The 54605-nt window shown below is 61.2% G+C and carries 61 protein-coding genes and 2 pseudogenes (2 of these 63 only partly in view); 40 read left to right on the forward strand and 23 right to left on the reverse strand.

Annotation, left to right across the window (positions count from 1 at the left end):
* Both ACP2YO_RS07605 and ACP2YO_RS07610 read left to right on the forward strand, forming a co-directional pair.
* Window positions 1-129 carry the final stretch of a DUF983 domain-containing protein gene (locus ACP2YO_RS07605; protein WP_426440313.1) on the forward strand. It extends 141 nt beyond the left edge of the window, so only the last 129 of its 270 coding nucleotides appear in the window; its start codon lies beyond the left edge, outside the window; its stop codon occupies window positions 127-129.
* Between the two features lie 270 nt (window positions 130-399).
* Window positions 400-954, forward strand: a complete 555-nt coding sequence (locus ACP2YO_RS07610; RefSeq protein ID WP_426440314.1) for a hypothetical protein — start codon at window positions 400-402, stop codon at window positions 952-954.
* A gap of 50 nt (window positions 955-1004) precedes the next feature.
* Here ACP2YO_RS07610 and ACP2YO_RS07615 read toward each other — a convergent pair whose 3' ends face one another.
* The 3 genes from ACP2YO_RS07615 to ACP2YO_RS07625 form a co-directional block, all read right to left on the reverse strand.
* Window positions 1005-1403: a DUF983 domain-containing protein gene (locus ACP2YO_RS07615; protein ID WP_426440315.1), complete on the reverse strand. Its 399-nt coding sequence runs from the start codon at window positions 1401-1403 to the stop codon at window positions 1005-1007.
* A gap of 54 nt (window positions 1404-1457) precedes the next feature.
* Complete coding sequence (locus ACP2YO_RS07620; protein ID WP_426440316.1) at window positions 1458-2243, reverse strand: SMP-30/gluconolactonase/LRE family protein; 786 nt, start codon at window positions 2241-2243, stop codon at window positions 1458-1460.
* A gap of 131 nt (window positions 2244-2374) precedes the next feature.
* Entirely contained in the window at window positions 2375-2695 is a 321-nt protein-coding gene (locus ACP2YO_RS07625; protein ID WP_426440317.1) for a helix-turn-helix domain-containing protein, read from the reverse strand.
* 267 nt (window positions 2696-2962) lie between these two features.
* Between ACP2YO_RS07625 and ACP2YO_RS07630 the strand changes: the two genes are divergently transcribed.
* On the forward strand, window positions 2963-3697 hold the full coding sequence (locus ACP2YO_RS07630; RefSeq protein ID WP_426440318.1) for a spermidine synthase: 735 nt from the start codon (window positions 2963-2965) through the stop codon (window positions 3695-3697).
* Between the two features lie 132 nt (window positions 3698-3829).
* Here the strand turns inward: ACP2YO_RS07630 and ACP2YO_RS07635 are convergent, their stop codons facing one another.
* The gene (locus tag ACP2YO_RS07635) at window positions 3830-4075 is read right to left on the reverse strand and encodes a PilZ domain-containing protein (RefSeq protein ID WP_426443099.1); all 246 of its coding nucleotides are present in this window, start codon (window positions 4073-4075) and stop codon (window positions 3830-3832) included.
* A gap of 344 nt (window positions 4076-4419) precedes the next feature.
* On the opposite strand from ACP2YO_RS07635, the gene ACP2YO_RS07640 reads away from it, so the two are divergent.
* From ACP2YO_RS07640 to ACP2YO_RS07655, 4 genes and pseudogenes are all read left to right on the forward strand, one after another.
* A complete protein-coding gene (locus tag ACP2YO_RS07640; protein WP_426440319.1) occupies window positions 4420-4980 on the forward strand; it encodes a pirin family protein in 561 nt (186 codons plus the stop codon).
* A 79-nt stretch (window positions 4981-5059) separates the two neighbouring features.
* Window positions 5060-5464, forward strand: a pseudogene (locus ACP2YO_RS07645) (DoxX family protein).
* Window positions 5465-5534: 70 nt separating this feature from the next.
* Entirely contained in the window at window positions 5535-5696 is a 162-nt protein-coding gene (locus ACP2YO_RS07650) for a hypothetical protein (RefSeq protein WP_426440320.1), read from the forward strand.
* A gap of 707 nt (window positions 5697-6403) precedes the next feature.
* Window positions 6404-7435, forward strand: coding sequence for an IS110 family transposase (locus ACP2YO_RS07655; RefSeq protein WP_426440321.1), 1032 nt, complete (start codon window positions 6404-6406; stop codon window positions 7433-7435).
* Between the two features lie 154 nt (window positions 7436-7589).
* Here ACP2YO_RS07655 and ACP2YO_RS07660 read toward each other — a convergent pair whose 3' ends face one another.
* On the reverse strand, window positions 7590-7988 hold the full coding sequence (locus ACP2YO_RS07660) for a response regulator transcription factor (RefSeq protein WP_426440322.1): 399 nt from the start codon (window positions 7986-7988) through the stop codon (window positions 7590-7592).
* 373 nt (window positions 7989-8361) lie between these two features.
* On the opposite strand from ACP2YO_RS07660, the gene ACP2YO_RS07665 reads away from it, so the two are divergent.
* Genes ACP2YO_RS07665 through ACP2YO_RS07690 form a run of 6 tightly spaced genes read left to right on the forward strand, consistent with a single transcriptional unit; the run spans window position 8362 to window position 13297 of the window.
* Window positions 8362-8940: a thermostable hemolysin gene (locus tag ACP2YO_RS07665; RefSeq protein ID WP_426440323.1), complete on the forward strand. Its 579-nt coding sequence runs from the start codon at window positions 8362-8364 to the stop codon at window positions 8938-8940.
* On the forward strand, window positions 8924-10390 hold the full coding sequence (locus tag ACP2YO_RS07670; protein ID WP_426440324.1) for an AMP-binding protein: 1467 nt from the start codon (window positions 8924-8926) through the stop codon (window positions 10388-10390). The genes ACP2YO_RS07665 and ACP2YO_RS07670 overlap by 17 nt, the downstream gene beginning before the upstream one ends.
* A gap of 30 nt (window positions 10391-10420) precedes the next feature.
* On the forward strand, window positions 10421-11089 hold the full coding sequence (locus ACP2YO_RS07675) for a TenA family transcriptional regulator (protein WP_426440325.1): 669 nt from the start codon (window positions 10421-10423) through the stop codon (window positions 11087-11089).
* On the forward strand, window positions 11079-11843 hold the full coding sequence (locus tag ACP2YO_RS07680; RefSeq protein WP_426440326.1) for an SDR family NAD(P)-dependent oxidoreductase: 765 nt from the start codon (window positions 11079-11081) through the stop codon (window positions 11841-11843). The genes ACP2YO_RS07675 and ACP2YO_RS07680 overlap by 11 nt, the downstream gene beginning before the upstream one ends.
* 48 nt (window positions 11844-11891) lie before the next feature.
* Window positions 11892-12557 (forward strand): tetratricopeptide repeat protein, encoded by a 666-nt coding sequence (locus tag ACP2YO_RS07685; protein WP_426440327.1) that lies wholly within the window; start codon window positions 11892-11894, stop codon window positions 12555-12557.
* Window positions 12554-13297, forward strand: coding sequence for a class I SAM-dependent methyltransferase (locus tag ACP2YO_RS07690; RefSeq protein WP_426440328.1), 744 nt, complete (start codon window positions 12554-12556; stop codon window positions 13295-13297). Before ACP2YO_RS07685 ends, ACP2YO_RS07690 begins: the two co-directional genes overlap by 4 nt.
* A gap of 30 nt (window positions 13298-13327) precedes the next feature.
* Here ACP2YO_RS07690 and ACP2YO_RS07695 read toward each other — a convergent pair whose 3' ends face one another.
* The 5 genes from ACP2YO_RS07695 to ACP2YO_RS07715 all read right to left on the reverse strand — a co-directional run bounded on the left by ACP2YO_RS07695 (window position 13328) and on the right by ACP2YO_RS07715 (window position 16403).
* A complete protein-coding gene (locus tag ACP2YO_RS07695; RefSeq protein WP_426440329.1) occupies window positions 13328-13909 on the reverse strand; it encodes an MOSC domain-containing protein in 582 nt (193 codons plus the stop codon).
* Window positions 13896-14381 carry a TspO/MBR family protein gene (locus tag ACP2YO_RS07700; protein ID WP_426440330.1) on the reverse strand — a complete coding sequence of 162 codons (486 nt, stop codon included), beginning with the start codon at window positions 14379-14381 and terminating at the stop codon, window positions 13896-13898. Before ACP2YO_RS07700 ends, ACP2YO_RS07695 begins: the two co-directional genes overlap by 14 nt.
* A 157-nt stretch (window positions 14382-14538) precedes the next feature.
* Complete coding sequence (locus ACP2YO_RS07705) at window positions 14539-14796, reverse strand: hypothetical protein (RefSeq protein WP_426440331.1); 258 nt, start codon at window positions 14794-14796, stop codon at window positions 14539-14541.
* A 204-nt stretch (window positions 14797-15000) separates the two neighbouring features.
* Window positions 15001-15948, reverse strand: coding sequence for a non-homologous end-joining DNA ligase (gene ligD / locus ACP2YO_RS07710; RefSeq protein WP_426440332.1), 948 nt, complete (start codon window positions 15946-15948; stop codon window positions 15001-15003).
* Window positions 15945-16403: a hypothetical protein gene (locus ACP2YO_RS07715; protein ID WP_426440333.1), complete on the reverse strand. Its 459-nt coding sequence runs from the start codon at window positions 16401-16403 to the stop codon at window positions 15945-15947. Before ACP2YO_RS07715 ends, ligD begins: the two co-directional genes overlap by 4 nt.
* 337 nt (window positions 16404-16740) lie before the next feature.
* Here ACP2YO_RS07715 and ACP2YO_RS07720 point away from each other — a divergent pair, with 337 nt between their 5' ends.
* Together ACP2YO_RS07720 and ACP2YO_RS07725 are read left to right on the forward strand one after the other, a co-directional pair.
* A complete protein-coding gene (locus ACP2YO_RS07720; protein ID WP_426440334.1) occupies window positions 16741-17829 on the forward strand; it encodes an AI-2E family transporter in 1089 nt (362 codons plus the stop codon).
* A 106-nt stretch (window positions 17830-17935) separates the two neighbouring features.
* Window positions 17936-18415: pseudogene (locus tag ACP2YO_RS07725) on the forward strand (ABC transporter ATP-binding protein); the annotation flags it as partial.
* Between the two features lie 80 nt (window positions 18416-18495).
* On the opposite strand, the gene ACP2YO_RS07730 reads toward ACP2YO_RS07725, so the two are convergent.
* The 7 genes from ACP2YO_RS07730 to ACP2YO_RS07760 all read right to left on the reverse strand — a co-directional run bounded on the left by ACP2YO_RS07730 (window position 18496) and on the right by ACP2YO_RS07760 (window position 26735).
* A complete protein-coding gene (locus tag ACP2YO_RS07730; RefSeq protein WP_426440335.1) occupies window positions 18496-20046 on the reverse strand; it encodes an acetolactate synthase large subunit in 1551 nt (516 codons plus the stop codon).
* Window positions 20047-20118: 72 nt separating this feature from the next.
* Complete coding sequence (locus tag ACP2YO_RS07735) at window positions 20119-21336, reverse strand: acyl-CoA dehydrogenase family protein (protein WP_426440336.1); 1218 nt, start codon at window positions 21334-21336, stop codon at window positions 20119-20121.
* A gap of 121 nt (window positions 21337-21457) precedes the next feature.
* A complete protein-coding gene (locus ACP2YO_RS07740) occupies window positions 21458-21883 on the reverse strand; it encodes a phasin family protein (protein ID WP_426440337.1) in 426 nt (141 codons plus the stop codon).
* Window positions 21884-21905: 22 nt separating this feature from the next.
* Window positions 21906-22856: a poly(3-hydroxyalkanoate) depolymerase gene (gene phaZ, locus ACP2YO_RS07745; protein WP_426440338.1), complete on the reverse strand. Its 951-nt coding sequence runs from the start codon at window positions 22854-22856 to the stop codon at window positions 21906-21908.
* Complete coding sequence (locus tag ACP2YO_RS07750; protein WP_426440339.1) at window positions 22849-24552, reverse strand: alpha/beta fold hydrolase; 1704 nt, start codon at window positions 24550-24552, stop codon at window positions 22849-22851. The genes phaZ and ACP2YO_RS07750 overlap by 8 nt, the downstream gene beginning before the upstream one ends.
* Window positions 24549-25040 (reverse strand): MaoC family dehydratase, encoded by a 492-nt coding sequence (locus tag ACP2YO_RS07755; protein ID WP_426440340.1) that lies wholly within the window; start codon window positions 25038-25040, stop codon window positions 24549-24551. The genes ACP2YO_RS07750 and ACP2YO_RS07755 overlap by 4 nt, the downstream gene beginning before the upstream one ends.
* Window positions 25041-25082: 42 nt before the next feature.
* On the reverse strand, window positions 25083-26735 hold the full coding sequence (locus ACP2YO_RS07760) for a fatty acid--CoA ligase (protein ID WP_426440341.1): 1653 nt from the start codon (window positions 26733-26735) through the stop codon (window positions 25083-25085).
* Between the two features lie 441 nt (window positions 26736-27176).
* On the opposite strand from ACP2YO_RS07760, the gene ACP2YO_RS07765 reads away from it, so the two are divergent.
* Both ACP2YO_RS07765 and ACP2YO_RS07770 read left to right on the forward strand, forming a co-directional pair.
* Window positions 27177-28229, forward strand: coding sequence for an AraC family transcriptional regulator (locus ACP2YO_RS07765; RefSeq protein ID WP_426440342.1), 1053 nt, complete (start codon window positions 27177-27179; stop codon window positions 28227-28229).
* A 203-nt stretch (window positions 28230-28432) separates the two neighbouring features.
* Window positions 28433-28843 (forward strand): PAS domain-containing protein, encoded by a 411-nt coding sequence (locus tag ACP2YO_RS07770; RefSeq protein WP_426440343.1) that lies wholly within the window; start codon window positions 28433-28435, stop codon window positions 28841-28843.
* 391 nt (window positions 28844-29234) lie between these two features.
* Here the strand turns inward: ACP2YO_RS07770 and ACP2YO_RS07775 are convergent, their stop codons facing one another.
* Entirely contained in the window at window positions 29235-30017 is a 783-nt protein-coding gene (locus tag ACP2YO_RS07775; RefSeq protein ID WP_426440344.1) for an IclR family transcriptional regulator, read from the reverse strand.
* Window positions 30018-30131: 114 nt separating this feature from the next.
* Here ACP2YO_RS07775 and ACP2YO_RS07780 point away from each other — a divergent pair, with 114 nt between their 5' ends.
* The 8 genes from ACP2YO_RS07780 to ACP2YO_RS07815 all read left to right on the forward strand — a co-directional run bounded on the left by ACP2YO_RS07780 (window position 30132) and on the right by ACP2YO_RS07815 (window position 36845).
* Entirely contained in the window at window positions 30132-30488 is a 357-nt protein-coding gene (locus tag ACP2YO_RS07780) for a VOC family protein (protein ID WP_426440345.1), read from the forward strand.
* Window positions 30489-30527: 39 nt separating this feature from the next.
* The gene (locus tag ACP2YO_RS07785; RefSeq protein ID WP_426440346.1) at window positions 30528-31556 is read left to right on the forward strand and encodes an LLM class flavin-dependent oxidoreductase; all 1029 of its coding nucleotides are present in this window, start codon (window positions 30528-30530) and stop codon (window positions 31554-31556) included.
* A 34-nt stretch (window positions 31557-31590) separates the two neighbouring features.
* A complete protein-coding gene (locus ACP2YO_RS07790; protein ID WP_426440347.1) occupies window positions 31591-32706 on the forward strand; it encodes a flavin reductase in 1116 nt (371 codons plus the stop codon).
* A 42-nt stretch (window positions 32707-32748) separates the two neighbouring features.
* Entirely contained in the window at window positions 32749-33537 is a 789-nt protein-coding gene (locus ACP2YO_RS07795) for an enoyl-CoA hydratase/isomerase family protein (RefSeq protein WP_426440348.1), read from the forward strand.
* A gap of 54 nt (window positions 33538-33591) precedes the next feature.
* Window positions 33592-34599, forward strand: a complete 1008-nt coding sequence (locus tag ACP2YO_RS07800; protein WP_426443100.1) for a LysR substrate-binding domain-containing protein — start codon at window positions 33592-33594, stop codon at window positions 34597-34599.
* A gap of 636 nt (window positions 34600-35235) precedes the next feature.
* Complete coding sequence (locus tag ACP2YO_RS07805; RefSeq protein WP_426440349.1) at window positions 35236-36300, forward strand: TraM recognition domain-containing protein; 1065 nt, start codon at window positions 35236-35238, stop codon at window positions 36298-36300.
* Complete coding sequence (locus tag ACP2YO_RS07810) at window positions 36285-36440, forward strand: hypothetical protein (RefSeq protein ID WP_426440350.1); 156 nt, start codon at window positions 36285-36287, stop codon at window positions 36438-36440. The genes ACP2YO_RS07805 and ACP2YO_RS07810 overlap by 16 nt, the downstream gene beginning before the upstream one ends.
* A 15-nt stretch (window positions 36441-36455) precedes the next feature.
* Complete coding sequence (locus ACP2YO_RS07815) at window positions 36456-36845, forward strand: hypothetical protein (RefSeq protein ID WP_426440351.1); 390 nt, start codon at window positions 36456-36458, stop codon at window positions 36843-36845.
* 576 nt (window positions 36846-37421) lie between these two features.
* Here ACP2YO_RS07815 and ACP2YO_RS07820 read toward each other — a convergent pair.
* The 3 genes from ACP2YO_RS07820 to ACP2YO_RS07830 form a co-directional block, all read right to left on the reverse strand.
* On the reverse strand, window positions 37422-37706 hold the full coding sequence (locus tag ACP2YO_RS07820; protein WP_426440352.1) for a helix-turn-helix transcriptional regulator: 285 nt from the start codon (window positions 37704-37706) through the stop codon (window positions 37422-37424).
* Window positions 37707-37969: 263 nt separating this feature from the next.
* Window positions 37970-38485 carry a hypothetical protein gene (locus tag ACP2YO_RS07825; RefSeq protein WP_426440353.1) on the reverse strand — a complete coding sequence of 172 codons (516 nt, stop codon included), beginning with the start codon at window positions 38483-38485 and terminating at the stop codon, window positions 37970-37972.
* Complete coding sequence (locus tag ACP2YO_RS07830) at window positions 38482-39546, reverse strand: SMODS domain-containing nucleotidyltransferase (RefSeq protein ID WP_426440354.1); 1065 nt, start codon at window positions 39544-39546, stop codon at window positions 38482-38484. The genes ACP2YO_RS07825 and ACP2YO_RS07830 overlap by 4 nt, the downstream gene beginning before the upstream one ends.
* A gap of 413 nt (window positions 39547-39959) precedes the next feature.
* On the opposite strand from ACP2YO_RS07830, the gene ACP2YO_RS07835 reads away from it, so the two are divergent.
* Entirely contained in the window at window positions 39960-40811 is an 852-nt protein-coding gene (locus ACP2YO_RS07835) for a hypothetical protein (protein WP_426440355.1), read from the forward strand.
* Window positions 40812-40823: 12 nt separating this feature from the next.
* On the opposite strand, the gene ACP2YO_RS07840 is transcribed toward ACP2YO_RS07835, so the two are convergent.
* Window positions 40824-41513 (reverse strand): IS630 family transposase, encoded by a 690-nt coding sequence (locus ACP2YO_RS07840; RefSeq protein ID WP_426440356.1) that lies wholly within the window; start codon window positions 41511-41513, stop codon window positions 40824-40826.
* Between the two features lie 45 nt (window positions 41514-41558).
* Window positions 41559-42005: an MAPEG family protein gene (locus ACP2YO_RS07845; protein WP_426440357.1), complete on the reverse strand. Its 447-nt coding sequence runs from the start codon at window positions 42003-42005 to the stop codon at window positions 41559-41561.
* 63 nt (window positions 42006-42068) lie between these two features.
* Between ACP2YO_RS07845 and ACP2YO_RS07850 the strand changes: the two genes are divergently transcribed.
* From ACP2YO_RS07850 to ACP2YO_RS07915, 14 genes are all read left to right on the forward strand, one after another.
* A complete protein-coding gene (locus tag ACP2YO_RS07850; RefSeq protein ID WP_426440358.1) occupies window positions 42069-43061 on the forward strand; it encodes a LysR family transcriptional regulator in 993 nt (330 codons plus the stop codon).
* A gap of 94 nt (window positions 43062-43155) precedes the next feature.
* Window positions 43156-43830, forward strand: coding sequence for a peroxiredoxin-like family protein (locus tag ACP2YO_RS07855; RefSeq protein WP_426440359.1), 675 nt, complete (start codon window positions 43156-43158; stop codon window positions 43828-43830).
* Between the two features lie 39 nt (window positions 43831-43869).
* Window positions 43870-44643: an oxidoreductase gene (locus ACP2YO_RS07860; RefSeq protein WP_426440360.1), complete on the forward strand. Its 774-nt coding sequence runs from the start codon at window positions 43870-43872 to the stop codon at window positions 44641-44643.
* Window positions 44644-44716: 73 nt separating this feature from the next.
* On the forward strand, window positions 44717-45409 hold the full coding sequence (locus ACP2YO_RS07865; RefSeq protein WP_426440361.1) for a glutathione S-transferase N-terminal domain-containing protein: 693 nt from the start codon (window positions 44717-44719) through the stop codon (window positions 45407-45409).
* A gap of 121 nt (window positions 45410-45530) precedes the next feature.
* Complete coding sequence (locus ACP2YO_RS07870; protein ID WP_426440362.1) at window positions 45531-46211, forward strand: glutathione S-transferase family protein; 681 nt, start codon at window positions 45531-45533, stop codon at window positions 46209-46211.
* A 191-nt stretch (window positions 46212-46402) separates the two neighbouring features.
* The gene (locus ACP2YO_RS07875) at window positions 46403-46525 is read left to right on the forward strand and encodes a hypothetical protein (protein ID WP_426440363.1); all 123 of its coding nucleotides are present in this window, start codon (window positions 46403-46405) and stop codon (window positions 46523-46525) included.
* Complete coding sequence (locus ACP2YO_RS07880; protein WP_426440364.1) at window positions 46522-47307, forward strand: gamma-glutamylcyclotransferase; 786 nt, start codon at window positions 46522-46524, stop codon at window positions 47305-47307. Before ACP2YO_RS07875 ends, ACP2YO_RS07880 begins: the two co-directional genes overlap by 4 nt.
* Before the next feature lie 174 nt (window positions 47308-47481).
* Window positions 47482-48945: an MFS transporter gene (locus ACP2YO_RS07885; RefSeq protein WP_426440365.1), complete on the forward strand. Its 1464-nt coding sequence runs from the start codon at window positions 47482-47484 to the stop codon at window positions 48943-48945.
* Window positions 48946-49201: 256 nt separating this feature from the next.
* On the forward strand, window positions 49202-49741 hold the full coding sequence (locus ACP2YO_RS07890) for a flavin reductase family protein (protein WP_426440366.1): 540 nt from the start codon (window positions 49202-49204) through the stop codon (window positions 49739-49741).
* A 20-nt stretch (window positions 49742-49761) separates the two neighbouring features.
* On the forward strand, window positions 49762-51030 hold the full coding sequence (locus ACP2YO_RS07895) for a CaiB/BaiF CoA transferase family protein (RefSeq protein ID WP_426440367.1): 1269 nt from the start codon (window positions 49762-49764) through the stop codon (window positions 51028-51030).
* Window positions 51027-52247 (forward strand): CaiB/BaiF CoA transferase family protein, encoded by a 1221-nt coding sequence (locus ACP2YO_RS07900; protein ID WP_426440368.1) that lies wholly within the window; start codon window positions 51027-51029, stop codon window positions 52245-52247. The genes ACP2YO_RS07895 and ACP2YO_RS07900 overlap by 4 nt, the downstream gene beginning before the upstream one ends.
* Window positions 52247-53662, forward strand: a complete 1416-nt coding sequence (locus ACP2YO_RS07905) for an MmgE/PrpD family protein (RefSeq protein ID WP_426440369.1) — start codon at window positions 52247-52249, stop codon at window positions 53660-53662. Before ACP2YO_RS07900 ends, ACP2YO_RS07905 begins: the two co-directional genes overlap by 1 nt.
* Entirely contained in the window at window positions 53646-54422 is a 777-nt protein-coding gene (locus ACP2YO_RS07910; protein WP_426440370.1) for an enoyl-CoA hydratase/isomerase family protein, read from the forward strand. Before ACP2YO_RS07905 ends, ACP2YO_RS07910 begins: the two co-directional genes overlap by 17 nt.
* A gap of 1 nt (window position 54423) precedes the next feature.
* Window positions 54424-54605, forward strand: the start of a protein-coding gene (locus ACP2YO_RS07915) for an enoyl-CoA hydratase/isomerase family protein (protein ID WP_426440371.1). It continues 589 nt past the right edge of the window; only the first 182 of its 771 coding nucleotides appear in the window; it begins with the start codon at window positions 54424-54426; the stop codon falls past the right edge of the window.

A 54605-nucleotide genomic window follows, 5' to 3' on the forward strand; every position in this document is an offset into this window, starting at 1 on the left:
GAGCACTACGGAAAAACTCACGCCGACGACGGACCGGCATGGCTGACGATCCTCATCGTCGGCCATTTGGTCGTGCCGTCGGCACTATATGCCGGGACCACCTTTCGCTGGCCTCTTTGGGTGAGCTAACAGTCTGGCCGCTGACTGCGGTGGCGCTGACATCGACTATTCTGCCACGTGCGAAGGCCGTCTTCATCGCGGCAATCTGGGCGACGAAAGCTCCGGGTTTCGAATGACGCGACCGGAAAATAAAGTTCGTCGCATCTTCGTTCGGGCAGCGAGGTAGCGGGAAGCGCATTCGCTTTTTCGGCATTCTCAGCCTACTCGCATCTCGCTTGAGCTTTTGAGTTGGTAGTATCGCGTTGCGGCTCAAGCAGGCAAACTTAAGGTCAACCCGACATGGCCGAAAGCAATGACATGAAGCAAGGAGGCGTCTTAAGGTCTTTTCCGCTTCAGGCTGCGGCCAGCCTTCTATTTTTCTGCCTCGAATTCATATTAGCCATCGAAGCTCGATCCGCGTCGTTGTTTGCGGACAGTATCGCCTTTCTCGAGGCGGCGAGTGTCGGTGTTCTTATGTCGTCTGGACGCAACTGGACCATGCGGGGCCGGGAGGCATTTGCCGGATTCTCCAGAACGATCATTCTCATTCCGACTTGTTTTCTGTTTTGGATGATCGCGGCAAACTATTATGGGACCGCGATCCCGTCCGCGCTACCGCTCGCCGCAACCGGCGCGGTGCTCCTGCTGACCAACATCGCCTGCCTTGTCCTGCCCAGGCAAGGCATGTTCGCGCATCTGGCCGGCACGCTCTCCGACGTTCGCAAACATGCGATCATTAACGCCCTCATCGTTCTAGCCGCATTGTTGACCTGGGCGTCAGGAACGATGTGGCCGGATGTCCTTGTCGCGCTTGGAATTCTATGCGTGAACGCCTGTGCCGCCGAGCATATATAGCTTGTTGCGCGGGAGTTGCCGCCGGTCGATGCTTGATCCGCCAAGGCAGCTCATTCTTCGGCTCGCGGAACGAGCTTTCCCTGCGATGCCTTGTGATGATACTGCAACGCGATCAAAAGACTTTTCAGGCCGCGCAAAGGCCACAGCGTGACGACCAGGATCAACGGGATCCACAGCACCGCGTGGACCCAGTACGGCGGTTGATATTTGACCTCCGTCACTAGAGCGGCTCCGACGACAATGGCGCCGGCGATCATGATGACGAATATGGCAGGCCCGTCGCCGGAGTCGGCAAAGCTGAAATCGAGGCCGCACACGCCGCACTTTGATTTCAGGGTCAAGAATCCCTCAAACAACTTTCCCTTACCACAGCGCGGACATCGACACAGCAGGCCGGTGACATATGGCGATGGTGCTTTTTCCGAGATCTGCTTGTCCGAGACTTCCATCTTTTGCCTTCTGCCCTTCGATTGGGTGGCAACTGGCCAAGCCAACCCGGAACGCTAATGCGAGCGAGTTTCCGCCAAACGTAGAGAACCCACGGCTCCGGGCACGTCGACCGCCGTCGCCTCGACGCGGGCTGTCTGCTGACGGTTGGGATAGTCGTCAAGATTGGCGGCTACCGTCAGACAGAAAAGCGTCCGACCGTCTTGTTCGCCCAACTGACGCGCGACCGCATGCCGGCCCGGTACGTGCACGCGATGGGTGATCCGCCCACCCTGTTGCACACGGACAAAAAGCGACTGTCGGGCGGCGGCCGCCCAGACGGCGCCTTCGGCGTCCTCGCAGATGCCGAGCGGGCTCATCCCCTCGAAGTTGGCGAAAACCTTTCGATGCAGCAATGCTCCGTCGCTGTCGATCTTGAACCCGAGAAGCCGATTTCCGGGTGTCTCCGCAACCAGTAGTTCATGCGAACTTGTGATTGCCAATCCGTTCGGATGCGCGATGTTGTCGGCAACCGATCGGATATTGCCGTCCGGCATTGCGAGAAGAACCCGAGCCGACGCGAAGCCGTCGGGTCCAGCGGCATCCGCGTCGAAAGACGTCACATAGGCGTTCCCATCGCGAGCGACGGCCAGGTCCCGTAGATATCCTGATGCTAGATCGGTCAAGTCGGCATGGATCGTCGGCTTGTCGGCACCGAGTTTCAGGATCAGCCGCTGAGTCATCGAGGCGACCAATAGATCCCCGTCAGGCAAAAAGCCCAGACCGAACGGCCGGCTGGGTACGTCGGCGACGATCGTAACCTTGCCGTCCAGATCGATGCGGAAGATCTTTCCCGCGCGCACATGGGATACCCATAAGGCACCCAGATGCCATCTAGCGCGTTAAGACGCGAGAATCCGCTTGCGAGTACACTTGTCTTCAGCGTCTTCATCATCCTCGATCGGGAAATCCGTATTTCCGGCAGCCGGGGGGCTCATCGCGCCCGTTCCAAAGTCCGCGGCGAAGAAGGCTTGGGCTGCTTCATGTTCTTCATTTTCGGCTTCGTGACGTGCTCCCTGAGACGAACGCCTCGACCACCGGCCGAACTCGCAACTCCCGGATTGATCAATTCGATCCCGGCATTCTCGAGTGCGGAAACCAATTTCATTAGAGAATCGACGTTACCGCGGATAACCCCGTCACTTGCTTCCATGCGTTGAATGGTGGGGACTGAAAGATCAGCGAGTTCGGCCGTCTGCCGCTGGTCTATATTCAGAAGCGCGCGGGCGGCCCTAAGTTGGTTGGCCGTGATCATGAAATGGCAGGCTCCGGTGATACTCTCATCCAGTATATCTACACCATCCGAATTATTGTATCAAGCATCAATCTAGATGCAAAATATATCATTGCCCAGCTCGCGTTCTTTGACACGGATCGAAGCTTGAGCCTTGTTTCGATTTTTCATCGAAGAATGCGGAAACATTACCAGCGGGGCCCGGAATAGTTGGTGCGGCGCAAATTACATGATAAGAGACGTTTAATGCATGTATTCTGATAATCTAATCTTGGGTAGTTGCCTGACGTGAAACTGCTGGGGCGTTATCAAGGAAAGAACGGGCAGATCGATATTGTCGAATGTTCTTGGGACGGCACGCGCGTGTACTTCGAAGAAGGCGTAAGGCAGAGCCAGGCAACGCCCGATGGCGAAAGCGTCTTCACCTATGTCAAGCTCATGGACGAACTCCTATCCCGCTCCGAACATATCCTCGTCCTGGGCTGTGGCGGCGGAAATCTTGCGACGCGGCTGTGGCGTCTCGGCAAGAGACTGACCATCGTCGATATTAATCCGATCAGCTTCGTGCTCGCGCACAGGTATTTCGATCTACCGGACGAGGTGCCCTGCATCGTCTCCGACTTTCGAAAATTCGTGTTCGATGACCGCGCATATTACGACGGCATTGCAATCGACGTCGGTGGACCGGGATTCCGTTTCGCAGAGGAGTTCGATGCGGAGACCTGCGACGCTATCCACGCTCGCCTGGCACCGGGCGGCCGGATCGTGATGAACGCAATGGTCGCACACGACATTGATCCGACACCAGACCGGATCGCAGCCAGACTCGCCGGTGAAGAACTGCGGACATGGATCATCGACGAGCAATTCATCGAGGATCGCAACGCCGTCGTCGCCTGCATCCCTGAGAAGACCTTGGGTTCACGGGCAGCGCTTGATCGCGTGATGCGCCATAGCCACGAGCGCTGGGCGATCCGCCGCGGAAGATTGCGAAGCCGCGATCTTGCCTGTGGATTGCGCTGATGTCGCAGCTTCCGGCGGACCGATGCTAGACGTCGATAACGGGCATCGGGCTCGTGTCCTCCCTAGGGCGAGGGTTGGAAGCGCGAATTGGGGGCTCTTGATCATGTCTTCGAAACTCGAGCGGGTTACTAGCTAACTTGGTTCGAAGCGAACGCCGATACGCTTCTCTTTCCGCCAAACGATGCGACAGGGCAGCTCGCTGCGGTCCGCATCGACTACAAGCGTAAACCGATCGGGTATCCCGACGGGCGATATCACATCGAGCGCTGCGCCTGTTTCCGAGAGGTTCCGAACGGTGCAGTCGATCACGCCGCCACCGAACGAGATGGTCCCCGCTTTCAGCAGTCGTCGCCGCTGTGCTGCTCGCTGTTCTTCCATAGCAACCTGCGCCAGGTCGACCCGTTCGCTTTGCCCAACGCACGACATCGCTGCGCGGCGCCGTTCCCCACGGCAGTTAGGGTCTACGATCTCGAGCAGGCTTTCCGGCAAATGTCTGCAGAATTCAAAGTGAATCCACCTGATGCCATCGATCGACAGCGCCGAGTACGGCATCTCCCCGCGATCTATCTTCCGCTGCACCTCGTGCGACCGGGCGAAGCAAAGGGGGCCTCGGCCCATCCTCATGCAGGCATCGAAACTCTGACCCTGCTCCTCGAAGGGCGGTCGGTCCACAAGGCAGCCTTGGCAATGTCAGCGCGATGTGTCCGGGTGAAGTGCAGTGGATGCGCGCAGGACGCGGCGTGATCCACGATGAATCGCCGGACGAGGTCATGCTTCGCGAGGGCGGCCAGGTGCACGGGGTGCAGTTGTGGATCAACATGCCGAAAGGTGCGAAGCACACGGAGCCCGTCTACAGGCACGTGACTGCGGACGAAATACCGTTGTTGCCGCACGAGACCGGGACGGTCCGCCTTGTTGCAGGGCGGGTCGGCAACGCGACCGGCCCGGTTCGAACCTCCGGCGATCCCTTCGTCGTCCACGCCAGCCTAGCAGCAGGCGGCACACTGCGCATGGATTCCTTGATCCCTTGTGAACTGGCGCTTTACGTCATGACGGGCAGCGTCGCGATCGCCGGAGAGGCCGTCGAGCCAGGAGCGCTTGCCTGCCTTACATCTGGAGACACGATCCACATCGCTGTGACGGAGAACAGCGAGTTGCTCCTGGTCGGCGGCGATCCACTCGACGCTCCCATCGTACGCCACGGTCCTTTCGTCATGAACACCATTTCCGAACTCGAACGGGCGGTCCGTGACTATCACGCGGGCCGGATGGGACAGATCTGACCTGCCTATCGCGCCTATCTTCATCATCAACAAAGACCCGTCAATCCACCAGTCTCAAAACAGAAGGAGTTCCTTTTCCATGTCGACGCCTACGTACCTTCCTGCGCTCGGCCGACTATTGATCGCACTCATCTTCGTCATGTCCGGCCTTTCCAAGATCGCTGCGCCATCCGCCACGATCGCCTACATCTAGTCCTCCGGCGCGCCATTCGCCCCGGGCGCTTTCGCCGTCGCGGTTCTCGTTGAGGTGATTGGCGGGCTCACTCTACTGGTCGGTTTTCAGACCCGCATTGCGGCAGGAGCGCTGGCATTCTTCACGTTGGCCGCCGCCGTGTTGTTCCACAACAACGTGGCCGACCAGAATCAGATGATCCACTTCCTCAAGAACATCGCGATCACTGGCGGTCTTCTTCAGGTGATCGCGTTTGGCGCCGGCGCGTTCAGCTTCGACAACCGGCGCAAGTCCGCTTCCGTCCCGGCGTAAAGTCGCGGGATCAGCGGCCAGCATGCCGTCACACCTATAGCGCGGGTAAAAAAACACCAAAGGTGACTTCATGAAACTCCTTCACGTCGATTCAAGTGTCCTCGAGGCGAATTCCATCAGCCGGCACGTCTCGGCTCACGCGCTGGTGGGCGCCGGCGGAAAGGTCCGCGTCATCGCCGTCGGCGAAACCTGGCTGGTGCGGGAGGTCAAGTCCGCTCTCAAGGAGGGTTAGGATTTCGGGTATCCTTCCCTTGCCGCCGCACCTCGTGCAGGGCGCGGGATAGATTCTGCGACCAGGAGCGGCCTGCTTCACGGGAGGGAAACCGGCGCCGTTGCAGGCGTTGCATCTGATCTCGAAGGGCCCCGGTTTCTGACATGCCAGAGGGCGTTCGAATCCGAAAGCGACGGTGATCCAGGTCAACAGGCCACCATTTTGCTGGACCAGCGCGACAAGACGCTCATCGGAGCCTTTCGGACCGATGAGGAGAGGCCTACCGGTATGCCACCATATTCGGCAAGGGTAGATTGAGCTGCGGGTGGCCCGTCAGACCGGCGATCGCTGTCAGCTTGTTAATCGGCATGGGGTCCGGATGCCGATCGGCCTCCTAAGTGCTTGATCGATTTTGCATCCATGGCGTCAATCTGAGGCTCTGACGCAAATTCGATGATGCGCCGCCTTGCATCAGGGTGATTCACTGAGTCATTCCATCAACATAAGCATGCTCTGTCCGAGATGCGCGGTTAGCTCATGGTCGCACCTCTGTGGCCAGAAGCATTGATGAAAAATCGAGAGTCTTTTCAACGAGATCGACCGGTGAATTTGGTGATCGGCGCGCTTCTTCATCATCGAAAGTGATGGTGTGGAACGGCCCTTCGAAACGGCATCAAAAGTGCCTAGCGTGGTCGCTTCGAGAAGCGCCACAAAGGAAGGACCGTTCCATGGAAAAGATTATCACAGTGGGTTTGGACTTGGCTAAATCGATCCTTCAGGTTCATGGCGTTGGCGAAAACGGGCAGATCATAGTTCGCCGCACTTTGCGACGATCGCAGGTGCTGCCTTTCTTTCGAGGACTCGCTTCTTGCACGGTGGGGATGGAGGCTTGCGCGAGTGCCCATTACTGGGCGCGCGAGATAGCGGCGCTGGGCCACTCGGTCCGCATGATGCCGCCAGCCTATGTAAAGCCATACGTTAAACGCAACAAGACAGACGCAGCCGATGCGGAAGCGATCTGTGAGGCGGTCACTCGTCCGACAATGCGCTTTGTACCTGTAAAGACCGCCGAACAACAAGCAGCAGGCATGATTCTGCGAACGCGAGAGATGCTGATGAGGCAGCGCAGCCAGACGGCAAACGCCCTGCGCGCACATATGGCCGAATTGGGAATTATCGCCGGGACGGGCATGGCGAGCATCGCAAAACTCTTGGTGCTTCTCCGGGACGAGAAAGACAACAGGATCCCAGGCGCCGCCCGCTTTGCCCTGATTCAATTCGCCGAGCAGATTGAGTTGCTGACAGACCGCGTAGAAAAGCTCGACAAGGAGATCTTGGTGGCCGTAAGGCAGGACGCCGATGCGAGACGTCTAATGAGCATCCCCGGCGTCGGTCCTCTCATCGCCGCTACGGTGCGCACATCTGTACTCGATGCACATGCTTTTGCGACTGCACGAGATTTTGCGGCTTGGGTTGGGCTGACCCCGAGGGCACAGTCAAGCGGCGGGAAAGAAAGGCTGGGGGCGATATCAAAGCGTGGAAATAGGCAACTACGGACCCTCTTGATCGTTGGTGCGACCTCCATCATCAAGCTTGCGAAACGAGGCTTGAAGGTTCCGCTCTGGGTTCGGACTATGCTGCAAAGACGGCCGGTCAAGGTCGTATCGGTGGCGCTTGCCAACAAGATTGCGCGCACCATCTGGGCCTTGCTGGTTAGAGGCGGCATCTATCAGGCGCCGGCGGCAATGTTGAAATCCTGAGATAAGAGCTCTCCGGCAGAAGAAGAGCTGCCGAGGAGGCAAGGTGCAAATGCTGGATGAACCTCGAATGACGACATTCCCGGCAGCAATCAGACCGCCTGACTCACTGCGCTCCGAGCGCGAGAAATTGATTGAGCGATTGCTTCCGCGGATATCATCGTGGCCAGCGGCCAGGTGCCGCGTTCACAGGCCGAACATATGACCGCACCGTCATCCCTTGTTCAACCAGAGAAAGATCTTGCAGCCCGGGCCGTTCCACATATGAGTCAGAGCCGCTATTTAACCCTTCAATCACATCGCTCTTTGCGTCGCGTGCGGTGAGGATGAGAAACGCCGGTACAAGTTCGCGTTCCTTCATTGCCTCGACGATTGACAGGCCGTCCCCGTCAGGAAGACGCCTATCCACAATCGCTATATCGAACGGTGCAGTCTCGAGCGCCTGAAGCGCCTCTCCTATTGAGCCACTCCGGTCAACCACAAGACCCGCGCTGACCAAAATGGAGGCCAGGAACGATGCCAGATCTGGCTCGTCCTCGACGATTAGGACCCGCATGCCAGCCTGCTGCCAATGATCGGATAGGACATATAGAAGCTCGCATCACGTGGCCGCGTAAGTCCTGGGATCGGTTACCCCGTCGCTCAGTCGGTCGAAACGCTAGATCAGGTCCGGGGAATTGACCGGTGCTATAAGTCGAGTTCGATGCACCGCCCGCCAATTTGAGTGGCTCTCCCCGAAGCTGGCAGAGATCGCTGCGCCTTCAAGGCCTTTTTATGTCCGGTGACGAACAACATCATGACGACAACCAGGGACTAGGCAATACCGCCATGCGGTGCCTGCTCCAGCTTGCAATGTTCGTGCAATGAAAGGGGGGCCTTGATCCGGTCTCGTGTGATGCGGCGAGAACGATCGATAGGAATTGCGAGCGATGAGCCAGACGATATTGCTCGATACCGGTCACCCAAGACGCAAAACGGCTGAGCGTTTCATCAGGGCCGTCTATGACTCAAGATACGGTGCGAAACTGGATACTTTCCCATCGCGACTCATAGCACGCTTCGAAGCGGATGGCACGATTGATTGCGCCGCCGGCATACGAACGGAGCACGACGGCTTTTTCTCTGAAGCCTATCTCGACGCGCCCGTGGAAGAGGTGCTGAGCATTAGCTCCGGCCAAATAGTCCGGCGGAACGAAATCTTCGAAGTCTCGACACTCGCAAGCCAGTCGCCTCGCGCGACCACCGGATTCATCGACGCTATCGGAAGATTCGGCGAGACCAACGGGTTTGTGTGGTCGTTTTTTACTCTCACGCACCGTCTCCACCGGCTGGTGGAGCGACTGGGACACCCTCTGATCCATCTGGGCGATGCGGATCATCGCCGCATAGCCGGCCACCAACGATGGGGGACGTACTACGCCTCTGCGCCGAAGGTGTTTGCGATCACGAGTCCTCGCGTCGCCCTGGCTCCGCGCGATACAGAATTGCTTTATGCGCACGCTGTTTGAAGCCCTGCACCGGAATGCCCGTGGCGCGGGCGACAGGATTGCAGTCAGCGATAGCCGTCGGGTTCTCCGGCGCGACGAACTGCTCTCCGAAGTGACCGGACTGGCTGCGGATCTCAAAACGAAAGCCGGCGCGATCGGCATCCTCGCCCCAAACGGTGTCGATTGGGTGATCGCTCAGCTTGCCTGCGCGTTGTCCGGCAAGATTGCCGTTCCATTGCCAACATTTTTCAGTTCCGCCCAACTCGGCCATGTGGTGCGCAATGCGTCGGTCGGCCTGATTCTGACAACCGAGCAGACAAGGGCCTTGACACTGGAGTCCGGCGTGAGCACCGCTCTGCTCGGCGACCACGCCGCGGGCGCCGGCGTGCCTGATCTGGTCGATGGGTTCGGTCAGGTTATTTATACTTCGGGAAGCACAGGACAGCCCAAGGGCGTTCGCCATGAAAGCGGACAGATCGCCTGGTCGACCGCGGCACTGGCGGCCGCAACAGGCGCGACAGCAAAAGATTCTTATCTTTCGGTGCTGCCGTTGCCGCTCTTGCTAGAGACGATATGTGCGATTTTCATCCCGACGATGCTTGGGGCTTGCGTTCATTTCGATACAGAGCTCGCCGACCAAGTCGGCCGGGGTAATGCGAAGGGACTCTCAAGGGCATTCGACCAGAAGCAACCCACGACCAGTGTCGTGGTGCCACAGTTGCTGAAACAATGGGTCGGTGAACTTCAGGCCCTGGGTCGCCGAGCGCCGAGTTCGTTGCGCTTCGTAGCCGTCGGAGGTGCCCCAGTGCCGCGGCAGCTGGCTGAGGGAGCATGGCAGTCAGGTATCCCAGTCCACGAGGGGTATGGTCTTTCGGAGTGCTGTTCGGTGGTCGCGCTCAATCGCCCCGGCGAACGCCGCGCCGACACCGTTGGCCAGCCGCTCCACGGCCTCGATGTGTCGATCGATCGCGGTGAAATCGTTGTCGATGGACCTTCGATCACCGATGGCTATCTGGGAAAGGGGCCGGCGCAACGGCCGTGGCGGACGGGCGATCTTGGGACGATCGATCAAGATGGCTATCTGACGATCCAGGGACGCAAGGACAATCTCATTGTCACCTCGTACGGCAGGAACATCAGTCCCGAATGGGTCGAGACGATGCTGCTCGGCGATCCGCGAGTCGCATTCTGCGCGGTGGTTGGTCATGGCGAGCCCCATCTGACAGCCTTGCTCGTACCTTCCCGTCCGGGTGCGGCCTGGTTCGCCAACGCAACCCACGAAGATGTGCTGGCTCTCGTTTCTGCCTGCTGTTCGGGGGCGCCCGACTATGCAGTACCGTGGGCCTGCATCATAGCCTCGCTCGAGGAGGCGGTCAGCAATCAGCTTCTGACCAACGGCCGGCCGGCCCGAAGGCAGATCGAAAAGTTCGTCGCAAGCAAAACGCCGCCTGCATCCACGGCGGCGATCTAGCGCTATCAAAATTCACCAGGGAACTAAAACATGAGCTTTTACGACCGTCTGATGAGCGAGACCGCCGAAGATCGCGATGCCTTCCTGGCCATACCGATAGTGCAACACGCAATTCGAAATGGGGCATCCCGACAGCTTTACGTCGATTTCCTGGCCGAGGCCTATCACCATGTGAAGCATACTTTTCCGCTTCTCGCCTTGGCAGCGTCACGCACTTCCGACGAGCGCTACCAGGACGCGCTGATCGAGTACATGGAAGAGGAGCGAGGTCACGAAAAGTGGATTCTCGACGACATTAGAATGGTCGGAGGCGATCCCGATGTTGTTCGGACCGGTATCGCGGGCATGCCGTGCCAGATCATGGTCGGCTACGCATACTACGCCGTCGAGCGCGTCAGTCCCTATGCTTATCTCGGCAGCGTCCATGTGCTCGAGGGCGTATCCGTTCTGCTGGCCGACAAACTCGCCGATGCGATGAAGAAGTCTCTCGGTCAAGACAGTGACGCCGGCTTCACCTATCTTCGCACCCACGGTTCCCTGGATACCGACCACGTCGCGTTTTTCCGTACGCTTGTCGATGGCTTTGATGATCCGGCCACCCAGCGCATCATCATCGACAACGCCCGGATATTTTATCGCCTGTATGGGGCGATTTTCCACGATCTTGGCGCCCGGGCGGAACTGAGCAATGCTGCCTGAACAAAAGCTCGTGCTCGTCACAGGTGCAGGCTCCGGGATTGGCCGTGCTCTGTGCCTCGAGGCAGCGCAACGCGGTATGATGATTGCGCTTTGCGGGCGAAGGCTCGACGCGCTGCAGACAACTGCCGCACTTCTCGGGCCATCGACATCGCATTTGATTATTCCGGCTGACATCACCCGGCCTGAAGACCGGCGGCGTATTGTCGATCACATTGGAAGCAAGCGCGGAAAGCTCGACATCCTCATCAACAATGCGGGCATCGTCGAAGGTGGATCGCTGGAAACGTTCGATGACGACGCGATAGCTCGAACATTCCAAACCAACGTCATGGCCCCGATGGCGCTGACGCGCGATCTCATGCCCTTGCTGGTTACCGCCAGGCCCTCTCGCGTCGTCAATGTTGGCTCCATTTTTGGCGATATCGGATATCCGGAATTCACCTGCTATTCCGCGGCGAAATTCGCGCTCCGGGGCTTCTCGATTGCGCTGCGCCGCGAATGGAAGCAGAAGGGAATCGGCGTGACCTATGCAGCGCCACGCGCCACCCAAACCGATGCCGCCGTTGCATTCGCCGGCCTCATCGCCAAGACCAAAATGAGCCTGGACTCGCCGGAACAAGTCGCACGGCAGATATGGCGAGCCGTCGCCGACGGACAAGATACCGTCTACGCGCCGGCGCCGGAAAGGATCTACGTGCTGATCCAGCGGCTTTTTCCTCGGGTGATCGACTGGTCGTTGTCGCGGACTCCATAGCTTCTCGGAACCTCACCGCCAACCAAATCCACAACAAGGCATCTACGCATGACATCGACATCACGAAGAACGGTCCTTTCGTGCCTGCTGCTGGTGCCCGCGGGTTTCCGCATGCTTGCCGCGCGGGCGAGCGACGCAGCCGATGGTGAGGTTCATCGCCTGCAGACCACTTGGGAGTCGATCAAGTTCGGCGTCCCCGAAGGCGATGAGCAGACCAAACAAATGAATGCCCTCGGAGACGATGCCGACGCCGTAGCGGCGAAATTTCCGGACAGGCCCGAGGTGCTGATCTGGGACGGCATCATTACCAGCGAGCGGGCTTCGATGGCCAGCGCATTCTCTGCGCTCGGTCTAGCCAGGCGCGCACGCGATATCCTGGAACAGGCCTACAAAATGGCGCCGGCCAAGCTCGACGCCGGCGCAACGACGAGCCTCGGCGTGCTGTATTATCGGGCACCGGGTTTTCCCATCGGTTTCGGCGACACGGCAAAAGCGCGCCAGTTGCTGGAGCAGGCCGTGAAGCTTGCGCCGGCCGGACTCGACGCCTGGTATTTCTATGGCGATTTCCTTTATGAGCAGAAGGAATACAAAAAGGCCGCGGAGGTCTTTCGGCACGCGCTCAGCCTACCGCAGCATCCCGATCGTCCGCTTTGGGATAAAAACCGCCGACTCGTCATAGAGGAGCGGCTTGCCAGCATCGCGGCGAAACAGTGAGCGATCGTCGTCAGAGCCTCTTACGGGATGATGACGCCATCACGAGATACCGCCGCATTTTTGATCGACTTTGGCACGCACTTGGAATGCAGCTACGTCATCCGTCTGGCGTCATCGGATCCCTGACCGGGTGGTTTATGGCATTCGTCAATGACGAACCGAATAGACTGGCTGTCGACGCTCTGGAGCTCCAGCCGACCGACCGGGTGCTTGAACTTGGTTTTGGACCGGGTTGGGCACTGCGGACAATTGCCGCACGCGCCACCAAGGGGCAGATATTCGGAATCGACCAATCTGATCGGATGCTTCGGCAGGCTGCCAACATGAATGAAGTGGCGATTGCAAGGGGACGGGTGGTGCTTTCCAAAGGGCCATTCAGTCCACTTCCGTGGATCGACTCCACTTTCCAAAAGGTCCTTCTCGTAAATGTGGCGTACTTCTTCGATCCTGATGGCCGGGAAGTGGCGGAAGTCCACCGCGTCCTCAGGCCGGGGGGCCGCGTCGTCGTCTACGTGACATCCCGTGAAACGATGATCAAATGGCCCTTTGCAAGTCGTGAAACACACCGGCTCTATGAGAGCGGCGAGCTGCTGGATCTTTTAAAGGGCGCTGGCTTCCGATCGGCCAATATCGAGATTAACGACGTACTATTGCCCTTCGGATTAAAAGGGCTCTTGGCCACGGCGGTGAAATCCCCGTACCTCGTTCGGCAGGATGTGGCGCCGGTCAGATGTTGCTGAGGGATCCCGGATTAATCGCAGCGGACCTGATCAAAGCGGTGGAAGGGCCAAGTGGCGAGGTGCAGGCAGGACCGCGCGGATTGAGTCCCCCGGCGAGACTTCGCCTCCCTCCGATACGACCGCCATGACGCCGGCCCTGAAGCGCGGTCCGAGCGGGCCGTTTCGCAACTCATCCTTCAACCCGCCCTCGAAGCGATCGATCAGCACGCAGGGCGTGCGCAAGCCGGTCAGCCGAACGGTCGCCGAGGCGCCAAGGCGGAGCATGGTGCCGAGAGGAAGGCATTCGAGATCGAGGCCCATCGTCGTGATGTTCTCGCCGAGGTTTCCCGGACGGACTTCGAAGCCGCGCGTCCGCAGCGCATTGAACAGTTCGCTCGGGATAAGATGGACCTGACGGAGGTTAGCCGCCGTCGGATTGCGGCGCGCCAGATATCGGTGCCGCACGAAAGGTCCGTAATGCGCATCGCCTTCAATGCCATGGCCTTTCGTCAGAATGATGGACAATCGAGGTGTCTTGCTGAAGCGATGCTTGCCGTCGACCGACACGGCGACTACCGAGCCTTCCGTGACGGGATGATTATTTTGATGGATCTGGTTTTCAGTCTCGAGCACTTGCACGGAACGGCTGGTTCAAGCGGACGATCTTGAAATTCAGAACGGCCGCGAAAGTCACCCAGAGCAGGTAGGGCAAAAGAAGGCAGATGGCCAACGTCGAATACCGCCCGATCCCGAACATGAGGACGACGATTGAAAGCCAGAGGAACGGGACTTCGGCCAAGGCCCAGTCCGGTCTTTTCAGGGCGAAGAAAAGGGGGCTCCAAAGCATGTGCAGGACGATATTGCTGGCGAAAAGCACAAGGATCAGAATTCGTCCCGCTTCGTCCGTGGCGTTGGTCCACGTCGAGAGGCCGGACCAGGCGGCCAACGCCAATATGACCGCCCAAGCCGGACCGAAGATCCAATTCGGAGGGTTCCACGAAGGCTTGCGCAGATCTTCGTACCAGGCCCCGACTGTCGTGGTCCCGCCGCCGACGGCCAGCATCAAAAATACGATGACAATTGCTGCGACGATACGAAGGGGCAAATTTGCACTCGGTTCAATGGCGGCGGCATCTCGCTCGCGCTGAGCTCGACTGATTTAGGATCACGTCGATAAACTACAAGCGCTGCCATGGGGGCATGCCATGCTTCGCCGGCAGTCGCGCCCGACCGGGCTTTCCGGCGGCTCGAGGCAGGTCGGCTTATTGAAGGACCTTTGGTAGCACGACGACGAGTTCGACTTCGTGCCGCAGGATCCGGCCCGCCACATCGGCGATCAGAAGAGAGAAGTCGTCCTCGATTGCTGCCGCGCTCTCTTCGTCTCTCGAATAGACGTAGAGGAGAGCTCCGTCGATTTCGGCGAATCTCACGCCGGCGAAGACACGGTCGAACATGTTGTCGCCGATCACCGACGCGACGCGCGCCTGGATCGCGTAATCCTGAATATCGGACAATTTCATGCAGTCGACATATGCGCGCGGCTGATGAAAACAAGGTGGTCGGCGCCTGATAGAGCCAGAGAGAGCGACGATCCGGATGTGACCGGCGAACCCATGCCAAGCCCCGATCGGCTTGCCGCCCTTGCCGCGTGGCCATTGACGTGCGAACGCGTCGTCGGTCGATCCACTCAGCCGAACGAGTTCTCTCCGAAGCTGCTTGGGATGTCATCTTCGCGACCGTTCCCATTCCCGCACGACGTCCTTCGCCTTCTTGTCGGAGCGGAGGCCAAGATAGACGGGCTGACGCAATTCGCCTTTGCTCGTCCACTCCGCGAACTTCACCTCGGCCACCAACGAAGGCCTGATCCAGGTCGTCGTCGCTTGGTCCTTCACGTTGTCCGGGAAAGGTGACTTCGCCGCTTTTAGCTTGATCATTCTGGCATGCAGCTCTTCCAGTGTCTTATGGCTGAACCCCGTGCCGACATGTCCGATGTAACGCCAGACGCCAGCTTCCCTCACGGCAAGGACAAGAGCGCCGAAGTAGGGTCTTGTGCGTCTGGGCTCCGTGAAACCCGCGATAACGACTTCCTGTCGTTTCGCGGTCTTGATCTTCAGCCAGTCGGCAGATCTGCCGCCGGACGCATACTGGCTGTCCGCGCGCTTGGCCATGATGCCTTCAAGACCCTTGCGCTCGGCTTCGGCGAAGAACTTCTTGCCGCTGCTCTTGCGATGATTGCTGAAGGCGATCAGCGTGTGGCGGGGCAGTATGGCCTTGAGCCGCTTCTTGCGTTCGAGCAGCGGGAGACCCCGGAGGTCTTCGCCGTCCGCGAACATGAGATCGAATGCGCAGTACAGGAGCTTCGCTTCGTGGCGCAGCGCGTTCTGCAGCAGTTGGAAGTGCGAGACGCCGTCCTTGCCGATGGCGACGAGCTCGCCGTCGATCAGCGCGTCGCCCTTGACGCCTTCGAGCGCCTTCGCGACCTCGATGTAGGAGTGGCTGATGATCTTGCCGTTGCGGCTATACAGAGCGACCCTGCGGTCGCGGATTTCCGAGACCATTCGGAAGCCGTCGTATTTGTCCTCGAAAATCCAGTCTGGATCGTCGAACGGCGCGTCCGTCAGCGTCGCGAGCATCGGCTGCAAACGCTTCGGCAGCGTCGACTTGCGACTCATCGACGGGCCGACCGCGGGTCAAGGACTGGCTTGGTGGTTCGGTCTGCGCGCTTAGGCCAGGAAGCCGACGCGGGATCCTTTCGATTGCGGCGAAGTCCGATCCATCCTCCGAAGATGTCCGATATGCGCGTCCGGACGGAAACGAATGCTTCCCAGAGCGTCGCGAACCAGGGGATCGTAAGGAGCTTCGGCTTCACGATGACGAAGAGACGCTCGACGACCAAAAGGCTGAACGCGTAGCAGCCCGCGATCATCGCCGTGCCGCTGATCCAATGGCCCTTTCCAGCCAAGGCCACGGCCGCCAGTTTGAGCGGTTCGACGACGGCGGTCGGCAGCCCCAGCAGAAGAAGCGAGGGGTAGGGTCCAAGACCTTCGATCGTCCGTCTCAGGCTCATGCCAAAGGGCTCCTCCGGCGTTAACCGCAGCGGCAGCCGGTTGTTCCGCCGGCGGAACATCCGGCCTTTCCACCCGTTTTATGCGCGTGGGCAGTTTGAAAGGAGATAAGATGCGCACGACCATCAAAGGACGCGGCAAAAATGCCGCCGAATCCTTGAGCCTCGAAGCCGAGGCGGAGGTTTGGCGGAAAAATCGCGCCCTGCGGTCCATGTCCATGACCGGCAAAGTCCCCGTAGTCCGCATACGCCGACGCGTACGGCCGGCGTCGTGGTCCGGTCCATCGGCTGACCGCGTACTCGCGGCCACAACGCGTTAGCGGCCCCAACTCAAGCGCTGCACATGACAAACACGGCGAAAGCAGGCGCGAAAAAATCGAAAGATGATGAGCCACGCGTAGTGCATGCTCGCGCGGGCGAGCAGAAGCCGCTTCCCCTCGGTCCGGGCGCCCGCGTGAACGCCAGGGTCGTGTTTGCGCTCATCTTAGTGGCGCTCGCGTTGTGGACGGCTTTGAGCTTTCTGCCGTCCCTTATCTGGGCCACCATTCTGGCCGTCGCACTATGGCCCCTCTATCTGAAGTTCGCGACGCGGTTCACGGCCGGACCGTCCGCGTCGGCGGCGTTCCTCTTCACGCTACTCGTCGCACTTGTCTTGGTGACGCCGATTTCGCTCGCCGTCTATACGGTCGCCCAGCAGAGCGACATGCTCATCGATTGGCTGAAGCGCGCGCACGAAGGCGGGGTCGAAGTGCCGGACTGGGTCGCTCGTTTGCCGATCGCGGCGGAAAGCATGCAACAATGGTGGCGTGCCAATCTCTCGGACCCGAAGGCGGCCACGGCCTGGCTGAAGACGCTAAATGCGGACAACGTGTCCGACCTTTTCCGAACGTTCGGCGGTCAGCTAATCCACCGCCTGTTCCTGCTGTTCTTTTCGCTGCTGGCTCTGTTCGCTCTGCTACGCCACGGGCGTGCGCTCGCCGATCGCGTCCTCGAGACCTGCGACCGTCTGTTCGGGGAGGCGGGCGAGGGCCTCGTCGAAAAGATGGTGGACGCGACACGCGGCACCGTCAACGGTACCGTGCTGGTCGCCTTGGGCGAAGGCATTGCGATCGGCCTCGCCTACTTCGTGGCCGGTGTGCCGAACGCGCTAACGTTCCTGATCTTCACGACCGCGTTCGCGATGATCCCGTTCGGAGCCTGGCTTGCATTTACCGTGGCCGCGATCGTGACGATATCGGGAGGCGGAGGCGGTATCGCTGCAGCGGGCGTGTTTCTATGGGGCTCGATCGTCATGCTCGCCGGAGATCATTTCGTCTGGCCGACCCTGGTCAGCGGTTCGGCGAGGCTTCCGTTTCTGCTCGCGTTCGTCGGAATCTTCGGCGGACTGGCCGCGTTCGGCCTGATCGGATTGTTCGTCGGACCGGTTATCATGGCTGCGCTCCTGGCGATGTGGCGCGAATGGATATTCCGTCCGACGCCTCAGGCATGAGGACGCCGGCGTCTTTTGCACGACGGGAGCGGTCCTGCCTTGGTAAGAAAGCCGATGGCCAGAAAGCTGAAAACATATCAGACCTCGCTGGGCTTCTTCGACCAGGCGCGGCGTGGTGCAATCGCCGGAAGGCCGTCACGTCTTCGGTCCATTGAGCGTCGAGGAAAATCTCAGTCTCGGCGGCTATGTGCGGCGCGACAAGGAAATCGAGACCGATCGCGAACGGGTCTACGCGATGTTCCCGGTTCTTCACGAGAAGCGGCATTTGCTCGCCGGCGGGCTATCCGGTGGACAGCAGCAGATGCTGGCGGTCGGGCGTGCGCTGATGGGCAAACCCAAGCTGCTGCGGCTGGACGAGCCGTCCCTCGGACTTTCCCCCTTGCTGGTGGATCAGATCCTCGCCGCGATCATGGCGCTGCGCGCCGATGGCGTCACGATCCTGTTGGTCGAACAAAACGCGGCGGCGGCGCTGGAGATCTCCGATCGTGGCTATGTGATCGAGACCGGCCGGATCGCTTTTTCCGACAAGGCGGCGGCACTGCTGTCCGATGCCAAGGTCAAGAATGCCTATTTGGGATTCGAGTAGAGAAGTCTCGCGGGAGGTCTGGGAGATCATCCAGATCTCGGATACATGGCCTAGTTGCATGGGAGCAAAGACGGTAGTGCTCAAATATTGAGGACGACCTCGATCAGGCGCGGGCCGCGATGTCGCATCGCGCCGGCGAACTGGTTCGCGAATTCCGCAACCGAAATTGCGCGGCTCGCCTCGACGCCCATGCCGGACGCAAGCTTGACCCAATCAAGTTCGGGATTGTGCAGATCGAGCATCGAAAAGGCCTTGGGTCCGGCATTGCCGGCTCCGACCCGCCCGAGCTCGATGTTGAGAATCGCATAGGAGCGGTTGGCAAAGATCACCGTGGTGACGTCGAGCTTCTCCCGCGCCTGCGTCCACAACGCCTGCAGCGTATACATCGCCCCACCGTCACCATGAAGGCAGACGACCTTCCGGTCCGGGCAGGCGACCGCAGCGCCCGTGGCGAGAGGGATGCCCTGTCCAATCGCGCCGCCGGTCAGCGTCAGATGATCGTGCGGCTCGATACCGGCAGCAAATCGATGGACGCCGCCCCCTGCGGTAGCGCCTTCGTCGGAAATGATCGCACCCTCAGGAAGATAATGGGCGATGACCTGCCCGGCCGTGCGCGCATCAAGCGGTCCGGCCGGAACGTCTGGCTTGGTCAGTACGCCGACGTGCTGCGGCTCCCTCGCGGCCTTCACTGCATCGGCGAGAGCCTCCAAGGCGGCCGTGCCATCCTCATGCGCGTGGGCGAGATAGAGGATCCTGCAATCCTCGGGCGTGCACCAGGACGGCTTGTTCGGATAGGCGAAGAAGCTGACGGGAGGCTTGGCGCCGACCAGGATAAGCTGCTCCGTCCCGCTCATGAACTCGACAATTTGCTCGGCGAAATAGGGAATGTGCTCGACCCGCACACGGCCGGCTCCGCGCTGGCAACGTGGCGCGAAGGTATCGCAGGCGATCCGTGCGCCCGTCGCCGCGGCGATCCGGCCAGCAGCGTTGAGCCCGCGCTCCTTCAGCGCGGCTCCGCGGATCAGGATCATGGTTTTCTTGCCCGACCGCAGCGCGGCCGCCGCCTGGTCGATCGCCTCAGTCGAAACCTCGGCCGGCATCGGCTTCGGCAAAGCGGGCGCCGGGCGATCAGCCTCTAGCCATGCGGTGTCGGCGGGGAGGATCAACGTCGCGATCTGACCTGGGCATTGCAACGCCGCCTGCACCGCGAGAGCGCCGTCGGCGGCGACAGTCCGGGCACTGGCTGACGAATGCACCCACGCGGAGACTGGCCGCGCGAAACCGTGAACATCGGACGTGAGCGGCGCGTCATATTGCGCGTGATAGGTCGCGTGGTCGCCGACGATATTGACGATGGGCGTCCCGGCGCGGCGCGCGTTGTGGAGATTGGCCAGCCCATTCGCCAGTCCCGGTCCGAGATGCAGCAGCGTCGCGGCCGGCTTCTCGGCCATGCGACCATAGCCGTCGGCCATACCGGTCACCGCGCCTTCGAACAGGCCGAGCACGGTTCGCATGCCCGCGACCCTGTCGAGGGCCGCGACGAAGTGCATCTCCGACGTGCCGGGATTGCCGAAGCAGACCTCGACGCCCGATCCGACGAGCGTTCGCAAAAGACTTTCCGCGCCGTTCATGCCACTTCTCCGTCGTGCGGTTGATCGCTTGCCCGTTAAGATGTTCCCATCCGGGCGTTCGGTTCCGTTATGTCAGACGAAGGCACTTAGCCCCGTGATCGACTTGCCGACGATCAGGGTGTTCATCTCCCTGGTGCCCTCGTAGGAATAGATCGCCTCGGCGTCGGCCACGAACCGGCCGATATGATTCTCGAGCAGGATGCCGTTGCCGCCGAGCAGCTCGCGCGCATAGCCGACCGTCTCGCGGCATTTGACGGTGCAGAACGCTTTCGCGAGCGAGGCGTGCTCGTCCAGCATCACGCCCTCGTCCTGCAGCTGCGCGAGCCGCAGCATCATCGCCTGCGTCGACGTGACATTGCCGAGCATCCTGACCAGTAGATCCTGAACGAGCTGGAAGCCGCCGATCGGCCTGCCGAACTGTTTGCGCTCGGCCGCATAACGCAGCGCGTGCTCATAGGCACCCATCGCGCAGCCGACGGCAAACCACGCCACCCCGGTTCGGGTCATCCGCAGCACCTTGGCGGTGTCCTTGAAGGTGTTGGCGTTCTGCAGGCGATCCGCTTCGGGCACGCGGCAGTCCTTCAGGGTGATCAGCCCGTTCTGCACCACGCGCAGCGCCATCTTGGTCTTGATCTTCTCGACCGCGAAGCCCGGATTGTCCTTGCCCACGACGAAGCCCTTGACCTGGTTCGAGCTTTCTTCGCGGGCCCAGATCACATTGATGTCGGCGAAGGTGGCATTGCCGATCCACTTTTTCTGGCCGTTGAGGATCCAGAAATCGCCCTCGCGCCGGCAGGTCGTGAGCATCCCGCCCGACGTGGCGGAGCCGACCAGCGGCTCCGTCAGACCGAACGAGCCGATCTTCTCGAAGCGCATCATCGCCGGCAGCCAGCGCTGCTTCTGCGCCTCGTCGCCGCACAGATAGATCGACCCCGCCGAGAGCCCGGTGTGCACACCCCAGAACGTCGCGATCGACGAATCGACCCGCGCCAGCTCCATTGCGACGAAGCCGTTCAGGAGCCAGCTGCCGCCGGCCGCGCCATAGCCCTGGTAGCCGACGCCGCCGATGCCGACCCCGGCCATCTCAGGAATGATCGCGAACGGAAATTCATCGCGTGCCCAATAGTCCTCGATCACAGGCGCGACCACGCCTTCCGTGAACTCGCGCACGCGCCGCACCAGCGCGCGTTCCTGCTCGTTCAGAACGTTGGCAATGCTGTAGAAATCACCGTCGATCGGCGGCGGTGCATAGTCCGGCTTCGCAGCCCGTGTCGCTTGCGGGTTCGCCATGGTGTTTCTCCCTCATGCGCGGCGAGGTTTCGCCTTTATTTCGTGGCCTCCGCGGAAACACCTGCTTCCGCAGAGGCCTGTCTCGTCGTCACGTCCAAGGCTCACGTCCAAAGCCGCGGCATCAGACCGATTTGTTCGGACGAACGCTGGCGCGGAACTCCTCAAAACTGTCCTTGACGCGGTCCTGGATGATCTTCACCGCCTCAGTGGTGGACTGCCTTGCCGTCGACGCGCTGTCCTGGGCGCCCTTGACCGTGATCTCAAACACCTTTCTCGCAAATTCGGTTTGCAGCGCGAGGTTCTCATGGACCTTGAGCGGCTTGTATTCGCGCGCCAACGTCGCAGCCTCGCGCAAGCCGGCTTCCAGCACCTCGCGCTGTTTCTGCGCCACGGTTTGCGCGCCCTGCGCAGCCACTTTCACGCTCTGGCCAAGAGCGTCGAGGTTCTTCCGTTGGGTCTGAAGCAATTCGTCCACGTTCAGCTTCGGTAAGCCGAGATCGGTGCCGAACTTCCGCAGCATGTCGATATATGAGGTGTTGTCCGTCATGAGTTCCTCCCTGGTTGCCGTTTTACGACCTCTCGCGTCCGCCTCCGGACGTTGGAACGATATCTCCGAGCCAACTGGTCGTTCGCGACAGCAGCGATGATGGCGCGACCTGCCGGCTCTCGTCAGTCAGAAAGGCCTCGATCAGCGCTGCGGTTTCCTGAGGCCGCGTCACCAGGAACAGGTGCCCGTCGTCGATCATCCTGAGTTCGGCGTTCGGGATCAGGCCGGCCAGGATGTGACCGTTAATCGGGGGGACCAGCGGATCGTCACTGCCCATCAGGACGAGCGTCGGCTGAGGCAGCGACCACAGCCACGGCAGGCTGGTCCAGCCGGCCATCGCCAGCAGCTGATACAGATAACCCAGATTGCGCGCGCCATGCATCCCGGCAACATGCCGGCCTATCAATGACGGGTCGACGCGAAACGCGCCGCCATAGATGTCCGCCGCGACCCTGTTCATGTAGTCCTTGTCGGTGTAGCGGCGTGGCGTCGCCATCTTCCACAACACCGATGGGCTTGCCGGGACCATGGTGAAACCAGCCGCCGTCGCCGCGAGCACCAGCCGCCGGCACCGCTTTGGAAATTGATGCGCGAACTGCTGCGCGATTCCGCCGCCCCAGGACACGCCGGCGACGTCGACCTGCGCGAAGCCCAATTCCGCAACGAGATCGGCCGCAAGCCGCGCCAGCGTCGACGGGCGATATGGCAGCAGCGGCCTTGGCGACCCACCGACGCCGGGCACGTCGAAGATCACGGCAGTCGTGTTCGTGAGCGCCTCGAGGAGTGGCTTCGCCAGCTCCCAATTGGCCCCGATCCCGTTGAACAGCAACAGCGGCGGACCGCTGCCGCCGCCATGCCTGATCGCGACCTCGAGCACCTGGCCGTCGATCGTAACCTGCCGGGCCTCGATCGCGCCTGACTTGGCGGCCGCGGCCGACTCGGTCTTGTCCCCGCTGGTGAGAATCTCACTCAAAGACGTAGGTCCCCGGAGCTGCGCCAAGCGTCGGATAGCGCGCGCTGCCAAGCGACGCGGGCGCCGTTACCTCGTCGCCGGATCGCGCATGCATCCAGTCGCGCCAATCGAGCCACCAGCTTCCCTTGCGCTTCTCGGCCGAAGCCATGAATGCATCCGGCGTATCCGTAGTGATCGGTCCGATCATGAACGACGCCTTGGTGTTGGTCGGCGGATTGACCAGGCTCTGCAAATGTCCGCTGCTCGAAAGCACGAAAGTGGTGCCCTTACCCATGATCTGCGCCGTCTTGTAGACGCCCTTCCATGGCGTGATGTGGTCGGTAACCCCCGCGACGACATAGCTGTCGGCCTTGACCTTGCTCATATCGATGGTCTTGCCGTTGAGCGTCAGCTTGCCGGCATTCATGAACGGGTTGGTGAAATAGAGATCGAGATAGTCGCGATGCAGCGCCGCCGGAAGTCGCGTCGTATCGGCGTTCCAGTAAAGGATGTCGAAGGCCGGCGGCTGGTTGCCGAGCAGATAATTGTTGACCCAGTAGTTCCAGATCAGGTCGTTGGGCCGCATCCAGGCGAACATTCGCGCCAGATCATGGCCGTCGACGAAGCCGCGCACCCGCGATGATTCTTTGGCCAGGCGCATCGTCTCGGGCGTCATCAGGCAGCCGAGCGTGCTTTCTTCGGCCGAGTTGGGATCGAGCAGGCAGACCGCCAGCACCAGATTCCTGATCTTCGTCTCGGCGGCGCTGCCGAGCGTCGCGAAATAAGCGGTCGCGGTGATGCCGCCGGAGCACGCCCCCATCATCGAGATGTCCTCGCTGCCTGAAATCTCGCGCGCCGCGTCGACGGCCTCGTCGACCGCGGCGACGTAGGTGTCCATTCCCCAGCCGCGATGGGCTGCCGTCGGGTTGCGCCAGCTGATGGCGAAGACCTGGATTCCGCTCTCGAGCAGGAAGCGGATCATGCTCTTGTCCGGCGACAGATCGAGCGAATAGTACTTGTTGATCTGCGGCGGCGTGATCAAGAGCGGGCGCTTTCGCACGGTCGCCGTTGTCGGCGTGTACTGAATCAACTCGAGCAGCTCGTTGCGAAATACGACCGCGCCCGGCGTGATCGCGATGTTCTCGCCGACCTTGAACGCGCTGCTGTCCACCATCGACGGCATGCCGCGATTGTGCGTGAGATCGTCGAGATAATTCTTCAATCCATGCCACATGCTTTGTCCACCGCTGTCGATGAACTTGCGGACCGCCGCAGGGTTGGTGAGCATCGTATTGGTCGGCGCGACGGCATCGATCAGGATGTCCGTGACCAAATGTGCACGCGCCTTGTCGATGTCGCTGAGGCTGGTCTTGTCGACCAGATCGTTGACCGCCTCGCCCCAGGCCAGATACGTCTTGAGCAGGCTGCTGTGCAGCGAACTCTCCTTCCAGGTCGGATCCGAGAACCGCTTGTCGCCCGCCTTCGGCGTGCGCTCGGATTTTCCGGCGACGATGGAGCCGAGTTCGCCGACAAAGGAAAGCCACTGCTCGGTTGCGACCTTGGGCTCGTTCATAACCGCCTTGAACAGGATGCCGGCGCTGTCGACCAGATCCCGGCCGCGGATGCCGACCAGCGGATTGAGCGCCAGCGTGTTGCGGGACGCGGCCTCGGAGAGATCAGCGGTCGTGGTTTCGGGAGTGCGATTGTCTGTGCTCATGACCGTGATGCTCCCTTGGATGCGCTCTTGGCCGGGATCAGAAGCGCCAGCGTTTCGGCGATCAGCGCGGGCTTCTCGGATCCCTCGACTTCCAGCGTATTCTGGGTCTTCATGACCACCTGCCCGGCGTCCTTTGGCTCGATCCCGGCGAGCACGACGCGCAGCCGCACGCGCGCGCCTGATGGCACCGGCGCCAGGAAGCGGACCTTGTCGATCCCGTAATTCAGCCCGGCGGCCGCATCGCTCGGGATGATCCCGACCTGCATCGCGAGCGGCGCCACCATCGCCAGCGTCAGATAGCCGTGCGCGACCGGGCCGCGGAACGGGCTTTCGCGTTTGGCCCGTTCAACGTCGACATGGATCCATTGGTGATCGCCGGTGCAGGACGCGAACGTATCGATGCGTTCCTGATCGATCGTGACCCAGTCGGACAGTCCGAGTTCCTGTCCGACGCGTTCGCCCAAACCAGCCATTGTGAGGCTGCTCATGTTGTTTCCTCCTCGATCTTTTTCTCGGCCACGCTCGAACGGTTACATGTCGCCGTACCGCTCGCGCAGCTCCTTCTTGTTGATCTTGCCGACACTGGTCTTGGGAATGCTGTCGACGAACAGGATCTTCTCGGGGATTCCGTATTTCGAGATGATGCCCTTGTCCGCGAACACCTTGAGATGGTCCTTGATGGCCTCATCGCTGAGGCTGTCGGCGCCGGACGGCTTCTTGACCACAAGCGCCAGCGGCCGCTCGCCCCATTTGTCGTCCTTGACGCCGATCACCGCGGCCTCGGCAACGCCGGCGCATTGCGAGATCAGGTCCTCGATCTGCAGCGACGAAACCCACTCGCCGCCGGTCTTGATCACGTCCTTGATCCGGTCGGTGATGTGAACGTAGCCGCCGGGGCTCACCACCGCGATATCGCTGGTGTGCAGATAGCCGCCGGCCCAGAGCTGCTCCGAGCCTTCCGGATTGTCGAAATAGCCCTGCGTAAGCCAGGGCGCGCGCAGCACGATCTCGCCGGCGGACTTGCCGTCATGCGGTACGTCGTTCATGTCAGGATCGACGATGCGCAGGTCGACCAGCGGCCCCGCCATGCCCGCCCGGGTGCGGAATTCGACCTCACCATCGGGGTCACCGCTGAGGTCCTTTGACTGGACGTGCGACACCGCGGCCAGCGGGCCGGTTTCCGACATGCCGTAACCCGCGAAGATGTCGATGCCGGCCGCGAGCGCCTGCTTGGCCAGCGCCTTCGGCAACGCCGAGCCACCGATCACCATCTTGAGACCGTGCAGATCGACATTCGCGGCGGCCGCGGCGTTGAGCAGCATCTGCAGGATGGTCGGCACGCCGTGGGTGAAGGTGACACCTTCGCTCTTGATCAGCTTGACCAGCATCGCCGGCTCGTAGCGGCCGGGATAAACCTGCTTGGCGCCGGCAAGCGTCGCCGACCAGGGGAAGCCCCAGGCGTGGACGTGGAACATCGGCGTGATCGGCATGTAGACGTCGTCGCGCGAAAAACGTCCCTGCGAGCCCGCCATGCCGAACAGCGCCAGCCCGGCGATCGTGTGCAGCACGAGTTGACGGTGGCTGTAATAGACGCCCTTTGGCAGTCCGGTCGTGCCAGTCGTGTAGAAGGTGGTGGCCTGGGTGTTCTCGTCGAAATCGGGGAAATCGTAATCGGGCGAGGCCGCGGCAAGCAAACCCTCATATTCACCGATGAAGGACAGGTTGCCGGTTTGCGGCGTCGGCCGGTCTGACATCACGATCATCCGCTTGACGTTCGGCAGTTGCGCCTTCAGCCCCTCCAGCAAGCCGACGAACTCCTCGTTGACGAGCAGCGTCGAGGCGCCGGCGTGATTGATCGTGTAGGCGATCTGTTCGGGCGACAGGCGGACATTCACCGTCTGCAGCACCGCGCCCATCATCGGGATCGCGAAGAAGGCTTCGAGGAACCGGTGGCTGTCCCACTCGAGCACACCGACGGTGTCGCCGGGCTCGACCCCTGCCTTGCTGAGGGCCGATGCGAGGCGACCGATCCGCTCCCGGGTCTGACGGTAGGTGAGACGCTTCAGATCGCGGTAAACGATCTCCTGGTCCGGCGCCTGCACGCGCGGTGTGTGCCAAAGCTGCTTGAAAATCAGCGGATATTGATAGGCGGATTTGGCGGTTTGAATCAGTCTCCCGACCATGGCGGCCTCCCTCGACTTGGCATGTCCTCCGGCCATTGCAACGTCCGCAGTTCTCAACGAGCGGATCGTGTGGTCTGCCGTCTTGCGTCGCAACGGTCTCACCGTGTGACTGTAGCCGAAGCGTCGCGTCGCGCCCGACATTTGTGAAGGTCCGAACCGGACATCGGGCGGGTCTGAACCGGACAGGCTGCTCTCATCGAGGGCAATGGTCTTTACCGAAATTGCTCACTTCTTGCGGTCCGGCGTTATTCATCGCACGCTTTCTTGTTGCTCTGCAGCAAGGATGGCTCGTTGATATGTCTTGGGTTGTGCCGCGAACCGGCTATGTTCCGCGGTGTCGGCGAACGGAAATCCGCTCGGTTGGAGGGTCGTTGTTTCGTATGCCCGGATTGAAGGAAAGGTTCGTTCACGTTGCAACCAACCACGCGTTTGAAGAAGCCTTTGGGCTCCCGCAGTGACGTCCCGACCGTCGGCGCGAGCGATAAGGTTTATGAGACCACCAAACTGGGCGCGGTCTTCGACATGCTGGTGAGTCATGGCGTCCCGGCCGACGCCATCCTGCGCGACGTGAATATCTCGGTCGCCGACGTCCATTCACCGCAAGCGCGGATTTCGCTGACGCAACTGATGGCCGTCTGTCGCAACGCGTTAGGCCTGTCGACCGACCGCCATTTGCCCTATCGGATCGGCGCTTCGATCCACATCTCGACCTACGGAATGTATGGTTACGCTCTGCTCTGCTGCCCCGAATTCCGCAAGGCGATGGAGTTCGCGACGCGCTACCACGCACTCGCAGCGCCGCTGACGACGATCGAGTTTCGGGAGGACAAGACCTCCGCGAGATGGACGATCGAACCAAATCTGCACGCGCTTGCGGATTCCGCGCTCTACCGGTTTGTTGCAGAAATGCAAATTGGTATCCATATATCGCTGATGCGCGACATCATGGGGCCGGCCTTCGTACCTTCCGAAATCGGGCTCGCCTATCCGCAGGCGCCGGACTTTGATCTTCCGCTTGATCACGTCGGATGTCCGGTCCGCTTTGATCAACCGGCCAACCAGATCGTGTTCGAGGCGCAATGGCTGGACCGGAGCGCGGATCTCGGCAACAGGACGACGTATCCGACCATCGTGGCTTTATGCGACGACCTGCTCGGGGACCTCAGTCTGCGGATGGGTGTGGCCGGGCGGATCCGAGCGGTCCTGCTCCGAGATATCGCCAACCCGCCGAGCTTTGAGGCCATCGCGATGCTGCTCGGCATGAACGACCGGTCGCTGCGGCGCCAGCTTCGTCAGCAGGGTTTCTCCTTTCGCGGACTGCGGGACGAACTGCGAACCCAGATCGCGCTGAAATATCTTCGGAGCACCACACTGGCCAACGAAGATATCGCACTGGCGCTCGGCTTCAGCGATGCGGCGAATTTCAGGCGCGCGTTCCACCGATGGACAAACAAAGCACCGAGCGATATCCGCGGTGATTCCGGGCGTCTGTGAGCGGGGAGTGCGACGGGTTGAATTCTTCACTTGGCGCGGCCTGGAGCGCCGTCCCCAGGCCGCGCCGGAAGACGGTGAATGCCGGCAACTGCGGCGCGCTTCGCGTACGTGACAACCAGCCCTTGGGCGCCATATTCTGGTTCACGCCGCCGCTTTCCTCGAAAGCCGGGCATGACGCAAGAAGTTGAGCTGATCACCTGCCTATGTCACATCACGATAAGACAGATAGAAATGGGCTTGCGGAGCTGGCGCAGCTGCAGGCCACGCTGAATCTGATTCCCGCGTACACCCGGTACGCTTCTCCGTCTGGCGGGCTCACCTTTGTGAACAAGCGGACGGCAGACTACCTTGGTCTTCCGCAAGATCACCCTTTGCGTTGCGGCATCGATACTGACGCCGCGTGGGATGCCCATATCCCGTTCCTGCATTCCGATGATCACAACGAAGCATGCAGGGTCTGGTCAGCCTGCCTGCGCACGGGCGAGGCGGCCGAGGTGAGCTTCCGAGTTCGTGACGCGCAAGGAGGCTACCGCTGGTTCCTCAGTCGCGCCGAACCGCGCCGGACGAGCGATGGGACCCCTCCTGCAATGGGTCGGGGTGAACCTAGATATTGAAGAGCTAAAACGCGCAGAGCAAGCTCTGATGGGGATGAGCGGCTGGATCAAACGTTGACCACGGGGCCCCAAAGCAAACGTTAGAGCCATCACATCCTTCACTTCCGCGTTGGCTGCACTGACCAGTACGGCCGGTGGAGGCTTGACAAGCGTCGTCGCGAATTTGCTCAGCCATCGAGTTCAGGCCCGGCGGCTTCGACATGAAAATAACCGTCGGCAGGTTCTGTATCGAGATTTCATCGAAGAGGTCAGCAAGTGTTACATCGACGCGCTGCAGCACGCCGAGCCCGACATGCCTAGTCTGGTCGGTCTCTATGCAAAGCTTAGCAGGATGCGGGTCCTTTCCTCCGTTTGCGGCCGGGCTGGTTGATTGTGCACCAGTGACGATTGACTAGTGGTGGCCTTCAGTCTTGCCGCCAAGTGCCTGCGTTGCGTTGGAGGCACTGTCGAGCAGCGCTTTCACGTGGTCACTCGAAGGTTCTATCTTCATGGAGGCCCGAGTGCCGGCCAGACTGAGAGTGAAGCGAACATCGCCGTTCCAGTCCAATACGGGAGCTGCGATGGAGACGTACCCGCTCAGGTCGGATCGGACGAGTGTCGCATAGCCCTTTCGCTTGAGTTCGCGCTCAGCGTCCTCCTTGAATTTTCTGGCATCGACCTTGCCGCCGAATGCTGCATCCCATTCTCGCTCGATCAGGTGCATCGTCAGGTTCAGCGGCAGTCGCGCTGCGTAAATCTTGCCCGCCGCGGACGTCAACATCGGGATCAGTCCGGTGCGAAATTCAAACGCGCCGCGCTGATCGCCGTCCTGCTTGAACAGGCTGATCGGGCCGTCGTCGGTCCAAGTGGTGACGGCCGCACTTCGCTTCGTCGTGTCGCGTAAGCTGGGTATCTCGCGCCGGACAATCTCAAAACCGTCGATCTGCCGTATCGCATTGACGCCGAGAGAAAGTGCTGCGGGCCCGAGACGATAGTGGCCAGGTTTCTCGTCCGCGGCAGCCAGTCCGATCCTCACCAGGCTGACAAGGTAATTGTTCGCAGCGCTCGCCGTGAGACCCGCCAGCGGCGCGAGGTCCTTCAAGGCCATCGCCTGTTGGCTGCTCTGCATAACGCTGAGAATCCGAAACGCAATTTCGACCGACTGAATGCCTCGACGGGGCTTCTTCTCCTGCATCTGCTTCTTTCGACCGGTTTGTGATTCGAATCCAGATTGACATAGGCGGACGTTGGGCCAAATATACAACAGTAAATTACTACTTCAACAATATTGAATACTTAGAAGACGGAAATGCCTCTCAGTGCCATCAGAAGCGTCTACACGGTCGCCCATGACATGGATCTCATGCAGGCCTTCTACGCAGGCGCGCTGGAGTTGCCGCTGGCGTTTCGGGATCGCGACAACTGGTGCCAATTCAAGGCCGGGCAGATTTCGTTTGCGTTGAGCTCATCATCCGAGGCGGCCCAGGGATCTCGGGGAAGCGTGATCGTCTTCGACGCGGCCGATGTGGCTCCGTTCGCACAGCAGATCGAGCGGTTTGGCGGACACTTCTTGTCGAGCCGCGACATGGGCTCACACGGCAGCCTCGCAACGTTCGCCGACCCCGAGAACAACGTGTTCCAGTTGCATGTTCGGCAAGGCGGCTAGGCCGGCGTCAACAGTGCCATTCTCGAAAGGATCCTTACCATGAAGTTTGGCGTATTCGATCAGAACGACCGTTCCGGTCTTCCGCTGGCGGATCAGTACGAGAACCGACTCTTGCTTGCCGAGCTCTACGATCGTCTCGGCTTTCATAGCTTCCACATGAGCGAGCACCACGGCACCTCGCTGAGCATGACGCCGTCGCCCAGCGTGTGGATGGCAGCTCTGTCTCAGCGGACGAAGAGATTGAGACTCTGTCCGCTCGTCTATCTGTTGCCGACCTATCATCCTGCTCGTCTTTACGAAGAGATTTGCATTCTTGACCACCTGAGCGGCGGTCGATTTGAGTTCGGGATTGGTCGCGGCGCGTCGCCGCATGAGCTCGATGCGCTCGGGATCGAATCCGCGAAGGCGGCCAGGATGTACGCGGAGGCGTTCGAAACGATCCAGCGGTGCTTCACGCAGGATTCCGTCACGACGACGGGCGAGTTCTGGAGCTTGAACGACTATGCCGTGGAAATGAAGCCGCTTCAGCGGCCACGTCCGCCGATGTGGTACGCGGTAGGTTCGCCGGATTCGGTGGTGTGGCCCGCGCGGAATGGTGTGAATGTGGTCTGCGGCGGGCCGGTTTCCGGCGTGCGCGCGATCTCGGACCGGTATCGCGAGGAGGCGGCCACGGCAGGCGTTCGGAGCGGAACGGAACCGCTCATCGGGGTCAATCGCTACATCATCGTTGGCGAGACGGATCGGGAAGCGAACGACATCGGCCGGAAGGCTTGGCCAGTCTTCTATGAGAACTTCATAAAGCTCTGGCGGAAGCATGGAACACAGCCGGTCAACGCGAAGCTGCCGCCGTCCTTCGATCAGCTCGCCGAATCCGGCCATGCAATTGCCGGCTCGGCGAGAACGGTCGCGCAGCAGCTTTCCGACCAAGTCTCGCATGGCGGGGTGAACTACATGATCGGAAGCTTCATGTTCGGAAGTATGCCGCACGCCGACGCCGTGGCCTCGATCCGGCGTTTCGCTGAGGAAGTCATGCCAGAGGTGAGGGCGGCGGAAGCCGTTGCCGTATGAGCGCATCACGCGGGTGAACACAAGGAGGTCGAAAATGCCCAACGTTCGTCTGTTCGACAGCCGCGAGCTGCGGCACGTGCTCGGAACCTTCGTCACTGGAGTGACCGTGGTAACCACGGTCGACGGGGAGGGCAGGTTCCACGGGGTGACCGCGAATTCGTTCAGTTCGGTGTCGCTTGATCCTCCAATGGTTCTCTGGAGCCAGGCGGTCAAGACCCACAGTCATCCGGTGTTCTTCAAGTCCGAGCGATTTGCCGTGAACATCCTCGCCGAGGACCAGATCGAGCTGTCAAAGCGGTTCGCGAAGTCCTCCCAGGATAAGTTCGTCGACCTCGATGTCGACATCGGTTCCGACGGCGTGCCGCTGCTTCGTGGTTGCAGCGCGAGGCTCCAATGCCGGGTCGTTTCCCGGGTGCCGGGCGGCGACCATACGATCTATGTTGGCGAAGTTCTGGCGATCGATCGCGCCGAACAAAAGCCGCTTGCTTTTGGGAACGGTCAGTATCTGCTGACTGACCGTCACGACTTGGCCGACAGTGCATTGTCATTGGATCGCAAGCAGGCGCAACTCACCGCGACACGGCTTGGCGCGCGTGCGATCGAGCGACTCGTCAGCAAATACGACGAGACGATGGCGCTCGCCGTCTGGGGCACTCATGGTCCAACGGTCACCCATTGGGAGTCGGCGTCCGCGCCTGTCAACGAGGCCCTGCCGGTCGGGCTGATACTCCCGGTCACCTCGACGGCGACCGGTCTAGCCTTTGCCGCGCACCTTCCACCTGAGACAATCGCGCAGACCACCTGGTCCGGCCAGACTGCGACGCCGGAAGAGGGTGATTGGAATCTGCGCCTTGAGGAGGTTCGTCGGCGCGGCCTCGCGCGGCAGGGACTGGAGACCTTCTACCGCAGTGAAACCTTGATCAACGCCCTCAGTGCTCCAGTGCTCGATGCGAATTGCCAAGCTGTCCTGGCTCTGACCGCGGTGGGCGAAGCGAGCCGATTTTCCGGCGATCTCGACGGAGAGTTTGCCCACGCCTTGCGAGAGGCCGCGAACGATCTGTCCAGCCGCCTTGGTTACGATTCCGGCCGTGCTCTCGCGGCCGGAGCGTTCGTCGGGAGCTTGAGAGATGGCCAATTGGTTCCTGCTTGATGTCGATGCAGGGAGTAAACAACCTGATGAAGGGAGATTGAAATGCGGGTCATCAAATTCGAACAGAAGGATTCAGTCGGTCATATCGTTCTCGCCAACCCGCCGAAGAATCTGATCGCTTCGGACTTCTCGAACTCCCTCAAGCAGGCTGTCCACGAAGCCAGCGAGGCCGACATCAGGGCATTGCTTGTAAGGGCGGAAGGCCCCAATTTCAGCCAGGGTGGTGATGTGCTGGACTTCCTGGAGAAGACTACCAATCAGTTTCGAACCTTCATCGCCGAGTGCAATCAGTCGTTCCGCGCCCTCGAGGCCTTGCAGGTCCCGACGGTCGCGGCCGTTCGCGGTGCGGCCTATGGCGGTGCTTTTGAACTTGCTCTTGCGTGCGACTTCATCGTCGCGGCTGAAGACGCGGTCTTCCGCTGCATCGAGGCTTCGGTCGGATCCGCGCCCGTTGCCGGCGCGGTGCAGCGATTGGCGGAACGGATCGGCCGCTCGCGCGCGGCACGCTACGCCATGCTTTGTGAACCAATGACGGGTGCCGCCGCCGGCCAATTGGGCATTGCGACCCTGGTGGTGCCAGCGGACGATGTCGAAGCGGCAGCGCTGAAGTTCGTGCAGGATTTGTCGACGGGTCCAACGCGCTCCTATGCCGCCATACGAACGTTGTTGAAGGCATGGTCGGGTGGCGGCGTTCCTTCTGCGGATGCGGTGATTTTGGACGTCACGATGGATCTGCATAGCTCCGAAGACGCTCGACATGGCCGCACGGCCCGAGCCGAGGCCATCAAAAAAGGAATCGAACCGCCGAAGATCGCATTCACAGGTCGATGATTGCGGGGAACGCCGTGGCCGCACGATGGCGAACCGGACGATCGATGGATCATGATGCGCGACTTCAACGATCTCCAGTTCTTCGCGGCCGTCGTCGTCAATCGCGGATTCTCGGCGGCTGCCCGCGCGTTGGGAGTTCCGAAGTCGCGGATCAGTCGGCGCGTCGCGTTGCTGGAGGAGCGGCTCGGCGAGCGGCTGCTTGATCGAACGACGCGAGGACTTGGTCTGACGCAGGTCGGCCAGCAGGTCTTCGAACATGCACGGGCGGCCGTCATCGAGGCTGAAGCTGCTGAGGAAGCTGCACTTCGAATGCAGGCCGAGCCACGTGGGCTGGTTCGATTGAGTTGTCCACTCGGACTTCAGGGCGCGATCGCGGACTCTATGGTGGGCTTCCTGGCCGCCCATCCGCTGCTGCGACTGCAATTTGTCGTCACCAATCGACGGGTCGATCTGATCCACGAAGGCATCGATATTGCGGTCCGGGTTCGGGAGCGTCTCGACACCGACGCTGACCTGCAAGTGAAGCGGATAGGCATCAGCAGACGTATCCTGGTCGCAAGTCCGCGGCTGCTGGCGGACAAGGGTCAACCGACGACACCGGCGGAACTACCCGCATTTCCTATACTCCATCAGGAGCAACAAGGCGGCAACGCCTGGTTTCTGACGACGGAGAACGGGGACACCAGTTCCGTGGCGATTGAACCCCGGCTTACGACCGACAGCTTCGACGTTCTGATAACCGCAGCATGCCAAGGGGCTGGAATCGTATTGCTGCCGGCCACGCAATGCCGAGAGGCGCTTGCCTCGGGTGCACTTGTGCGCGTGCTGCTGTGTATCGGCTCCGAACTTGAACTTTGCCCCCTATTGGCGCCCAGGCGTGACCCCGGCCAACCGTTGATTTCCCTCGTGGTGGCAATGGCTTCAGGCGTCGTGGGTGGGGTCAGTATTGTTGGGCGCCTATTCACACGCTTCGGTACCCGGTCTCTTTGCCTACGCTCGGATCGCGTTTCGCGCACCCGGGCGCCCTTTCCAGAGGAAGGGTGTCGTAGGGAAGGTGAGTAGGCAGGTTTTTGCCGACGCCCCCCGTTACTTCCCCGGAACTGCAACGCGTTTCTCAGTAAAATGTAACGCGTTAATCGGATGACCTAGGATACGTCCGAGCAAGAACTTCAAACCTCGAATAACGCGTTGCAGGAATCGGATATCGCGTTCCAAGAACGGGAATTCGGCATCGGATCCGATCTAGGCGCGACGCGGAGGGTGGCCGCCGCTGCCGAAGGAAGTCGTCTCGGCGCTGGCCGGCCAGCAGGCCGGTCATTTGGGGGCAGAACGCAAATCCGCGACCCCCCCATGGTCTTGCGTGGTGGAGTAACGCGTTAATCGGCTTGGACCGCCGCTGACGGGGCAGGAAAGCCTAGGAAAAACCGCGGTCCGGCTGGCCGGACCGCTCCCGAGGTGGTAACGCCGAATTCCGGCAATGCAACGCGTTATTCCGACTTTAGTAACATCGGCGACGCCACGCGTGACGCGGAATTCAGATTGGCGCAACGGACAATTCGAATTTTGCAGCGTGGAAATCCAGAATTACCGCACCGTCGATGACCGCCAGCTTACCCGTCGGCGGCCGGTTTGCATCCGCCACGAGCGGCCGGAGAGCCCAGGTGCGCCGGTCTGCCTGAAAAATCGCTACTGGACGAAGTGGGTTATTATCGCGTGACAGGCATGGCCATCATGGCCGCTCAAGGCCGTTCTCTGGGTTTTTCGCTGGTGTTCGCGACCCAGGACATTCCCCCGATGCTACGGGAGAACGACAAGGAAGCAAAGTCGATCATCGCCAACACCACCACCAAGATCTTCATGCGGGTGGAGGAACTGGAGCAAACGGCAAAACTGGCGGTGGATTCCGGCGGCAAGGGCATGAAGACCCAGGTCGGCGGCTTCTCCGGCCACGCCGGCCAGTTCAACACCGGCTATTCCGACAACATGGAAGCGCGCCTCGAGATGGTCGAGCGGATCTCGACGCTCGACCTGCGCGCGCTGGGCGTGGGCGAGGCCTACGTGACCTGGCACGACCAGTATTTCAAGATCAAGACGTTCCACGCCTACCCCGAGGGCCAGTACAAGGACCTCAAGCGGCTGGAGCTCAGGGTCAACCACTTCATCCCGGTGCAGCGGCCGAATCCTTCCGACGTCAAGAAGGAGGAGACGCTGCCGCTGATCGCCGAGAAGCTGGCCGATCCGCGGTTCGCCCAGATCGTCGAGCAGCGGGCCAAGGACGCGCGCGGCGAGATCGAGATGTTCGCCGCCGAGAAGGATCCGGCCAGGATGCGCTCGGAGGTGGCGTGCGCGGCGACCGCGTTCCTGCGCGCCAACCGCCGGCAGGGCCAGGGCGGCGACTACCTGACCGCGGCCTGCGCGGCGCTCGCCGCCATCACCACGGCGCAGGCGATGGACGCCAACATCTTCACTCGCGACGTGCGCCGGATGGAGGGGCTTGCAGAACATTCCCTCGGCGGCCCGCCGGCCGGGCTGCCGGCGACCGCCCGAAGCGGCAAGACCCGGGCGCCTTCGGATACTCCAGGTGCCCCCCGCGAAGCCGGGGTCGATGCGCGGGCGGCGGCGATCGCCGAGCTGGAGCGCGAACGCGAGCGCGAGCGCATGGCCCGCGCCGGCGCCAGGGACCCGATGGCGGCGTTCGCCGCGCCGGCGCGGCCCGGCACATCCCCGGCAGGCCGGTCCCGGCCGACATGCGCCGTCCGATAACCGACGCTCCGCCGCCGCCGATCGACGACGACGATCTCGGCTTCGAGACCGAGCCGGCCCTCGGCGACGAGGCCGCGTTCGCCAGTTTCGGGGCGCCCGAGATCCCGACGGATCCGGAACGGCTCGCCGCGCAACGCTAGGACGCGCCCTCGACCATGCGCAAGGTCGACCACGGCGTCACCGTCGACGGCCGCGACACCTTCAAGATGGCCGAGAAGCTGCAGAACAACGACGCCACCCTGCGCTTCCTGCAGGCGCTCAATTTCGACGCCCCCGAAGGCGAGGAGCCGGGCGTCGAGGTGATCGACAGGTCGGTGCAGAAGGCCGTGCTGTCCGTCGACGACGACGAGGACGTCCCGCCGCCGCCGAAATCCGCACCGGTCCCCGAACGGGGCGAGATCGACCGCGCCGACGTGATGAGCGCCAAGGCGACGCGATGGCCCGACCGGGCGCAGAAACCGGCCCAGACGGCGGCCGCCAGGCCCGCCGCGCCCCGGAGCGCCACGTCAAGGCCGAGGCCAAGGCCGGCGACGTGGACGACATGACCTCGTCATTCCTTGCGGATCTGCTGGACGAGGAGTGAGGGATTTGATCATACAAGGGTGAAAATGAGAATGTGTTGGGACCATACTCGCCTCGCATTCATCATTTTCGCGTTCATGAAAGCCAAATCAAAAAAGACCTCTTATGATCCAAAGTGATGAAGGCGAAAAGCTCTGTAGAGCTGTCAGTATGGCGTGGAAGCTGCTCTCCAGCCCGGCTGGTGTGCCGGGCCCGATAGACAACGGCTAATCCCCCCGGGGAGGGCGCACGAAGCCGGCAGCGAATGGCCATCCTTTGGTCTACCTGCGGAGGCGTGGAGGATTGACACTCGAAATATCACTGGGAAACCGAAAAAGTGTCAGCGGCGGGGCTTCGATGAATGGGCGTGTCAAGCGCGTGTCAGTGGCACGAGTGCAACGACCAATCCGTCGCATTCCGGTTTCGTGGTGCGCGGACGGCGCGGCATCGCGTCAAAAACGGAGGAGCCGTCAACCGGATCGGGGCGGACGACCGGAGGCGCCAGAGACCTCCGCCACGACACGACACCAGTCCGCCGAACACCGGAAGTTACCATTCGTTCAAGCGGACTTCGCGCTGGATCGCGAGGCGAAAAGCTCAGCAATGGATACTCCGAGCGCTTCGGCCAACCGTTCCGCAAAAATCACAGACGGGTTGCCCCGCGCGTTCTCGATCTTGCTGATTTCGGTCTGGTCGACCTCGATCGAATCGGCCAATGCGGCCTGGGACAGGTTGAGCGCCTTGCGCCGATGCCGGACGTTCTCTGCCAGTATCTCGAGCGCCGCCGAGGCACGAACCGGAAACCTCGCCGAAAAGGGCTTCTGCGTCGGCTTCTTCTTCGCCATGGAAACGGTCCACCTCGTCGATTCGCGAGCCGAACATATCCCTCGATCGACTTAAACGTCGAGCGTTGGTAACGTATTGGCGGAGAAAGTGGGATTCCCGTCCCCCATCGCATTTTTCTCCGGAAACCCCGTAAAATAAGGCGTACGCAAAAAATCCGGTCGAGGTTTGTGACCACCTACCACCGCTTGAGTGTCCGAAGGACTCGTTTTTCGAGCGATTTCGGGGCGGTTGGAGACCGCGCGGAGCCGCCTTCTGACGCCCGTCATGACCCCGTCTGCGCCGGCGGACGCAAATCATGATCGTGGGTATAGGTCCCGCTTTCGATTCCTTTCCGCGCCTTCCGGAATGACCAATTCAGCGGAGCTAAGACGCGAGACCGCGCCTTCTCCATCCGCGCCATCAAAGCCTGCACCTCGGCCTCGAATTCGGCGACGGGCTTCTGCGATTCGATTAGCTTTGCCTGCCGGAAACGGTCGCGCAAATTCATGAACTCGCCCGCGTGCTCCTCATAGTCCTTGATTGTCCCGTCGAGATTGATCGCCTTGAAGACCGGCGGCAGGACCGTCGCCAGTAAGGTGAACACCGCGGCCCAGAGCGGGCTGTCCGCGAGCAGCTTCCAAGTCGCCAGCGCGCCGAAGACGATCGGCGCTATGGTGAAGCCGATGTTCGCCCAGCGTAGGGTCTTCAACCAAACGATATTGCTTACGGCGGTATCGCGACAATTCTCGAATTGCCGCTCGCACTCATCCTTCAGTGCTTCGACAAGCTTATCGGTCACGTGGATAACGGGATCGCGCTACCGAAGATCGCTTGCCATTCTTGACCGGCGAGGATGCCATAGTTCGAATACTCGTGCTCGCAGGCCGTGACGGCATGCTTGTACGCGCGCCGCGCCTGATAAAGCCAGTCATCACCGAGCGCAATCGCTTCATTGGTGCCGGGCATAAAGATATAGCCATTGGCGCGGCCGATCAGGTAGCCGAAGAAGTCGCGGACCATCCAGTCATACCAGAAATAATCGCGCTGGTTATTCGGCCAGGACTGCAGGAATTCGAGCGCCAGACGCTCCAGCAGGAAAGACTTCAGCGATAGATTTTGCTCGCGCTGCCACTGTTTCATCATGCGCGCGAGCGCGCGGGTATTGCCGATGCAGAAGGTGTCGGACGCGCTCAGCGACATCTCCTCGGCTTCGGCCGTCGAGGTGATGTAGCGCCCGCCATTATTGGTATCGCAGACGATGATGCTGCCATCGGTGCAGCGGAAGCCCGGCGCGACCTCGATAGGCGTCTGATTGAAGGGGATGACCACGACCTGGCCATCTGCACGCATGCTGGTCTGCCGATAGGTGCCGAGCAGGACATTCTTCACTTCCTGCAGCAGCGCGGACTGGCGATTACCGGTGCGCGATTGATATTGAGTGTAGACACTGGTAGGGAGCAGGAAAAGGATATCGACATCGCGAGATGGCCGCACCCGGGTCGCCTTGCCCCAAGATCCGATCAAGATGCTGTTCGCGGTCTCGTCCGAGACGCCATAGTAATGCCGATTGAGGCATGCCCGAACACCAGCTTGCTTGGTCGTTCCATCGTCAAGCTGGGCGGCGGTGACCTTGAGATTTTCCATGAAGGCGCCGAAGCGGGCGCGGACATAAATCCAGTTCCCGACCGTGGTCGATGGCGCCTGCGATAGCAGTGAGAGCGCGAGGGACGGCGACCCGAGTAGGGCATTGGCGTACGGGCTGGGCGATCCGAGCCCGGAGCCGAACGGTCGACTGAGGTCCGAGCCGAAGGCCGGATTGAGACCGATGCCGAAGGGCGGCGGGTTGAGCGGTGACACCATATAAAGCCCCAGTGGTCCACGTCGGCCACCCCCACATGCTCGATGGAGTGGTTTCGCGCTTTCATACAAGGTCGGCGCAGAACTTTATTTTGCGAGCATCGTCCTTACGAAATCTTTGGCCACATTGGCCGATCCCTGCCAACCGGACCAAGTGCTGCTGCGACTGCAACTCCTGATTCTATTCTCGTCGGATGCTACCCGATTCTCTGTCGAGTGTTCTATTTCTGTTCGCTCAACATTTGGGGAATTTGTCACGGCACGACGGGGCCTACATTTCGGCTTCTCGGGCCGTCACAGCATTGGTACGCACAACTCGTTCGGTGGAAACTATAAATCGATGATCTGACCGATTTTGTTGAAGATTTGGTGCTGACGCGATTTCGGTCCAGGAATGATAATCCAGAGGCGCAACCATGAATACGCATCCCCTTGGCGATCCCGTGCCCGCGGTAGGCGAAGGCAACGCGAAAGGCGAAATTGCGGCCATCTTCGCTGATATCCGCACGAGTCTTGGAACGTCTTCGGTCAATCTGATCTGGCGGCATCTGGCGATGTTTCCTGGTGCGCTATCCTGGTGCTGGCGGACGATCGCACCGTTGCACCAGCGTAGCGAGTTGGGTGACGCAGCCCGCGATTTCCGGCGCGAGCTTACGGGGCCAACCCTGCCACAACTGCCGCCCGAAGTTCTCCACATCCTTGAAATCGAGGCAAAGGATATCGCGCTGATCAGCTCTACCCTGCGTGGCTATCAGATGAGCTGCACTATGAACATCCTATCCCTGAACGCGTTGCTTCTGTTGCTGAAGGACTCGGCGCACGGGGCCTTGCCGGGCACCACGCCGAAACAGGTCGAGACGCACGCCGTTGCGCCGCCGTTGCAAAAGATGGCGCGTCTGCTCAATCCAGAGGAGATGCCGCCGCCCGTCGCCGAACTGGCTTGGCGACTGAATTCACTTTGCACGCCGGGCGATCCCATCCTTGCAAGCCTTTACCGCTACCTGGCCAATTGGCCGTCGTTTCTGGCGCTGACCTGGAGCTTGATCGCGCCGATGGAAGCGGACGGACGGTTGCCCATGGCAATCGAGCGGACCCTGACGGCGGCCGATGCCCGCGCGAAGGCGTTGCTTCCATTCCTCACTCCTCCCACCGAAGCGATGGATTCGGCTGTCCGAGACATCGTCTGCAAGGCGCTCGAAGATTTCGCACGCGGCGCTATCGTGAAGATCATTCCGATCACCCAGGCCTTGATGACGGCTGTGGGCTAGAGCATTCGTCACTTAAGCTGAAGCGTATCCATCGTGACAGAAGTAGTTTTGGCATTCCTGAGGAGAGAAGTCGTCGATGAGAACGCCGATTCTATGCCGGAGATCATCGGCGGTTCGTTCTGCGGCCTTTCGCCGTCCGGTTTTGAACTTGGCGAAGGCCAGTTCGATGGGATTTAGATCTGGGGAATAGGGCGGCAGATACAGAAGCGTTGCGCCCACGGCCTCGATCGCTTCACGCACGCCGACAACTTTGTGGCTGGCGAGGTTGTCGATGATGACTGTATCGCCTCGCGACAGGATCGGGACGAGCACCTTCTCGACGTAGACGCGGAACGCATCGCCGGTCATTGGGCCCTCCAGCACCCAAGGCGCGACGAGGCCGTCACAGCGCAGGCCGCATGTGAAGGTGGTGGTTCTCCAATGACCCCACGGGGTCTTGCAGACGAGCCGCTTGCGCCTTGAGCATCGCCCATAGGCGCGTACCATCTTGGTGTTGGCGCCCGTCTCGTCGACAAATACCAGTTTGGTGGGATCAAGGCTTGCCTGGCTGAGCTGCCAGCGCTCGCGAGCCTGCGATGCGTCGGGCCGATCCTGCTCAGCGGCGTGCAGCGTTTTTTTGAAGGTGATGGCGTGGCGTTTGAAGAAGCGACGAACGGCAGCCTCTGAAGTCTTCAGACCAACACGGACCAGCAGCCGCTGCACGATCGCTTCCAGCGTCAGGTCCGGTTCCGCGGGTAGGCGCTTCCATTAGACCATCGAGCCCAGCACGGTAACGACCAAGATGGCGATGCAGAACATTCCGACTAGCCATGAGAGCGATCGTAGCGCGTTGATTTTGAACCAGTACCCGAGCGTGAACGTCGTCCGAACAACGATGTAGACGAGCGACACCCAGGTGATCAGCGTCGAGGTTTCGTCGCGAAAAACAGCAATCAGGGCCGCCGGGACCCACATCGCCGCCGATTCCAGATTGTTGCGCAGCGCGCGGGTTGCCCGACCGGCAAAGCCGTCGTCGGGGACGGGTTGCGACCGGTCGCTGCCGACCCACTTCACGCCGTGCGAGCTGAGGTTGCCGACATGCTGGGCGAGGGCAGAAGTCCAGACCAGCCCGCCGGCATAGATAATCGAAAGGGCTAACAACATCCAAATACCCTCAGAACGGGCCCGGCCGCCGTCGGCGCGGGTGAGGACCACTAGTAGCCTATTCATTGTTTGGTAGTAGTGATAGGAATACAGTAGCATTTATGCGGTAATCAAATGAACGACCGTTTTGTCTCCCTGCTGCTGTTCGTCCGGGTCGCCCGCACCGGCAGCTTCTCCGTGGCCGGACGCGAACTCGGGTTCTCGCAGCCGACCGCTTCGCGCATCGTGGCCGCGCTGGAGAAGAAGGTCGGCGTGGCCCTGCTGACGCGCTCGACGAGGGCCGTCACGCTGACCGAAGCCGGCAGCGACTATCTCGCCCGGGCCGAGGTCATCTTGGCCGCGCTCGACGAAGCCGATCACGCGGCGCGCGGCACCGGCGAGTTGCGCGGCATCCTGCGCATCGCGACGTCGTCCGCCTTCGCCAACCGCGCCATATTCCCGCGTCTGTCGAAGTTCACCGATCTCCATCCCACGCTGCGCGTCGAGTTCCTCCTCAACGACAGGCGCCAGGATCTGATCGGCGACGCCGTCGACGCCGCTATGCGCGTCGGTTCGCTTTCGGATTCAAACGCGGTCGCGCGGAAAATCGGCATCGTCTATCGGGTGCTCGCGGCATCTCCGTCCTATCTCGAGCGCGCGGGCATCCCCAAGGTTCCGACCGATCTTCCCAACCACACCTGCATCGTCGGTCCCGCGTCCCTGGGACTGGAAGGATGGGCGTTCGAGAAGGACGGCAAGAAGACGTCGATCCGTGTCGAGGGCAAGTTCATCCTGAACGGCACCGACAGCGCGACGAAGGCGGCGGTCGCGGGTCTGGGCATTGTCTCGTCGACGCATCTAAGTTGTCTCGAAGAGTTTCGGAACGGCGCGCTGGTCCGCGTGCTGCCGGATTGGGAGATGGGCGAGGCCGACATCAACGTCGTGCTTCCCGCAGGGCGTGCCGCAAAACCTTCCGCGCGTGCGTTCTCCGATTTCATGGTGGCGGAATTCAAGGCGCTTCAGAATCTCTTCACGCCGAAGTGGCCGCTGGATGCGGACGGACTCGACGCGAAGAAAACTTCGTCCAAGCCCGAGACCTACGCGCTCCAGCATTCAGTTGTTGAATAACTTAAAGTCGGTTTGTCCGGCTACTCGTCTCTGATCGCCTGCAACACATTCCCGGTCATCGGCAGCGGATTTCCGCGGCTTTTGGACCGGAGGAATGATGATACTTCAGGACAAACTCGATGCGTTCACCGCCTCGTTGATCGACAGCAGGGCGATCTCGAAGAACATCATCGACACGCTGCAGCATGAAACGGCGGAGCTCGTCGCATCGAAGAAGGCCGAGCAAGCCCTTAAGGCAGGTCAGCCGGCGCCGTCGTTCCGCCTGAAGGACAGCGAAGGCAACGTCATCGACTCTGCGAAGCTGCTTGCAGCAGGACCTCTCGTCGTCACGTTCTATCGCGGAGTCTGGTGCCCGTACTGCAACATCGAACTCAAGGCACTCGAGGAAGCCCGCTCCGGAATCGAGGCGAGGGGCGCTTCGCTGGTCGCGATCTCGATGCAGAACGCAGTCAACAGTCGCCGTTCGGCACGCGAGAATGGCCTCGGCTTTCCCATCCTCGTCGACCGCCACGGTATCGTCGCCGAGGAGTTCGGGCTGCGCTTCACGCTCACGCCTCCGGTCGTGAAGATCTACCGCGATATCCTCAGGAACGATCTCGAAGCCTTCAACGACGACAGGTCGTGGAGCCTTCCGATGCCGGCGCGCTTCGTGATCGCGCAGGACGGCGTCGTCGCCTACGCCGAAGTCAATCCCGACTATCTGCGCCGCCCGGACCCGTCAGAACTCGTCCCGGTCCTCGATCAACTGGCGCGCGCCCGGGCGGCTTGATCGTCGTCCGGCCGTGTCTTCAACCCGCAAGGAGAAACCATGTCCAATCTCGATCTAACCAAGGAATTCGAAGGGCGCCGCGCGCTCGTCACCGGCGGTTCGCGCGGCATCGGCGCCGCGTCCGCGCAGCGTCTCATCGACGGCGGCGCCAAGGTTGTCGTCACCGCCCGCAACCGTCACGCGGAAACCCCAAAGGGCGCGATCTTCATCGAAGGCGACATGCGCACCAAGGAAGGCGCCGATGCGATCGGCAAGGCGGCCCTGAAGGAGTTGGGCGGTCTCGACATCCTGATCAACGCCGTCGGCGCCGCTCGCGTTCATCTGCCGAGCTCTGAAGCTATCCCGGACGAGGAATGGGTGGACTCGCTCAACGTCAACTTTCTGGCCACGTTGCGCGTGACCACCGCGGTACTCACGGCGTTGAAGCAGTCGCCGGCCGGCGTCATCGTCAACGTCTCCTCCGGCGGTCGGCTGCCGTACGGCGGTCCGCTGCTGCACTACGGGGCCGCCAAGGCCGCGCTGAACAGCTATACCGAGGGTCTTGCCAAGGATCTCGCTCCGCTCGGCATACGCGTCAACATCGTGACGCCCGGACCCATCATCACCCCCGGCGGCGACGAGGTGCGCAAGACGATCACTACGGCAATGGGCATCACCGACGAGCAGTTCTTCTCGACCGTTCCGCTCAAGGGACGCGCCGGCACGTCGGAAGAACTTGCCGAAGCCATCGTGTTCCTCGCATCGCCGCGAGCCTCCTACATCACCGGCCACAACACTTTCGTAAGCGGTGGCTTGGGCGAACTCGCCATCTGAATCAAACACGTGGCGTCCGGCTAGACCGGGCATCGCTGTTATTCCATACACCTCGAACTTGGCTGGAGGGACAATGATCGACCTTCACTACTGGACCACGCCGAACGGTCACAAGATTACGATGTTCTTGGAAGAGACGGGACTGCCGTACCGCATCGTGCCGGTCAATCTCGTCAGGGACGAGCAGTTCAAACCCGAATTCCTGAAGATCGCGCCCAACAACAAGATTCCGGCGATCGTCGACAACGATCCGATCGGCGGCGGAGAGCCGATCAGCCTTTTCGAGTCCGGCGCGATCCTGCTGTACCTCGTCGAGAAGACCGGCAAGCTGATTCCGAAGGACATCCGCGGCCGCATGGATGCGACGCAGTGGCTGTTCTGGCAGGTCGCCGGTCTCGGCCCGATGGCGGGCCAGTTGATCTTCTTCAAGCGTTCGACCGAGAAGCACCCCTTCGGCATCGAGCGCTACGGCAAAGAGACGCATCGCTTGTTCAGCGTCTTGAACAAGCGCCTGGCTGACCGGGAGTATCTTGCCGGCGGATATTCGGTCGCGGACATCGCGGCCTACACGTGGGCCGCTCCCTACAACCTCTTCGAACTCGATCTCGAGGAGTTTCCACACCTGGAGCGCTGGTTGGAGGCCGTCGCCTCGCGTCCGGCGACGGAACGCGCCTACGCGATCGCGAAGGAGATGAACCCGCAGGCGCCGCAGCCGGTCCGCCGCGCGCAACGCCTCGGGGCCAAGGCGAGCCTGAAGGCAAGCTGACCCACCACTGCCATATCGCCTCCCGTCATCTGCCCTGAAGGGGGAGTCGATCGCGGCGGCCGGCGCGCCCCTGCGCCGTCCGTCGAGAATCCTACCGAGCATACCAACAAGGAAAACCGACATGATCGATCTCTATACCGACGCCACCCCGAACGGACTGAAGGTGTCCATCGGACTGGAGGAGATGGGCCTCCAGTACAACGTGCATCACGTGTTCCTCGGCGGCGAACAGTTGACGCCGGAGTTCACCAAGCTGAACCCCAACAACAAGATCCCGGTGCTCGTCGACGACGGTCTCGTCGTCACCGAGTCCGGCGCGATCCTGATCTATCTCGCCGAGAAGACCGGCAAGTTTCTTCCCAAGGACCCCAAGGCCCGCATCAAGGCCATCGAGATGACGATCTTCCAGATGGCCTCCCTCGGCCCGATGATGGGGCAGCTCATGGTCTTCCGCGGACCGTGGCAGAACAAGGCCCCCGAAGTCTCCAACCGCTACTTCAAGGAAGTGAGCCGCATCTTCGGCGTGCTGAACACCCGGCTCGAAGGCAAGGAGTATCTGGCCGGCAGCGAGTACACGATCGCCGATATAGCCATGGTTCCCTGGGTGCGTGCAGCGGCGCTCCTTCCGTTCACGCAGGATCTTCCGGTCTCCGCGAACGCGAACCTGAAGGCGTGGCTGGACCGCGTCATGGCGCGCCCCGCCGTCCAGAAGGGTCTAACGATCCCCGAGCCGTTCCCGATGGAGAAGCAGTTCGAAGGCTTCATCAAGGCCACGGTCGGCTTGGGCGATCTGCATAAGTAAGGCCGATGTACGGAGCGCGACGACAAGCACTCCAATCCAGCGAAATCGGGCCCGCGCGACGCGAGCCCGATTTCCTTTCCGCTTCCGTGCAGGCGCGGATCAGCATTCTCGCCGCGGCGCTCCTGGTACCGTTGGATCGAAGCTCGCGGCCGAACACGCTCTGCGAGGAATTCCGCCGGGAGACGATCGCCATGTTCGTCGAACGGGTTCTCCATCACGACGGCGACGCCGCTGCGCGCTCGCCGAAACAATTCGAGCCGTCGGCGCTCGACCGCGTTCTTTCCGGCGACTGCTCCGGGCGGGATGCGCGATGACGTCCGATCGCCGCAAGAAGCGAAACCTCGCTGCCGTCGAGGCCTTAGCGACCGTGACCACGCCGGGCGGAGTCGAGCGCCTGACCGGGCCCGGCGGCTTGACGCGTGCGGATCTCGAGAGCGGTCCGATCCGCGACCTGATCGCACGCGAGGCCCGCTCCGGAGAGATGCGTTCGGATGCCGAACTCGATGCCTCGCGCGCCGAGACCTTCCGGGGTTTCGAAGGAGACGTCTGGGTCTTCGGCTACGGTTCGCTGATGTGGAATGCGATATTTGCGGTCGAGGAACGCCGCGTTGTCCGGATCAACGGTTATCACCGATCATTTTGCCTGCGTTCCACGGCCGGTCGCGGCTCACCAGAGAGACCCGGGCTAATGCTGGGCCTCGACCGCGGCGGGGCGTCGGTCGGCGTCGCGCTGCGGATGGCGCGTGAAAATATCGACTCCGAGCTGGCGCTGCTCTGGCGCCGCGAGATGTCGATCGGATCCTATTTGGCGAAATGGCTGCGCGCGAAAGGCAACGAAGGCGAAATCCGGGTGCTCGCCTTCGTCGCCAACCGCGGCGCCGACAACTACGTTGGATCGCTTCCGGAGGGGGAGACCGCCAGGCTGGTGGCCACCGGCGCCGGCTTCCTCGGGTCCAACCTCGACTACCTTGTCCGGACGCGCGAAAGCCTGATCCAGCACGGCATCTCCGACCGCAAGGTCGACAGCCTCATGCGCCGCTGCGCGTTGGGCAGTGAAGCGACGATAGAGGCAACGAGACACCCATTTAGAACCTGAATTTCTCTAATTCAGTCCGTCAGCCTTCAACGGCTGACTTAGATCGGCCAACTGAGAAGAGAGCCTAGTCGCCGATGGTATCACCGACCGGAAGGTCGACCGCCTCACCCGCGGGTGGGCAGCGGACAGGTAACGGCCGCCACTCGGGCGGCGCAATTCTCGGGAGGCTTCTAGATGGTCGATGTCTACGAACCGGGATCGCTCGCGGTCGCGCAACGGGAGGATCGCAGGCGTTGGATCGGGCTCGCCGTCCTGTTGACCGCGGTTTTCGTGTCGGTGCTCGACAATTTCATCGTCATCGTCGCCATTCCGAGCATCCGCAGCGATCTCGGCGCGACCTTCTCGCAAGTCGAATTCGTCGTCGCCGGCTACACGCTGACGTTCGCGCTCGGGCTCATCACCTCCGGACGGATGGGCGACAGGTTCGGCCGGCGGAGGATGTTCCTGATCGGATTTGCCGCGTTCACCGTCGCGTCCGGTCTGTGCGGGCTCGCGCCAACGGCCTTCAGTCTCATCGTATCCCGGCTCCTCCAAGGTATCGCCGGCGCGGTGCTTACGCCGCAGGTGCTCGCGCTGATCAAAGTGACGTTCGTCAGTCCGCGCGACCGCGCGACGGCTTTCGCCTGGATGGGCGTGGCGATCGGCATGGGAGGCATTCTCGGTCAGGTTCTCGGTGGCATCGTCGTGTCAGCCGATATCCTTGGGCTGCACTGGAGGCCTGTCTTCCTCCTCAACCTGCCGGTGGGCATCTGCGCGCTGCTCGTCGGCCCTGTCGTGCTCGACGAGTCCCGCGCGGCCGGTGGGCAGCGCCTCGACCTGGTCGGCGCCGCGCTCAGTTCGCTCGGTCTCGGGATGCTTCTGTTTCCGCTGATCGAGGGCCGCGAAGCCGGCTGGCCGGCGTGGTCGCTGATCATGCTGGTGTCTTCGTTTGCCGTGTTCGCGCTGTTCATGGCGCAGCAGCACCGGAAGACGATCGACGGCACTTCGCCGCTGCTCGACACCTCGTTGTTCCGCGACCGTGCATTCCCGGTCGGGCTGTTACTGATGCTGTTGTTCTTCGGAACGATCAGCCCGTACATTCTCACTTTCAGCTATCTCACGCAGATTGGGCTCGGTCTGTCCCCGGTGAAGTCGGCGCTCTACTTCTCGCCGATGGCGATCACCTTCGTGATCACGAACCTCATGGTCGGGCGCTTCGCCGGCACCGACGCCCGCAGGACGCTCTTCGCCGGCGCCGTTCTCGCCGCCGGCGGCACGGCGCTGGGGTATGTCGCCTGCGCTTTGATACCTGTGTCCACGTTCACGCCGGCCTACATCATCCCGGGACTGGCTGTGCTCGGCGTCGGGCAGGGGTTGTTCATGACGCCCGTGGTCAACGCCGTTCTCACGGAGATATCCGAAGCCCACACTGGAGCCGCTTCGGGAGTGCTGAACACCATGCAGCGCGTCGGCAACGCACTCGGCATCGCAATCCTTGAGATACCGTTCTTCTCGGTTCTCGATCACGCCCAGCATAGCGGGGTTTCGCCGGCCGAGGCCTACACGTCAGCGTTTGCGTCTGTCGCCGCGTGGCTGACCGTCGCCCTTGTCGCCGTCGTCCTGCTGCTCCGCTTTCTGCCGGCCGCACAGCGGAGCTAGTCGATTTCAACTACGCGCAAAGGTGCGCGAGGCAAATGCATTCAGAAACGATGCGATCTGCTGCTTCAAACCTTCGGAGTGCCTAGACGCTACAAACCGAATAGCAGAAATAGCCCTTTCGTCATCGTTCGCACCGTCGAACTGCTCTAACTTCGCATTCGCGTTTAGAAGCCGAGGGAAGAAGTTTATGTATCATTCCAGACATGCGCCCGTGGACCTCCGGGACTTCAAGAGCGAGGATCGATACAAATTCCTGATGGGAACGGTGATTCCGCGACCCATCGCCCTCGTCACGTCTCTGAACGACGATGGTGTGCTCAACGCGGCGCCTTTCAGTCAATTCGTCGTCGTCTCGGTCGAACCGCCATTGCTGGCCTTCGTCGCGCATGAATCGCCGACCGGGCACAAGGATACGGTCGCTAACGTTTTGAAATCGAAGGAATACGTCATCAATACCGTCAACGAGACGATGGCGTCGCAGGTACAGCAGTGCTCGGTCTCTTATCCGTCTTCGGTCAGCGAGGTAGCCGAGGTCGGCTTTCATGTCTTGCCATCGTTGAACGTACGCCCCCAGCGCATCGCCGAGTCGCACGTTCACTTCGAATGCCGACTGCATCGAGCGGTGAACTTCGGATCCGGAAACGAGGGAACGATCATGATCGTCGGCGAGGTTTTGGTCGCGCACACGGCGCAGGGCATCCTCTCCGGACACAGAGTCGACCACCAAGTGATGAATGCGCTCGGCCGCATCTCCGGTCGAAGTTATTGCCGAACCCACGAACGGATCGACGTCTGATGTTCGGGGAGAATGTGCGGATGAAGGACAAGATAAACGGCGCTAAAGTGGAAAAGCCGCGTACGGCGCTCGCGGGGATCCGCGTCGTGGATATGTCCGGTTGGAGTGGTCAATATTGCGGCAAACAGTTCGCGGATCTGGGCGCCGAAGTGATCATCGTCGAACCGATTGAAGGCTCGAGCGTCCGACGCGACGGCCCTTTTGTCGACGGAAAGGCGGGTCTCGAGCGCAGTATTCCATTCGCATACTACAATGCGGGGAAACGTAGCATTGCGATCGACCTCGACAACGCCGAAGGCCAGTCAATATTCAGACGGTTGATCCGCAACGCGGATTTGCTCATCGAGTCGGAAAAGCCTGGCGTGATGGCCTCCCGCGGCCTAGATTTCGCATCGCTATCCAAAGAAGCCCCGAAATTGGTGATGACGAGCATCACTCCCTTTGGCCAGACGGGGCCCTACGCGAACTACGAGAGCGAAGACATCGTCACGCTGGCTCTCGGCGGGCTGCTCTACCTCGGTGGATACGCCGACATGCCGACCGCGGTTCATGGAAATCAGGCGTACCTCTCGGCCGCTCAGTTCGCGTCCGTGGCCTCCATGATGGGGCTTCTTGCCGTCGAAGCCGCACCGGGCGCCGCGAATGGCAAGCAGATCGACGTATCCGTTCAGGAGTGCGTCGTCATGGGATTGGAAACCGCGATCCAGTTCTACGATCTTGAGAAATCGGTGCGGACGCGAGGAACGGGCCAGCTCAGCATGGCAGGCGTCGGCGTGTTCGGATGCGTCGACGGCGAGATTTACCTCATGGCGGGCGGGATCGCCTCCACTCGCTTCTGGGAAAACACAGCGAACTGGCTCATCGAAGAGGACGTGGCCGAAGCGGCGCAACTCCTGGACAAGAAATGGAATAGCCACGACTATCTCGCGACTCCGGAGGCAAAACGGATATTCAATTCGTTGTTCCAGCCGTTCGCAGCAAAGCGAACCAAGCTGGAGCTTTACGAGGCGGGGCAAGCCAAGCGCATTCCGATATGTCCCGTTTGTACGCCGAAGGATATCCTGGAAAGCCGCCAATTGGCTTATCGAAACTTCTTCGTCTCGCAGCGCCACGAGCAGACCGGGCGCCTCATGAGCGTTCCGGGCGCGCCTTACAGGTTGACGGCGACCCCTTGGATGGCTGCCGGTCCGTCGCCTCGGTTGGGCGAACACACCGCGGATATCTTGAGTGAACTGGGATACGACGCGGCCGCGCGAGCGGCGCTCCTGAAGCTGAGGGTCATCAATTGAACAGTCTGCCGTTGGAAGGCGTACGCGTAGCGGATTTCACCTGGATCGGAGCGGGATCGTTCACGACCAAATTACTCGCGGATCACGGAGCCGAAGTCATCAAGGTTGAAAGTCGTGAACGGATGGATTCGCTGCGAAGCAGCCGTCCCTACAAGAACGGAATCCCGGGCATAAACAGGAGCGGTTACTTCGCCGACCGCAACAGCAGCAAGCGAAGCATCACCCTGAATCTGAAAACGGAGGCAGGCCAGAATCTGGCGCGCCACCTTATCGCGCAGAGCGATATCGTCGCCAACAACTTCACGCCGGGCACGATGGAAAAATTCGGTCTCGGCTATGATGCGGTGAGAGGGCTCAAGAATGACATCATCTATATCTCGATGTCGATGCAGGGCGACTCCGGCCCGGAGAGCAAATATCTCGGATACGGACTTACGATCGGTGCCCTTACCGGACTCCAGCATCTGTCGGGCCTTCCCGAGCGCGAGCCCGCGGGGACCGGTACGAATTTCTCGGACCATATTCCGAACCCTTGCCACGCGGCTTTCGCGATACTCGCGGCTCTCCGTCACCGCCGTCGGACCGGCGAGGGCCAATACATCGACGTCGCGCAGACGGAACCGACCATCGCTCTGATCGGACCGACCATGATCGACTACAGCGTGAACGGAGCTAACACGGATCGTACCGGGAACGAGCGAGCACCGATCTCCCCTCACGGTGTCTATCCGTGCAGCGGGCAAGATAGGTGGATCGCCATATCGGCGAGTTCCGACCGTGCTTGGCGGGCGCTCGTCGAGGTCATAGGAACGCCCGATTGGTCGACGTATGAGGCCTACGCGACCGGTGTCGGACGATGGTCTCGGCGCAAAGAGATAGACGCTCATCTCGGCGCAAAGACCAAGGATTGGATCGCGGAAAAACTGATGGACCGCCTGCAAGATGCCGGCGTGGCCGCCGGCGTCGTCAATACGGCGGCCGACGTCGTCGATCGCGACACGCAGCTCGTGCACCGCGGCCATTGGGTAAAGTTGAACCACCCCGAGATGGGGCCGTCGATTTACAACGCTCCGCCATTTCGGATCATTGGGGCGTCGCCGGTCCCGCGGTCGCCTGCTCCCTTGTTGGGGCAGCACACGGACGAGATCTGCAGCGAGGTCTTCGGCCTCGGCGCTTCCGAGATCGAAGCATTCCGTCGCGACGGGGTCCTAAGCTGATGCGTGCGAACGCGGGCCCGACGATCGCGGCTTTCGCCTCCGGCTTCGACGCTTCACGTGTCGATCCGAGACACGTCCGCATTTGCGGGAGGGCCTTGGCAGATACCTTCGCCGTCGCGATCGCCGGTAGCAGAGAAGACTGTTCTGTAAAGGTGCGCCGCTACGTCGAGGGACTGTCTCAGGCGTCCGGGCGACACAGCGCCCGCATCGAAGGACGTGCCACCGTCTGGGGGGCATTTTCAGTTGCGACGGTTGAGGGGGCGGCTCTCGCGAACGGCGTGGCGGCTCACGCCCTCGACTTCGACGATGCGTCATCTCCCATGAGTGGTCATCCCAGTTCGGCACTTTTCCCCGCGCTCCTTGCACTCGGAGAGTCCCGAAACATCAGCGGTGCGCGGCTGGTGGCGGCCTACCTCATCGGATTCGAGATTTGCTGCCGGTTAGGGCGGGCACTCGATCCCGTTCACTATGCAAGGGGCTGGCATATGACGTCGTCGGTCGGCACCGTCGCCGCCGCCGTCGCGTGTGGCTACCTCATCGGTATGGATCCGACCCGCATTTGCCACGCGATCGGATTGGCGGTTGCCCAAACCGGCGGCAGCCGGGAGAACTTCGGGACGGACGCCAAGCCGTTTCAGATCGGGCAATGCAACGCCGCCGCGCTGCGTGCCGCGCTACTCGCGGAGCAGGGAATAACCGCCGCGCCGACAGCACTCGACGGCCCGACCGGGTACACCAAGCTCTATTCCAACGGTGAGGGTCTCGCAGCCGCACTGGATGGAATCGGCGAGCAGCCGCTCGAGATCGAGCGCAGTGGCATCGAGGTGAAGAAATACCCGGCGTGCTACGCGGTCCATCGTCCCCTGGATGGCCTTTTCCGTCTCATGCGATCCTCGAAGTTCAGCGCGAACGACGTGAATTCGGTTGATGTCGTCACAAGCAGCGGCGCCTTGGCATTGCTCCTTCCTGCACCTCCGCAGTCCGGGATGGAGGCGAAATTCAGCATGAGCTATGCGATCGCCGCCGCGCTCCTCGACGGCAAGATCGGCTTGTCGTCCTTCACCGATGAAGCGGTCAATCGTCCGAACGTGCGAAAGTTGATGAAACGCATCACGGCGCGAGAGAGCGATGGAGGAATGCTACCCCGGTTCGCGACGATAACTCTTCGACTGAAGACCGGAGAGGTCGTTTCACAGCGTGTCGACACGCTGCACGGTTCTCCGAGCTCGCCGTTGTCCGAGCCGGAGTTTCTGGAAAAGATAGAAGATTGTCTTTCGTGGGGTGGAAGTCCGATCCGCAGCAACGGCATCATGGATGCGACGGCAAACATTGCAAAACTCGATGTCGGGTCCCTGGTCGTCGCCCTGATGGCACCGGCACATTCAGCAAGGAGCGCCAATGGCCGTACTCTATGAGGTCGACGAGCAGGTCGCGACCATCACCCTGAACCGTCCGGATGCGATGAACTCGCTCGATCCTGAGACGCTCGCAGAAGTCAACGATGCCTTCCAGCGGTTAAACGCCGACGATGAAGTTCGCGTCGCGATCCTGACCGGGGCTGGCGACCGAGCCTTCTGCACCGGATCCGATTTGAAGAAGACAATGCCCCCGAAAGAAAGCTTTGCGGAGCTTATCTTCGGCAAGCCGAAATGGCTCTACCCGTTCGCGGGCTTGGAAATCGACAAACCTATGATCTGCGCGGTCAACGGATACGCGCTTGCCGGAGGAATGGAGCTTGCGTTGGCTTGCGATATCCGCATCGCTTCTGTGAATGCGCAATTCGGTCAGTCCGAGGTGTGCGTCGGAAGCATTCCTGCGGCGGGAGGCACGCAAAGGCTGCCGAGAATGGTCGGGCTTTCGGACGCCATGCTCATGATGCTGACGGGGGAACGCATCGACGCGGAGCAGGCGCTGCGGATCGGACTCGTCAGTCGCGTCGTTCCCCTCGAGGATCTCGCACGGACGGCAAGAGAGATCGCGCTGCGGATCGCCGCCAACGCGCCCTTAGCGGTCCGAGCGGTCAAACGTCTGGTCCGTGAAGGTCTCGATCTTCCATTGCTATCCGCTATTCAGTCCGAACAATTCGCGCTCGGACTACTGCGGGACACACAAGATCGTATTGAGGGTCGCCTCGCTTTTCAGGAAAAGCGCCGTCCCGTCTATCGCGGACGATGACATGAGCGATACGATCATTTTGGAGGAAAGACAGAACTTCGCGATCATTCGCCTGAACAGGCCGAGCAAGCGGAACGCGATGGATCGTGCCTCCCGCCGAGCTTTGCTCGAAGCGTTCGATCGGATACGCGGTCGTTTTCCAGCCGTCGTCCTGACGGGAGCCGGAGAGACATTCTGTTCGGG

The organism is Bradyrhizobium genosp. P (genome assembly GCF_049949265.1).
Classification (GTDB): domain Bacteria; phylum Pseudomonadota; class Alphaproteobacteria; order Rhizobiales; family Xanthobacteraceae; genus Bradyrhizobium.

Bases quoted from the DNA above. Each gene is read 5' to 3' on its own strand.
- ACP2YO_RS07760 (WP_426440341.1), bottom strand. From the start codon at position 26,735: ATGGTCGGGAGACTGATTCAAACCGCCAAATCCGCCTATCAATATCCG.
- ACP2YO_RS07740 (WP_426440337.1), bottom strand. From the start codon at position 21,883: ATGACGGACAACACCTCATATATCGACATGCTGCGGAAGTTCGGCACC.
- ACP2YO_RS07650 (WP_426440320.1), top strand. From the start codon at position 5,535: ATGAAACTCCTTCACGTCGATTCAAGTGTCCTCGAGGCGAATTCCATC.
- ACP2YO_RS07830 (WP_426440354.1), bottom strand. From the start codon at position 39,546: ATGGTGTCACCGCTCAACCCGCCGCCCTTCGGCATCGGTCTCAATCCG.
- ACP2YO_RS07665 (WP_426440323.1), top strand. From the start codon at position 8,362: ATGAGCCAGACGATATTGCTCGATACCGGTCACCCAAGACGCAAAACG.
- ACP2YO_RS07855 (WP_426440359.1), top strand. From the start codon at position 43,156: ATGATGATACTTCAGGACAAACTCGATGCGTTCACCGCCTCGTTGATC.
- ACP2YO_RS07675 (WP_426440325.1), top strand. From the start codon at position 10,421: ATGAGCTTTTACGACCGTCTGATGAGCGAGACCGCCGAAGATCGCGAT.
- ACP2YO_RS07750 (WP_426440339.1), bottom strand. From the start codon at position 24,552: ATGAGCACAGACAATCGCACTCCCGAAACCACGACCGCTGATCTCTCC.
- ACP2YO_RS07835 (WP_426440355.1), top strand. From the start codon at position 39,960: ATGAATACGCATCCCCTTGGCGATCCCGTGCCCGCGGTAGGCGAAGGC.
- ACP2YO_RS07850 (WP_426440358.1), top strand. From the start codon at position 42,069: ATGAACGACCGTTTTGTCTCCCTGCTGCTGTTCGTCCGGGTCGCCCGC.
- ACP2YO_RS07910 (WP_426440370.1), top strand. From the start codon at position 53,646: ATGGCCGTACTCTATGAGGTCGACGAGCAGGTCGCGACCATCACCCTG.
- ACP2YO_RS07905 (WP_426440369.1), top strand. From the start codon at position 52,247: ATGCGTGCGAACGCGGGCCCGACGATCGCGGCTTTCGCCTCCGGCTTC.
- ACP2YO_RS07610 (WP_426440314.1), top strand. From the start codon at position 400: ATGGCCGAAAGCAATGACATGAAGCAAGGAGGCGTCTTAAGGTCTTTT.
- ACP2YO_RS07770 (WP_426440343.1), top strand. From the start codon at position 28,433: ATGTCACATCACGATAAGACAGATAGAAATGGGCTTGCGGAGCTGGCG.
- ACP2YO_RS07755 (WP_426440340.1), bottom strand. From the start codon at position 25,040: ATGAGCAGCCTCACAATGGCTGGTTTGGGCGAACGCGTCGGACAGGAA.
- ACP2YO_RS07795 (WP_426440348.1), top strand. From the start codon at position 32,749: ATGCGGGTCATCAAATTCGAACAGAAGGATTCAGTCGGTCATATCGTT.
- ACP2YO_RS07865 (WP_426440361.1), top strand. From the start codon at position 44,717: ATGATCGACCTTCACTACTGGACCACGCCGAACGGTCACAAGATTACG.
- ACP2YO_RS07640 (WP_426440319.1), top strand. From the start codon at position 4,420: ATGCGCGCAGGACGCGGCGTGATCCACGATGAATCGCCGGACGAGGTC.
- ACP2YO_RS07685 (WP_426440327.1), top strand. From the start codon at position 11,892: ATGACATCGACATCACGAAGAACGGTCCTTTCGTGCCTGCTGCTGGTG.
- ACP2YO_RS07860 (WP_426440360.1), top strand. From the start codon at position 43,870: ATGTCCAATCTCGATCTAACCAAGGAATTCGAAGGGCGCCGCGCGCTC.
- ACP2YO_RS07705 (WP_426440331.1), bottom strand. From the start codon at position 14,796: ATGAAATTGTCCGATATTCAGGATTACGCGATCCAGGCGCGCGTCGCG.
- ACP2YO_RS07625 (WP_426440317.1), bottom strand. From the start codon at position 2,695: ATGATCACGGCCAACCAACTTAGGGCCGCCCGCGCGCTTCTGAATATA.
- ACP2YO_RS07885 (WP_426440365.1), top strand. From the start codon at position 47,482: ATGGTCGATGTCTACGAACCGGGATCGCTCGCGGTCGCGCAACGGGAG.
- ACP2YO_RS07895 (WP_426440367.1), top strand. From the start codon at position 49,762: ATGAAGGACAAGATAAACGGCGCTAAAGTGGAAAAGCCGCGTACGGCG.
- ACP2YO_RS07775 (WP_426440344.1), bottom strand. From the start codon at position 30,017: ATGCAGGAGAAGAAGCCCCGTCGAGGCATTCAGTCGGTCGAAATTGCG.
- ACP2YO_RS07730 (WP_426440335.1), bottom strand. From the start codon at position 20,046: ATGAACGGCGCGGAAAGTCTTTTGCGAACGCTCGTCGGATCGGGCGTC.
- ACP2YO_RS07880 (WP_426440364.1), top strand. From the start codon at position 46,522: ATGACGTCCGATCGCCGCAAGAAGCGAAACCTCGCTGCCGTCGAGGCC.
- ACP2YO_RS07785 (WP_426440346.1), top strand. From the start codon at position 30,528: ATGAAGTTTGGCGTATTCGATCAGAACGACCGTTCCGGTCTTCCGCTG.
- ACP2YO_RS07670 (WP_426440324.1), top strand. From the start codon at position 8,924: ATGCGCACGCTGTTTGAAGCCCTGCACCGGAATGCCCGTGGCGCGGGC.
- ACP2YO_RS07680 (WP_426440326.1), top strand. From the start codon at position 11,079: ATGCTGCCTGAACAAAAGCTCGTGCTCGTCACAGGTGCAGGCTCCGGG.
- ACP2YO_RS07875 (WP_426440363.1), top strand. From the start codon at position 46,403: ATGTTCGTCGAACGGGTTCTCCATCACGACGGCGACGCCGCTGCGCGC.
- ACP2YO_RS07735 (WP_426440336.1), bottom strand. From the start codon at position 21,336: ATGGCGAACCCGCAAGCGACACGGGCTGCGAAGCCGGACTATGCACCG.
- ACP2YO_RS07615 (WP_426440315.1), bottom strand. From the start codon at position 1,403: ATGGAAGTCTCGGACAAGCAGATCTCGGAAAAAGCACCATCGCCATAT.
- ACP2YO_RS07790 (WP_426440347.1), top strand. From the start codon at position 31,591: ATGCCCAACGTTCGTCTGTTCGACAGCCGCGAGCTGCGGCACGTGCTC.
- ligD (WP_426440332.1), bottom strand. From the start codon at position 15,948: ATGAGTCGCAAGTCGACGCTGCCGAAGCGTTTGCAGCCGATGCTCGCG.
- ACP2YO_RS07810 (WP_426440350.1), top strand. From the start codon at position 36,285: ATGCGCCGTCCGATAACCGACGCTCCGCCGCCGCCGATCGACGACGAC.
- ACP2YO_RS07655 (WP_426440321.1), top strand. From the start codon at position 6,404: ATGGAAAAGATTATCACAGTGGGTTTGGACTTGGCTAAATCGATCCTT.
- ACP2YO_RS07815 (WP_426440351.1), top strand. From the start codon at position 36,456: ATGCGCAAGGTCGACCACGGCGTCACCGTCGACGGCCGCGACACCTTC.
- ACP2YO_RS07780 (WP_426440345.1), top strand. From the start codon at position 30,132: ATGCCTCTCAGTGCCATCAGAAGCGTCTACACGGTCGCCCATGACATG.
- ACP2YO_RS07890 (WP_426440366.1), top strand. From the start codon at position 49,202: ATGGGAACGGTGATTCCGCGACCCATCGCCCTCGTCACGTCTCTGAAC.
- ACP2YO_RS07870 (WP_426440362.1), top strand. From the start codon at position 45,531: ATGATCGATCTCTATACCGACGCCACCCCGAACGGACTGAAGGTGTCC.
- ACP2YO_RS07800 (WP_426443100.1), top strand. From the start codon at position 33,592: ATGCGCGACTTCAACGATCTCCAGTTCTTCGCGGCCGTCGTCGTCAAT.
- ACP2YO_RS07660 (WP_426440322.1), bottom strand. From the start codon at position 7,988: ATGCGGGTCCTAATCGTCGAGGACGAGCCAGATCTGGCATCGTTCCTG.
- ACP2YO_RS07820 (WP_426440352.1), bottom strand. From the start codon at position 37,706: ATGGCGAAGAAGAAGCCGACGCAGAAGCCCTTTTCGGCGAGGTTTCCG.
- ACP2YO_RS07635 (WP_426443099.1), bottom strand. From the start codon at position 4,075: ATGGAAGAACAGCGAGCAGCACAGCGGCGACGACTGCTGAAAGCGGGG.
- ACP2YO_RS07715 (WP_426440333.1), bottom strand. From the start codon at position 16,403: ATGTTCCGCCGGCGGAACAACCGGCTGCCGCTGCGGTTAACGCCGGAG.